Annotated in this window: 32 protein-coding genes and 4 pseudogenes (1 of these 36 running past the window's edge); 22 read left to right on the top strand and 14 right to left on the bottom strand. The window is 71.2% G+C overall.

Annotation, left to right across the window (positions count from 1 at the left end; translation table 11 throughout):
* The 4 genes from RT2_RS26360 to RT2_RS10025 form a co-directional block, all read left to right on the top strand.
* On the top strand, window positions 1–63 hold the 3' portion of the coding sequence (locus tag RT2_RS26360) for a hypothetical protein (RefSeq protein ID WP_245709268.1). The gene continues 222 nt to the left of window position 1, outside the view; only the last 63 of its 285 coding nucleotides appear in the window; its start codon lies off the left edge, out of view; it ends in the stop codon at window positions 61–63.
* A 181-nt stretch (window positions 64–244) separates the two neighbouring features.
* Window positions 245–778: a hypothetical protein gene (locus RT2_RS10035; RefSeq protein ID WP_072844653.1), complete on the top strand. Its 534-nt coding sequence runs from the start codon at window positions 245–247 to the stop codon at window positions 776–778.
* A gap of 101 nt (window positions 779–879) precedes the next feature.
* On the top strand, window positions 880–1,377 hold the full coding sequence (locus tag RT2_RS10030) for a hypothetical protein (protein WP_072844652.1): 498 nt from the start codon (window positions 880–882) through the stop codon (window positions 1,375–1,377).
* Between the two features lie 50 nt (window positions 1,378–1,427).
* A complete protein-coding gene (locus tag RT2_RS10025) occupies window positions 1,428–2,087 on the top strand; it encodes a response regulator (RefSeq protein WP_072844651.1) in 660 nt (219 codons plus the stop codon).
* 15 nt (window positions 2,088–2,102) lie between these two features.
* Here RT2_RS10025 and RT2_RS10020 read toward each other — a convergent pair whose 3' ends face one another.
* A complete protein-coding gene (locus RT2_RS10020; RefSeq protein WP_072844650.1) occupies window positions 2,103–2,720 on the bottom strand; it encodes a hypothetical protein in 618 nt (205 codons plus the stop codon).
* A 202-nt stretch (window positions 2,721–2,922) separates the two neighbouring features.
* Between RT2_RS10020 and RT2_RS10015 the strand changes: the two genes are divergently transcribed.
* Genes RT2_RS10015 through lnt form a run of 3 tightly spaced genes read left to right on the top strand, consistent with a single transcriptional unit; the run spans window position 2,923 to window position 6,735 of the window.
* Window positions 2,923–3,540 carry an FxsA family protein gene (locus RT2_RS10015; RefSeq protein WP_072844649.1) on the top strand — a complete coding sequence of 206 codons (618 nt, stop codon included), beginning with the start codon at window positions 2,923–2,925 and terminating at the stop codon, window positions 3,538–3,540.
* Window positions 3,537–5,120 (top strand): amidohydrolase, encoded by a 1,584-nt coding sequence (locus RT2_RS10010; RefSeq protein WP_072844648.1) that lies wholly within the window; start codon window positions 3,537–3,539, stop codon window positions 5,118–5,120. The genes RT2_RS10015 and RT2_RS10010 overlap by 4 nt, the downstream gene beginning before the upstream one ends.
* Window positions 5,110–6,735 (top strand): apolipoprotein N-acyltransferase, encoded by a 1,626-nt coding sequence (gene lnt / locus RT2_RS10005; protein ID WP_083577279.1) that lies wholly within the window; start codon window positions 5,110–5,112, stop codon window positions 6,733–6,735. The genes RT2_RS10010 and lnt overlap by 11 nt, the downstream gene beginning before the upstream one ends.
* 133 nt (window positions 6,736–6,868) lie before the next feature.
* On the opposite strand, the gene RT2_RS10000 is transcribed toward lnt, so the two are convergent.
* On the bottom strand, window positions 6,869–7,207 hold the full coding sequence (locus RT2_RS10000; protein WP_072844647.1) for an RNA polymerase-binding protein RbpA: 339 nt from the start codon (window positions 7,205–7,207) through the stop codon (window positions 6,869–6,871).
* 187 nt (window positions 7,208–7,394) lie between these two features.
* Here RT2_RS10000 and RT2_RS09995 point away from each other — a divergent pair, with 187 nt between their 5' ends.
* From RT2_RS09995 to RT2_RS26350, 4 genes are all read left to right on the top strand, one after another.
* On the top strand, window positions 7,395–7,727 hold the full coding sequence (locus tag RT2_RS09995) for a hypothetical protein (RefSeq protein ID WP_072844646.1): 333 nt from the start codon (window positions 7,395–7,397) through the stop codon (window positions 7,725–7,727).
* Between the two features lie 478 nt (window positions 7,728–8,205).
* Window positions 8,206–35,115 (top strand): non-ribosomal peptide synthase/polyketide synthase, encoded by a 26,910-nt coding sequence (locus tag RT2_RS09990; RefSeq protein WP_083577277.1) that lies wholly within the window; start codon window positions 8,206–8,208, stop codon window positions 35,113–35,115.
* 84 nt (window positions 35,116–35,199) lie between these two features.
* Complete coding sequence (locus RT2_RS26355; RefSeq protein WP_245709270.1) at window positions 35,200–35,433, top strand: dihydrofolate reductase family protein; 234 nt, start codon at window positions 35,200–35,202, stop codon at window positions 35,431–35,433.
* A gap of 86 nt (window positions 35,434–35,519) precedes the next feature.
* The gene (locus RT2_RS26350; RefSeq protein ID WP_245709271.1) at window positions 35,520–35,825 is read left to right on the top strand and encodes a dihydrofolate reductase family protein; all 306 of its coding nucleotides are present in this window, start codon (window positions 35,520–35,522) and stop codon (window positions 35,823–35,825) included.
* A 92-nt stretch (window positions 35,826–35,917) separates the two neighbouring features.
* On the opposite strand, the pseudogene RT2_RS25815 reads toward RT2_RS26350, so the two are convergent.
* Window positions 35,918–36,487, bottom strand: a pseudogene (locus RT2_RS25815) (DNA glycosylase AlkZ-like family protein); the annotation flags it as partial.
* A gap of 310 nt (window positions 36,488–36,797) precedes the next feature.
* Here RT2_RS25815 and RT2_RS09975 point away from each other — a divergent pair.
* Together RT2_RS09975 and RT2_RS26345 are read left to right on the top strand one after the other, a co-directional pair.
* Window positions 36,798–38,624, top strand: a pseudogene (locus RT2_RS09975) (thioesterase domain-containing protein); the annotation flags it as partial.
* Window positions 38,625–38,682: 58 nt separating this feature from the next.
* A pseudogene (locus tag RT2_RS26345) lies at window positions 38,683–38,850 on the top strand (prolyl aminopeptidase); the annotation flags it as partial.
* Window positions 38,851–39,095: 245 nt separating this feature from the next.
* On the opposite strand, the pseudogene RT2_RS09965 reads toward RT2_RS26345, so the two are convergent.
* Together RT2_RS09965 and RT2_RS09960 are read right to left on the bottom strand one after the other, a co-directional pair.
* Window positions 39,096–39,224, bottom strand: a pseudogene (locus RT2_RS09965) (helix-turn-helix domain-containing protein); the annotation flags it as partial.
* Between the two features lie 112 nt (window positions 39,225–39,336).
* Window positions 39,337–39,534: a transposase gene (locus RT2_RS09960; protein ID WP_072844645.1), complete on the bottom strand. Its 198-nt coding sequence runs from the start codon at window positions 39,532–39,534 to the stop codon at window positions 39,337–39,339.
* Between the two features lie 354 nt (window positions 39,535–39,888).
* Here RT2_RS09960 and RT2_RS09955 point away from each other — a divergent pair, with 354 nt between their 5' ends.
* Window positions 39,889–41,349, top strand: coding sequence for an FAD-dependent oxidoreductase (locus RT2_RS09955; RefSeq protein WP_245709272.1), 1,461 nt, complete (start codon window positions 39,889–39,891; stop codon window positions 41,347–41,349).
* On the opposite strand, the gene RT2_RS09950 is transcribed toward RT2_RS09955, so the two are convergent.
* A complete protein-coding gene (locus RT2_RS09950) occupies window positions 41,317–42,780 on the bottom strand; it encodes a S1 family peptidase (protein WP_245709288.1) in 1,464 nt (487 codons plus the stop codon). The genes RT2_RS09955 and RT2_RS09950 overlap by 33 nt on opposite strands.
* 16 nt (window positions 42,781–42,796) lie before the next feature.
* On the opposite strand from RT2_RS09950, the gene RT2_RS25810 reads away from it, so the two are divergent.
* Complete coding sequence (locus RT2_RS25810) at window positions 42,797–43,054, top strand: hypothetical protein (protein WP_169888261.1); 258 nt, start codon at window positions 42,797–42,799, stop codon at window positions 43,052–43,054.
* Between the two features lie 77 nt (window positions 43,055–43,131).
* Here the strand turns inward: RT2_RS25810 and RT2_RS09945 are convergent, their stop codons facing one another.
* A complete protein-coding gene (locus RT2_RS09945; protein WP_072844642.1) occupies window positions 43,132–44,052 on the bottom strand; it encodes an alpha/beta fold hydrolase in 921 nt (306 codons plus the stop codon).
* 105 nt (window positions 44,053–44,157) lie between these two features.
* Here RT2_RS09945 and RT2_RS09940 point away from each other — a divergent pair, with 105 nt between their 5' ends.
* The gene (locus RT2_RS09940) at window positions 44,158–44,781 is read left to right on the top strand and encodes a TetR/AcrR family transcriptional regulator (RefSeq protein WP_072844641.1); all 624 of its coding nucleotides are present in this window, start codon (window positions 44,158–44,160) and stop codon (window positions 44,779–44,781) included.
* 25 nt (window positions 44,782–44,806) lie between these two features.
* On the opposite strand, the gene RT2_RS09935 is transcribed toward RT2_RS09940, so the two are convergent.
* From RT2_RS09935 to RT2_RS09915, 5 genes are all read right to left on the bottom strand, one after another.
* Window positions 44,807–45,757, bottom strand: a complete 951-nt coding sequence (locus tag RT2_RS09935; protein ID WP_072844804.1) for a diiron oxygenase — start codon at window positions 45,755–45,757, stop codon at window positions 44,807–44,809.
* Between the two features lie 65 nt (window positions 45,758–45,822).
* Complete coding sequence (locus tag RT2_RS09930; protein WP_083577313.1) at window positions 45,823–46,656, bottom strand: prephenate dehydrogenase/arogenate dehydrogenase family protein; 834 nt, start codon at window positions 46,654–46,656, stop codon at window positions 45,823–45,825.
* A gap of 50 nt (window positions 46,657–46,706) precedes the next feature.
* Complete coding sequence (gene pabB / locus RT2_RS09925) at window positions 46,707–48,812, bottom strand: aminodeoxychorismate synthase component I (RefSeq protein WP_072844639.1); 2,106 nt, start codon at window positions 48,810–48,812, stop codon at window positions 46,707–46,709.
* Window positions 48,813–48,821: 9 nt separating this feature from the next.
* The gene (locus tag RT2_RS09920) at window positions 48,822–49,196 is read right to left on the bottom strand and encodes a chorismate mutase family protein (RefSeq protein WP_072844638.1); all 375 of its coding nucleotides are present in this window, start codon (window positions 49,194–49,196) and stop codon (window positions 48,822–48,824) included.
* A 266-nt stretch (window positions 49,197–49,462) separates the two neighbouring features.
* Complete coding sequence (locus RT2_RS09915; protein ID WP_072844637.1) at window positions 49,463–49,912, bottom strand: nuclear transport factor 2 family protein; 450 nt, start codon at window positions 49,910–49,912, stop codon at window positions 49,463–49,465.
* A 342-nt stretch (window positions 49,913–50,254) separates the two neighbouring features.
* Between RT2_RS09915 and nicT the strand changes: the two genes are divergently transcribed.
* From nicT to RT2_RS09890, 5 genes are all read left to right on the top strand, one after another.
* Window positions 50,255–51,379: a Nickel transporter NicT gene (gene nicT, locus RT2_RS09910; protein ID WP_217635596.1), complete on the top strand. Its 1,125-nt coding sequence runs from the start codon at window positions 50,255–50,257 to the stop codon at window positions 51,377–51,379.
* A 72-nt stretch (window positions 51,380–51,451) separates the two neighbouring features.
* Complete coding sequence (locus RT2_RS09905; RefSeq protein WP_072844636.1) at window positions 51,452–51,892, top strand: helix-turn-helix transcriptional regulator; 441 nt, start codon at window positions 51,452–51,454, stop codon at window positions 51,890–51,892.
* Between the two features lie 10 nt (window positions 51,893–51,902).
* Entirely contained in the window at window positions 51,903–52,313 is a 411-nt protein-coding gene (locus tag RT2_RS09900; protein WP_072844802.1) for a VOC family protein, read from the top strand.
* A gap of 1 nt (window position 52,314) precedes the next feature.
* Window positions 52,315–52,938, top strand: a complete 624-nt coding sequence (locus tag RT2_RS09895; protein WP_072844635.1) for a VOC family protein — start codon at window positions 52,315–52,317, stop codon at window positions 52,936–52,938.
* A 64-nt stretch (window positions 52,939–53,002) separates the two neighbouring features.
* Window positions 53,003–55,429 (top strand): ATP-binding cassette domain-containing protein, encoded by a 2,427-nt coding sequence (locus RT2_RS09890; RefSeq protein WP_072844634.1) that lies wholly within the window; start codon window positions 53,003–53,005, stop codon window positions 55,427–55,429.
* Window positions 55,430–55,657: 228 nt separating this feature from the next.
* Here RT2_RS09890 and RT2_RS09885 read toward each other — a convergent pair whose 3' ends face one another.
* The gene (locus RT2_RS09885; protein WP_072844633.1) at window positions 55,658–56,296 is read right to left on the bottom strand and encodes an RES family NAD+ phosphorylase; all 639 of its coding nucleotides are present in this window, start codon (window positions 56,294–56,296) and stop codon (window positions 55,658–55,660) included.
* A gap of 7 nt (window positions 56,297–56,303) precedes the next feature.
* Window positions 56,304–56,924, bottom strand: coding sequence for a hypothetical protein (locus RT2_RS09880; RefSeq protein WP_245709273.1), 621 nt, complete (start codon window positions 56,922–56,924; stop codon window positions 56,304–56,306).
* 93 nt (window positions 56,925–57,017) lie between these two features.
* Between RT2_RS09880 and RT2_RS25075 the strand changes: the two genes are divergently transcribed.
* Window positions 57,018–57,626: an SMI1/KNR4 family protein gene (locus tag RT2_RS25075; protein WP_092776007.1), complete on the top strand. Its 609-nt coding sequence runs from the start codon at window positions 57,018–57,020 to the stop codon at window positions 57,624–57,626.
* The last annotated feature ends 45 nt before the right edge of the window (window positions 57,627–57,671 follow it).

Raw genomic sequence — 57,671 nt, 5'->3', positions numbered from 1 at the left:
GTCGCTCTGTGGGCCTACCAGATTCTGGTCACCCCGGGTGTCGGGATCATCCCGGTCCCGTAGGGCCTGAAGAGGGTCCTCGATGCCACGGCGCCGTCGCCAACGCCGTGGCATCGTTGCGCGAAGGCGGACGAGCCACGCGAAGTGCGGACCCGACCCGGCGAAACCGAGGAAGGGAAGACCGATACGGAGATAGGCTGACACCTCAGCAGGTCGGGGCGGTTTCCACACCGGAGGTCACGCCATGCGCCGCGTATCGGTTCCTCGTTCGGTCGTCGCCGGGGCGGTCACATCTGCAGCCGCCGTGGCCCTCGCACTCGGCTCGTCCGCCCCGGCGACCGCCGACCCGCCGCCCGCGGCGACCACCGAGTTCCAAGTTCCGGTGCGACACATCGCGGGATGCATCCCCGGCCTCTTCGTATGTATCAGCGTGCCGCCGCTGACCACCGTCACCCCGACGGCAACCACCGGCGCACCCGGCGAGGTGACCTTCGCGGCGAAGCCTCCGACGCGGACCTGGACGGGATTGAGCGGTTGCCTCGAAGTGACGGTGCACTGGCTGAACCTGACCACCGGCTCCGCCGGTACCACCGCGCTCCGACCAGTTCCGTACGACTACAGCCGCCCCTACACGCCGGACGATTGGTGCCGGTACACCCCGGCGACGGCGGTCACCGGCAGCGGCACGATCGCCGCGAGCGCCGACATCGGCGTGGCCGGCCCCTGGGAATACCGGATCCTGGTCACCCCGGGCGTCGGGATCATCCCGGTGCCCTGAGGAGCCGAAGGCCGACCCGGCGAAACCGAGGAAGGGCGGACCGGCACGGGGATACGCTGACTCCAGCAGGTCGGGACGGGTTTCACACCGGAGGTCACGCCATGCGCCGCGTATCGGTTCCTCGTTCCGTCGTCGCCGGGGCGATCACATCTGCAGCCGCCCTGGCCCTCGCAGTCGGCTCGTCCGCCCCGGCGACCGCCGACCCGCCGCCCGCGGCGACCATGGAGTTCCAAGTCCCGATCAGGTTCGTCACGTGGTGCACGCTCGCCATCTACCCGTGCATGACCTTGCAGCCCGCCACCATCACGCCGTCGGCGACGACCGGCACACCCGGCGCGGTGACCTTCGCGGCGAAGCCTCCGTACTGCCGCGAAGTGTGGGTGAACTGGCTGAACCTGACCACCGGCTCCGTCGGCACCGTCCTGCTTCGACCGGTGCCGCCCGATTACAGCCGCCCGTACGTACCGGGGGAATGGTGCCACTACACCCCCGCAACGGCGGTGACCGGCAGCGGCACGATCGCCGCGACCGCCGATCTCGCTCCCGCAGAATCCCAGGTAGTGATCACCCCCGGGATGGGCACATTCCAGGTTCCCTAGTCACGATGGCACCACCGCATCGGGAATTCCGGGCGGGCTAGTGTGTTCGCGTGCCGATCACCGTGTTGCTCGTCGACGACCAGGAGCTCATGCGTGTGGGCCTGACCATGGTGCTCGATGCACAGGACGACATCACGGTGGTGGGGGAGGCCGGCGACGGTGCCGCCGCGGTGGCCGCGGCAATCCGGCTCGAACCCGACGTGGTGCTGATGGACGTGCGGATGCCCGTGGTCGACGGCATCGCCGCCACCGAGCAGATCCTCGAATCAGACTGCCCGAGCCGGGTTCTGGTGATGACCACCTTCGACCTCGACGAGCACGCGCTCGGTGCGCTGCGGGCCGGGGCGAGCGGGTTCCTGCTCAAGGACACCCCGCCCGAGGACCTGATCTCGGCAATTCGGAGCGTGGCGGCCGGCGACGCGGTGGTCTCTCCCAAGGTGACCCGGCGACTGCTCTCCCGGATGATCGGCGACGACCCGGCGCCGAAGCGTGCCCCGGAGGTCCTCGACGTGCTCACCGAGCGCGAACACGAGGTGCTCGAGCACGTCGCGGCTGGGCTGTCCAATGCGGAGATCGCTCGGGGCCTGCACCTCTCGGAGGCGACGGTCAAGACGCACGTCAGCCGGATGCTCACCAAGCTGGGGTTGCGAGACCGGGTGCAGGCCGTGGTGCTGGCCTACGAGACCGGGCTGGTCACGCCCGGCTCGTAGGCCCCCTCACCGGTGTCAGGCGGTGAAGCTGCCCACAGTCGGCAGCGCCATGCAGTTGGTCCCGTCCAGGTAGTCGACGGAGCCGAAGAGCGCCGCGAAGACCTGGCCCTCGCCCGTCGCGACGGTCTTGGACATGGTCGGAATCGTCATCAGCGCGTCGTCGAGCGGCTCGAAACCGCCCTTGAGGGTGTTGACGTTGAACCAGGCAACGGAGAGCCCCGAGGTCTTCGGGATGCCGAGGACCCCGGGCAGCGCCTGGAAGCGCAGGTCACCGCGCTCGATCCACGGCGGGATCGGGAAGTTCGGGCCCGCCTGCGCGGTCGCGACGGTGACGGTCAGCGGGTTGCCCGCGACGCCGCACCCCAGCGTGGGCGCCGGGTAGAAGAAGTTCTGCGTCTTGGTGGCCCCGAACTCCGGAAGCGGGGGCAGTCCCGGCAGGAACCCGGCCGCGCCGAGGATGCCCTGCAGCGCGGCCAGCCCCTCGGGGGACTGCGCGCCGGCCTGGGTCAGCAGCCCGGCAAGGTCCGAGCCCGGCGCGGGTGCCGGTGCGGCCGTCGCGGTACCGGTGAACACGAGGGTGGCGGTGGCAGCGGAGACCGTGAGGGTGGCGATCCGGCGGAGGATCCGGTGCATGGTGACTCCTGACGTTGTGGTGCGGTGAACGTGACGAACGACTGCCCCGACCGGCCGATCTCGGAATGTCGTCCCGGAACTCGGCCCAGGTGCACTGCACCACGCAGAATGTCTCAATGTCAACTTGAGGGTTAGTGTTCGGGAGAAAATTCGGATACTCACGCGTTGGACTGACAGAACCGTCTACCGAAAGGACCACGCCATGATCCCGGCGCTGCTCGTGCTCTATCTCGCTGTCGAGGTGGCGGCCGTGATCTGGGTCGGCAGCACCATCGGAGTGCTGTGGACCGTGCTGCTCTTCCTGCTCGGCTGGGTGGTCGGCCTGTGGCTGGTCCGTTCCCAGGCCAAGCGCGTGTTCGAGCAGTTCCGGCGCGCCGGCGCCGGGACCGCCTCGGCCGGTGGCGCGGTGGCGGACGGCGCCCTCGTCGCGGCCGGCACCGTGTTGCTGGTCATCCCCGGGCTCGTCACCTCCGCGCTGGGGTTGCTGCTGTTGATGCCGCTCACCCGCCGGGTGCTGCGGCCGGTGGTGCTGCTGGTCGGTGGCCGCCGCGTCGCGATGGCCACCGCGGCCGGTCAGGCCGGAGCCGGGGTGTACGCCCACACCCGACGTCGCACCGTCGTGGACGGGGTGGTCGTCGAGGACACGATCGTCGACACCACCACCGGCGGTGAGGATCTCCGGTACTGGCCCGGTGCCGACGGCGGCCGACGGTCGGGGGGTCCACTCGCCATCGAGGGCGAGATCGTCCTGCCGGATTCCGGCGGGCGGTACCCGGGGCGCGACCAGGACGGCTCGGGCGGGCAGACTAAGGCTCCGTGAGCACCCAACTTCTGGTCAACGGACGCATCTACAGCCCCGCCGCCCCGGACGCCACCTCGATGGCCGTCACCGACGGCATGGTGGTCTGGGTCGGTGAGGACCGGCCGGGCCGCGCGCTACACCCCGACGCCGAGGTCGTCGACCTGGACGGGGCGTTCGTCACCCCCGGATTCGTCGACACGCACGTCCACACCACCGCCCTCGGACTGGCCCTGACCGGCCTCGACCTGGCCGCCGCGGCGTCGCGCGGCGAATGTCTCGAACTGGTGCGCGCGTACGCCGCAGCCCACGACGACGCCGTGATCTGGGGCCAGGGCTGGGACGAGACCCGCTGGACCGCCTCCGACGCGGCCGCGCCGACCACCGCCGAACTCGACGCCGCCGCCCCCGGACGCCTGGTCTACCTGGCCCGGGTCGACGCGCACTCGGCCGCCTGCTCCACCGCGCTGCGCCGCGCCGCCGGGGTCGACGACGCTCAGGCGCCGGTGACCGGCGACGACCACCACCTGGCCCGGACAGCCGCCCGGTCGCTGCTCACCCCCGAGCAGCGCGCCGCCGCCCGCACCGCCGCCCTCGACCTGGCTGCCGCGCACGGCGTCGTCGCCGTGCACGAGTGCGCCGGCCCCGACATCGCCGGCCTCGACGACCTGACCGAACTGCTGGCGCACCCGCACGGCGTGGAGGTCCGCGCCTACTGGGGCGAGGCCGTCGCCAGCGCCGAGGAGGCCACCGCGCTGCTCGCCCGGACCGGCGCGCACGGCCTCGGCGGCGACCTGTTCGTCGACGGCGCGATCGGCTCGCGGACCGCGTGGCTGTGCGCGCCCTACGTGGACCGCCCGCACACCGGCACCTGCCACCTCGACGTCGACGCGATCGCCGCGCACCTGAGCGCCTGCACCCAGGCCGGGATCCAGGCCGGCTTCCACGTCATCGGCGACGCCGCGGTCGCCGCGGTGGTGGCGGCGTTCGAGCGGGTCGCCGACGAACTCGGCGCCCCCGCCGTCGCGGCCCGCGGCCACCGCCTCGAACACCTGGAGATGATCACCCCGGAGCAGGCCGCCGCGCTGGGCCGGCTCGGCGTGATCGCCAGCGTCCAACCGGCATTCGACGCGCAGTGGGGCGGCGCCGACGGGATGTACAGCCGGGCGCTCGGCGCCGAGCGCGCCCGTACCCTCAACCCGTTCGCCGCGATGGCCGCCGCGGGTGTCTCCCTGGCCCTCGGCTCGGACGCCCCCGTCACCCCGCTCGACCCGTGGGCGATGCTGCGGGCCGCGGTCAACCACTGCACCGAGGGACACGGTCTGTCCCCGCGGGCGGCCTACGCCGCCGCCACCCGTGGTGCGTGGCGTGCCGGCGGCGTCCGGGACGGGCTGGCCGGCACCCTGGTCCCCGGGGCCCCCGCGTCGTACGTGATCTGGGAGGCGGGCGAGCTGGTGGTCAGCGCCGCTAAGGACTCCGTGCAGCGCTGGTCCACGGATCCCCGCTCCCGGGTGCCCGCCCTGCCGCACCTCGAGCCGGACAGCCCGAGTCCCGTCTGCCGCAAGACCGTGCACCGCGGCGTCACCGTCTATGAGCGCTGACACGTCCACCGACGCCGGGCCGGCGGTCCAGTCGAGCCCGGCGCCCGGCTGGCTGCGGCGGCTGGCGCCGACCCTGCGCGACAGCCTGGCCGCGGTGGTCGCGGGCCTGTTGCTGTTCGCGAGCTTCCCGCCGCGTCCGACCTGGTTCCTCGCACCGGTGGGGGTGGCGCTGCTGGTGCTGGTGCTCACCCGCGCGCCGCTGCGGCCGCGCCGCGGCTTCGGGTACGGGTTCCTCGCGGGCCTCGGCTTCCTGGTCCCGCTGCTGCCGTGGGTGGGGGAGTACGTGGGCCCGGCACCCTGGCTCGCCCTGGCCACCGTCGAGGCACTGTTCTTCGGCCTGTTCGGTGTGCTCGCGGTGCTGCTGGCGCGGCTGCCCTGGGCGCCGCTGTGGCTGGCCTGCGCCTGGTCCCTCACCGAGTGGTTGCGCGCGAGCGTCCCGTTCGGCGGCTTCCCCTGGGGCCGGCTCGCGTTCGGCCAGCCCGACAGCTGGCTGCTGCCGATCGCGAGTCTCGGCGGCGCGCCGCTGCTCAGCTTCGCGGTCGCGCTGACCGGTACCGGCCTGGCCGCGCTCGCGCTCGCGGTGGTCCGCGAGCGGTCGCCGCGCCGATGGCTGGCCCCGGCCGCCTGGGCCGCCGCGATGCCGTTGCTCGCCGCCGCCCTGTGGCCCACCCTGCCCGACATGGCCGCCACCGACGCCGACGACCGCACCGTCACCGTCGCCGCGATCCAGGGCAGCGTGCCCCGGCTCGGGCTCGAGTTCAACGCACAGCGCCGCGCGGTCCTCGACAACCACGTCCGCGAGACCGTCCGGCTGGCCGACGACATCGACGCCGGCCGCCAACCCCGGCCGGACATCGTGATCTGGCCGGAGAACGCCTCCGACATCGACCCGCTGCGCAACGCCGACGCGGCGACCGCGATCAGCGCCGCATCGCGGGCCGTCGGCGCGCCGATCCTGGTCGGTGCTGTGCTCGTCAACGGCGACGGCACCACCACCAACTCGGTGATCGTGTGGGACGCGGACACCGGTCCGCAGGAACGCCACGACAAGAAGATCATCCAGCCGTTCGGCGAGTATCTGCCGTACCGCGACTTCTTCCGGCACCTGTCCTCGTACGCGGACAAGGCCGGGAACTTCGTGCCGGGCGACGGGAACGGGGTGGTGCACGCGGCCGGGATTCCCGTGGGAGTCGCCACCTGTTACGAGGTCGCCTTCGACCGGGCCCTCACCGAGGCGGTGCGCGACGGCGCGCAACTGATCGCGGTGCCGACCAACAACGCGACCTTCGGCGACACCGAGATGACCTACCAGCAGCTGGCCATGTCGCGGGTGCGGGCCGTCGAGCACGGCCGGGCCGTGGTGGTGGCCGCCACCTCCGGGGTCAGCGCGATCGTCGCCCCGGACGGGTCGGTCCAGCAGTCTTCGCCGCTGTTCGCCCCGACCACGCTCGTCGCGGAGGTCCCGCTGCGGGCCACGACCACCCTCGCGACCCGGCTCGGCTCGATCCCCGAGTACCTACTGTGCCTCGTGGCGGCCCTCGCCACGGCCGTCGCCGTGGTGCGCCGCCGGCGCTCGGCGCCGGAAGCCCCGGAGGCGGCCGACGCCGCGGCATGAACGCGGCGGCCTTGCCCAGGGACGACTGAACGCCCCGGAGGAAGTCCTCCGGGGCGTTCAGTGTTCGATCAGGCGCCAGCAGCCGCCGGCTCCGCTACGCACCGCGGCGCTGCATCCGTAGACGCCGGCTCCGCTACGCTCCGCGGCGCTTGGTCTTCAGCAGGTCCATCCGCTCCTTGAGCAGCTCCTCGAGCTCTGCCTCCGAGCGACGCTCGAGCAGCATGTCCCAGTGGGTGCGCGGGGGCTTGACCTTCTTGGCCTCCGGCGCGGTGCCCTCGAGGAGCTGGCCCTCGAGGCCGTTCTTGCACATCCAGGTACCGGGGATCTCCGCCTCGTCGGCGAACGGGACGTCGAATTCCTCGCCGTTGTCGCAGCGGTACCGGGCCATACGTCGAGGCGCCAGATCGTGGTCACGGTCCGTCTCGTAGCTCACTGCGCCGAGTCGGCTGCCTCGAAGTACGCGATCTGCCATGGTGGTGTCCTCTCCTCCGCTTGCCCTACAAAGCTCTGGTCACGCGAGCGCGCCTGAAATCGGCGGACCAAGCGTTCACACTCATCTACAACGTCACGGAAATCCGATTGGTTCCCGTACGGCGCGCAGAATCGACCACCACCTTACCGGGTGAGGACGACGGCCCCGCACAGTACAGTGGCCGACTGTGGCCGGCCCTTCGAGAAGACCCGAATCGTGCGTCTGGTGCGGTCGACAGGTGCCCGACGCGGGCATGGGCCGGCGACGCCGGTACTGCCGCCAGTCCTGTCGACAGCGCGCCTACGAGCAGCGCGTTGCGGTGAAGGGCACCGCGATCGCGCCCGACGCCGTGGTGCTCACCGCGGACGAGGCGACGGCGGTGATGGACCGGATGTTCGAGGTCCGGTGCGCCGCGGAGGACGTCGCCACGGCCGCGGCCGAGAGCGCCTCGCCGGCGGAACTCGCCGCGCTGTGCGCCACGCTGCTCGAGCTCGCGCGTGAGGCCGAACGACTCCGCTGAGACACGTGACTCTGACACACGTGACAGGATAAAACGCGGCGTGACCTGCACTTATGCGAGTTCATGTGCCGACGGGTAGCGTCAAGGACGGTGACTCGGCACACCCGCGAGGCGCCATACCGCACGCGTCACTGTTGCGGCGGAGAGAGTTTCGCGGGGTCGGTCACTGCCACTCGGGGGGTGGCGAGGTAACCACCTTGGGTGTCTGTCGGCAGGCCCCGTCCAGGGCGAGGCTGGTGTGACAGAGCGCCATGCACCTACGCACCCACCCGACTGGGGGGAACACAATGCCGACCACCGTCGCGCACACTCCTTCTGCAGCACCCGACTTCTGTCGTCGTCCTTCGAACCAACGCGGTCCCGAACCCGTGGTATCGACAAACCAGCACGGCAACATTCGCATCTCGATACCCTTTAGAAAAGGAAGAAGCGACACGCCGCAAGAGCAATCGCACGCCTCATTGCCCTAGGGATTACGATGACGGATTTCTTCTCGACTGATCCGGATGCGGATCGCACCAAGACCGGCGAACAGCATGCTCAGCACCCGGCTGGCCCCTCCACTGCCTTCCCGCTGACCGCGGTCCAGCGCAGCATGTGGTTCTCGCAGCAACTCGCGCCGGCGGTGCCCACCTTCATCGCGCAGTACGTGGACCTGCACGGAGACCTGGACCTCGAAGTACTGCGGGCCGCGGCGGTCACCGCGGCGCACGAGTTCCAGTCCCCCTTCCTGCGTCTCGTGGACGTCGACGGTGAACCCCGGCAGATGGTCGACCACACCATCGACCCGACCGTCGAGTTCGTCGACTTCCGCGGGCAGGCCGACCCGGTCGCCGCGGCACACGACTGGATGGACAACGACTACGTCACGCCCATCCGGCTCACTCACGACCGCCTGGTCGCGATGAGCGTTCTGCAGGTCGGGGAGCGGGACTACCTGTGGTACACGCGAATTCACCATGTCGCGCTGGACGGGTACAGCGGCATGGTGATGGTGAACCGCATCGCCGCGCTGTACACCGCGCAGGTCAAGGGGACGGAGCCGGAACCGAACCGGGCCCTGGAGTTGCGGACGCTCTACGAGTTGGACCAGAAGTACCGGGACTCCACCAGGTTCGCGGCCGACCGTGAGTACTGGGCACGGCACATCGTGGGGATCGAGGAGGGTTCCACCCTCGCCGAACGCGAGGGCCCCGCAGCGGCCCGAAGCCGGCTCGAGAGTGCCGAACTCTCCGACGCGGCGCTGGACCGACTGAACGCGTCCGACGAGGTCGTCGGGGCGACGTCGGCGGCGCTGCTGATCGCCGGATTCGCCTGCTACCTCTCGCGAATGACCGGAAAGCACGACGTACTGGTCAACCTCCCGGTGTCGGCTCGCACCACCGCGCCGCTGCAGCGTTCGGGCGGCATGCTGGTGAACGTCGCGCCGCTGCGGATCACCGTCGACGCCGACGACACCGTCACCGACCTGGTGCAGCGGGTGCAGCTGGAACTGATGGGGGCCCTGCGTCATCAGCGCTGCAGCCTCGAGGACATCCGCCGCGACGCGGGCATGACCGGCGGCCGGGAGGGCCTGAGCGGCCCGATGGTCAACGTGATGCTCTTCCACCAGGAGATCACCCTCGGGTCGATCGTCGGGGAGTACCACATCGTGACGTCCGGTCCGGTGCAGGACCTCCTCGTCAACATCTACCAAAGCGGCTCGCCCGCCAGGACTCTCGTCGACTTCCGGGGCAACCCGAACCGCTACGGGGACGAGGAACTGCGCACCCACCACCGCCGGTTCGTGGAACTGATCCACGAACTGCTCGCGGCCGACCCGTCCACCCTGATCGCAGACCTGCACCCCGAGTCCGCGGTGCTCGGCGCCCGCAGGCTGCGCGAGGCCGGCGACATCGCGTTCTGGACCACGGAATTGGCGGGGCTCCCCGAGGTCGCGGCGCTGCCGCGGCCGGATCGCCACCGTCCTGCACACCGCACCGCCCGGCGCGGCACGGCGGACCTGACACTCGACGCGGGCCGGCACGCGGCGCTGGCCGAATTCGGCCGGCGACACGACGTCACCGCGTTCACCGTCCTGCACACCGCACTCGGTGTGCTGCTCGGCCGGGTCACCGAGTCCGACGACATCGTCATCGGCGCCCCGCTCGGTGCGACGAACGACCGGGCAATCGACGGGCCGGACGCCGGTCGCCCGGACGCGTCGGCGGCCGGCCCCACCGACCTGGTCCCGCTGCGAACCACCGTCGACCCCGCCGCCACCTTCGCGATCCACCTCCGCCGGGCCCGGGACACCGAGCAACGCGCCTTCCGGCACGTGGAGCTGTCGTTCGAGCGGATCGCCGAGGCGCTCGCCGCCGACGGCCGACGGCCGCGGCCGGCCGCGCCGCAGGTGCTGCTCACCGCCGGCGCCGGGCAGGTCGACCACCCCGAATCCGCGCTGAACCTGGACCTGACCGAAAGCCTGTCCCGTTCAGGCGAACCCGGTGGACTCACCGTCCGGATCGACTTCTCGGCCGACCTGTACGACGCCGCCACCGTCGAACAGTTCGCCGTCCGACTGGGCCGGATCCTCGACGCAGCGGTCGCCGACGCGGATCGACCGGTCGGGGACATCGCGATCCTCGACGCCGCCGCCTACGCGGCCCTGGCCCCGGTACGAGGCCCCGGCCCGGTGGCCCCGCGGACCCTCGCACAGATCCTCGCCGACGCCGCCGCCGTCGACCCCGACCGCCACGCGCTGGTCCTGGGCGACGAGCGACTGACCTACCACGAACTCGACGCGCGTTCGAGCGCCCTGGCCCGGATGCTGATCGGGCGCGGCGCCGGTCCCGGATCGGTTGTCGCGCTGGCCATCGCCCGCTCGCTCGAGTCGGTGACCGCCACCTGGGCGGTGGCCAAGACCGGGGCCGCCTTCCTGCCAGTGGACCCGAACTACCCGTCGGACCGCATCGAGCACATGCTCACCGACTCCGGCGCCGCCCTCGGCCTGACGGTCCGTGCCCACCGCGACCGACTTCCCGACGGCACCGGATGGCTCGTCCTCGACGAACCGGACGGAACCCTCGGCGGTGACACGTCCGCCGTCGGCGACTTCGACCGCACCCGGCCGCTGCACATCGACGACCCGGCGTACCTGATCTACACGTCGGGGTCCACCGGTGTCCCGAAGGGCGTGGTGGTCGGTCACCGCGGGCTGGCCAACTTCGCGGCCGAGATGGCCGCGCGCTTTGTGATCACCGACTCCGCTCGGACCCTGCACTTCTCCTCGCCCAGCTTCGACGCCTCGATCCTCGAACTGCTGATGGCCACCACGGCCGGCGCCACCATGGTGATCGCGCCGCCGACCGTGTACGGCGGCGCGGAACTCGCGGAACTGCTGCGTCGCGAACGCGTCACCCACGCGTTCGTGACGCCCGCCGCGCTCGGCTCCGTCGACCCGACCGGCCTCGACCACCTCCAGTGTGTGATCACCGGTGGTGACGTGTGCCCGCCCGCGCTCGTCGCGCAGTGGGCACCGGGCCGCGCCCTGTTCAACGCGTACGGTCCGACCGAGACCACCGTGGTCGCGGGCATCAGCTCGCTGCTGGCCCTCGGGCGGCCGGTGACCATCGGCGGCCCCAGCCGCGGCGCCGGCGAGATGGTGCTGGACCGCCGCCTGCACCCGGTCCCGGTGGGTGTGCCGGGCGAGCTGTACGTCACCGGCGACGGACTCGCCCTCGGCTACCGCGACCGGCCGGGGACCACCGCCGAGCGCTTCCTGGCGAACCCGCACGGCGGGCCCGGCGAACGGATGTACCGGACCGGCGACCTGGCCCGGTGGACACCCGACCGGGAACTGGAGTACCTGGGCCGCAGCGACTTCCAGATCAAGATCCGCGGCTACCGCATCGAACTCGGCGAGATCGACGCGGTGCTGCGCGCCCACCCGACGGTCGGGTACGCCCTGACCACCGGGTACGCCCGTCCCTCGGGCGACCTCTCGCTGGTGGGCTACGTGATGGCGCTGCCCGGGATGGCGATCGACCGCGCCGAACTGCTCGAGCACGCCGCCGAGGCACTGCCCGCACACATGGTGCCCGCCACCATCGTGGTGCTGGACGAGGTGCCGTTGACGCCGGCGGGCAAGCTCGACCGCCACGCGCTTCCCGAGCCCCAGTTCGACACCGGCGCAGCCGAGTACCGGGCACCGAGCACACCGAGCGAGGAGCGGATCGCCACCATCTTCGCGGACCTGCTCGGCGTCCCCCGAGTGGGCATCGACGACAGCTTCTTCGACCTCGGCGGAGACTCCCTGGTCGCGACGCGGGTGGTGGCCCGGACCAACGCGGCGCTCGGCTGCACACTCGGCGTCCTCGACCTCTTCGAATCGCCCACGGTGGCAGGCCTCGCCACCCGGGTGGACGCCTTCCTCGCCTCCGGCGGGGCTGATGCGTCCGGCGAGCCGGCCCTGGTGCGCCGGCCGCGCACCGGTCCCGCTCCCGTCTCCCCGGCCCAGCAGCGGATGTGGGTGGTCAACCAACTGGACCACACCTCCGCGGTCTACAACATCCCGATCGCGGTCCGGCTCACCGGTGAACTGGACGAGGCGGCGCTCGGCGCGGCCGTCGCCGACGTCGTCACCCGGCACGAGACCCTGCGCACCGTCTTCCCGAACACCCCCGACGGACCGGTACAGATGGTCCTCACCGCCGACGAGGCACTGCCCGACCTGACACCGGAGTACGTGCCGGCGCCGGTGCTGCGGCGCCGCGTCGCCGCGCTCGGCGCGGAGGGTTTCGACGTGACCACGGAGCCGCCGCTGCGGGCCCGACTGCTGCGGACGGCGCCCACCTCGCACACCCTGGTACTGGTGGTCCACCACATCGCGGCCGACGGACTGTCGATGGGGCCGCTGGCGCGGGACGTGATCACCGCGTACAAGGCCCGGGTCGAGGGCGCGGCGCCGTCCTGGACCCCGCTGGCAGTGCAGTACTCGGACTACGCGGCCTGGCAGCGCGAACTGCTCGGCGAGGTCGACGACGAGGCGAGCCTGCTGTCCCGGCAGCTCGAGTACTGGACCGCGGCCCTCGACGGCGCACCGGAGGTCCTGGACCTGCCGGCTGACCGCCCACGCCCGACCCGCCCGTCGATGCGCGGCGGCGCCGTCGACTTCACGCTGGACGCGGACCTGCACCGCCGACTGCTGGCACTGGCGGGCGAGCACCACGCCAGCCTGTTCATGGTGCTGCACGCCGCGCTGGCGGTGGTGCTGGCCCGTGCGAGCAGCGCCGAGGACATCTCGATCGGCACCCCGGTCGCCGGCCGCGGCCACCCGGACCTCGACGACATGATCGGCATGTTCGTCAACACCCTGGTGCTGCGCACCCAGGTCGACCCCGGCACCAGGTTCACCGAACTGCTGGAGCGGACCCGGACCGGGGACCTCGAGGCGCTGCGGCACGCGGATCTGCCGTTCGAGCGACTGGTCGAGGCCGTGGCGGCGAACCGGACGGCGGCGCACGCGCCGCTGTTCCAGGTGATGCTGGTGCTGCAGGGCGCCGTGGACGGACACCTGACCCTGCCCGGCCTCACCGTCGACGTCGACGACGTCGACACCGGGACCGCCAAGTTCGACCTGCAGGTGATCGCCACCGAGCACACCGACGAACAGGGTCGGCCGGGCCACGTGTCCGGTCAGATGTCCTACGCCCGCGACCTTTTCGACGCGACCACGATGTCCGCGCTGGCGGACCGCTTCGTCCGGATGCTGGAGGCGGTCGCCGACGACGCCACGGTCGTGGTCGGGGACGTGCCGCTGCTCAGCCCCGACGAACACCGCCGGGTGGTCGAGGACTTCAACGCGACCGCGGCGGAGGTGCCCGACGGCACCCTCGTCGACCTCTTCGAGGCGCAGGTAGCCCGCACCCCCGACGCCGTGGCGTTGGTCTGCGGCGACGAGGAACTGACCTACGCCGAGTTCGCGGCCCGGACCCACCGGCTGGCCCGGGCGCTGATCGCACGCGGCGTGGGGCCGGAGTCCCGGGTCGCGGTGGCGATGCGCAGGTCCCTGGACCTGATGGTGGGCATCTACGCGGTGGTCGAGGCCGGCGGCGCGTACGTGCCGCTGGACCCGGACCACCCCGAAGCGCGCACCCGCTACGTCCTCGGCAGTGCCGCTCCGGTGTGCGTACTCACCACCGCCGCCGAGCAGGACGCACTGCCCGCGGACACCGGCATCGACACGGTCGCGGTGGACACCCTCGACCTGTCCGATCGCGACGCCGGCCCGCTGACCGCCGACGAGCTCCCGGCGGCGGGGCTGCGGCCGGACAACACCGCGTACGTCATCTACACCTCCGGGTCCACCGGCCGGCCCAAGGGCGTGGCCGTCACCCACCGCGCCATCGTCAACCGGTTGCAGTGGATGCAGGCCACCTACCCGCTGGACCGGTCCGACGTCGTCCTCCAGAAGACACCGACGACGTTCGACGTGTCGGTGTGGGAGCTGTTCTGGCCGTTGCAGACCGGATCCCGGCTGGTCCTGGCCGCCCCGGACGGGCACCGCGATCCGGGCTACCTGTCCCGGCTGATCGCCGAGCGCGCCGTGACCACGCTGCACTTCGTGCCGTCGATGCTCTCGGCCTTCCTCGCCGGGGCCCGCGCCGACGACTGCGCCGGGCTGCGCCGGGTGTTCTGCAGCGGCGAGGCGCTGCCCCCGACCACCGCCGAGGCCTTCCGCCGCTTCACCGGAGCCGAGCTGCACAACCTGTACGGCCCCACCGAGGCGGCCGTCGACGTCACCGCCTGGCCCACCTCGTCCGCCGACCACGACAGCGTGCCGATCGGCGTGCCGGTCTGGAACACCCAGGTGTACGTACTCGACTCGCGTCTGCACCCGGTCCCGGTGGGCGTGCGCGGCGAGCTGTACCTCGCCGGCGTGCAGCTGGCCCGCGGCTACGTCGGCCGCGCCGACCTGACCGCGGACCGCTTCGTGGCGAACCCGTTCGCCACCGGTGCCGCGGACGGACCCGCCCCGCGGATGTACCGGACCGGCGACGTCGTCCGACGGCTGGGGCTGCCCGGACCGGCCCCGGGGAAGGACCGCGGCGGGGCGCTCGAGTACCTGGGCCGCAGCGACTTCCAGGTCAAGCTGCGCGGTCAGCGCATCGAGCTCGGCGAGGTGGAGGCGGCGCTGCTGACCGACCCGGCCGTCGGGCAGGCGGTGGTGGTGGTCCACCACGACGACCTCACCGGTGAGGCCCTGGTGGGCTACGTGGTGGCCGCTCCCGGCGCCGCCCCCGATCCGGCCGCGGTACGCGTCAGCGCCGCAACGGAACTCGCGCCGTACATGGTGCCGGCGCAGATTGTGGTGCTGGACGAGCTGCCGCTGGGCCCGTCCGGGAAGCTGGACCGTCGGGCCCTGCCCGAGCCGCAGTTCCTGGCCTCCGCGGCCGAGTTCGTGGCCCCCCGCAACCCGGTCGAGGAGATCCTGGCCTCGATCGCCGCCGACCTGCTGGCCTCGGACCGGGTCGGGGTGCACGACAACTTCTTCGACCTCGGCGGCAACTCGCTGGTCGCCGCCCGCCTGGTGGCCCGCGCGAATGCCGCGCTGGGCACGGAGGTCGGGGTCCGCGAGGTGTTCGACGCACCGACCGTGGCGACGCTGGCCCTGCGGATCGAGACCGCGGGCGCCCGGGGCGTCGAACGCCCGGCACTGGAACCGGCGACGCGGCCGGATCCACTGCCGGTGTCCTTGGCGCAGAAGCGGATGTGGTTCGTCAACCAGTTCGACGTCACCTCCGCGGCGTACAACATCGCGATGGCCGTGCGGCTGACCGGGGACCTCGACACCGACGCGCTGGGCGCGGCCGTGATGGACGTCCTGGACCGGCACGAGTCGTTGCGCACCAGGTTCCCGCTGCGCGGCGGCCAGCCCACCCAGGAGGTGCTCGCCGCCGCGGACGCGCTGCCGGGCCTCGAGACGGTCCCGGTCACCGCGGACGAACTGCCGACGCGCATCGCCGCCCTGGCCCGTGCCGGGTTCGACGTGACCACGGCGCCGCCGCTGCGGGCCGTCCTGCTGCGGGTCGGCCCCGGCGAGCACGTGCTGACCATCGTGGTGCATCACATCTGCGCGGACGGCTTCTCGATGGCGCCGATGGCCCGGGACGTGATGGCCGCCTACGGAGCCCGCGTCCAGGGGGAGGCCCCGCAGTGGGCGCCGCTGCCGGTCCAGTACGCCGACTACACGCTGTGGCAGCGCGCCGCGCTCGGCGACCCCGCCGACCCGGACAGCGTGCTCGCCGCCCAGACCGACTACTGGTCGCAGACCCTGGCCGGGCTGCCGGACCTGCTCGACCTGCCCACCGACCGCCCCCGCCCGATGACCCAGTCGCTGGCCGGTGCCGAGTTCACCTTCACCGTCGATGCGGCGCTGCACCGTCGCATCGTGGCCACCGCGCGGGAACGCAACTCGACGGTGTTCATGGCGGTGCACGCCGCCCTCGCGGTGCTATTGGCGCGGCTGAGCGCCGGTGAGGACATCGCCGTCGGAACCCCGATCGCCGGCCGCGGCGAGGCCGCCCTGGACGGCCTGGTCGGCATGTTCGTCAACACCCTGGTGCTGCGGACCCCGGTCGATCCCGGCGCGTCGTTCACCGAACTGCTGGCCGACGTCCGCGAACGCGACCTGGAGGCGTTCCACCACGCGGACGTCCCGTTCGAACGACTCGTGGAGACCCTCGCGCCGGAACGCAGCACCGCGCACTCGCCGCTGTTCCAGGTGATGTTCGAGTTCCGCAACAACGAGCGGGCCAGGCTCGAACTGCCGGGACTGACCGTCGAGGGCATCGACCTCGGCACCGACATCTCCAATTTCGACCTGCAGTTGACCTGCGCCGAAGAGTTCGACGAGGACGGGGCGCCGGCCGGCATCACGGCCGGGTTCACCTACGCCACGGACCTTTTCGACCGGTCGTCGGTGGCGGTGCTGGCCGACCGGCTGCAGCGGATCCTCGCCGGCGTCACGACCGAGCCGGACCGTCCGATCGGGGACGCCGAGATCCTCGGACCCGCCGAACGGACGGAGCTGACGCCGGTGGCCGGCGGCCCCGCGGTGGCGCCGCGCACGCTGCCCGAACTGCTGGCCGCGGCGGTCGCGGTCGATCCGGACACACCCGCCCTGGTCGTGGCCGGGCGCGAGGTGTCCTACCGCGATCTCGACGAACACTCGAACCGGGTGGCGCGCCTGCTGATCCAGCGGGGAGTGGGACCGGAATCGGTGGTGGCGGTGTCGATGCCGCGCTCGTTCGAGTCGATCCTTGCGGTGTGGTCGGTCGCCAAGACCGGCGCCGCCTACGTGCCGGTCGACCCGAACTACCCGGCGAACCGGATCCTGCACATGCTCGAGGACTCCGGGGCGGTCCTGGGCTTGGCCCTGTCCACCCACCGCGAGTCGCTCCCGGACGCGGTGCCCCACCTCGTGCTCGACGACGCGGACACCGAAGCGGAGCTCGCCGGCCTGTCCGCGGCCCCGGTCACCGACGCCGACCGGACGGTCCCGCTGACGCTCGACCATCCCGCCTACCTGATCTACACGTCCGGTTCGACCGGTGTCCCGAAGGGCGTCGTGGTGACGCACCGTGGCCTGGCGAACTTCGCCGAGGACCAGCGCACCCGGTTCGGGGTCACGCGGCACTCGCGGACCCTGCACTTCTCCTCGCCCAGCTTCGACGCCTCGGTGCTCGAGTTGCTGCTGGCCCTGGGCGCCGGCGCCACCATGGTCGTCGCCGACCCGACCGTCTACGGCGGCGAGGAACTGCGCGAGCTGCTGCGCGACGCACGCGTCACCCACGCGTTCGTCACCCCCGCGGCGCTGTCGTCGGTGGACGCCACCGGCCTCGACGACCTCGGCGTCGTGATCACCGGTGGTGACACCTGCCCGCCGGAACTCGTGGCGCAGTGGGTCCGCGGCGGGCGCCGGATGTTCAACGCGTACGGCCCGACCGAGGCCACCGTCGCGACCAGCGTCACCGGTCCGATGGACCCGGCCGTCCCGGTCACCATCGGCCGGCCGCCGCTCGGCTGCGGCGAACTGGTGCTCGACGCACGGTTGCGGCCGGTGCCTCGCGGTGTCACCGGGGAGCTGTACGTGACCGGGCCCGGACTGGCCCGGGGGTACCGCAACCGCCCCGGCACCACCGCCGAACGGTTCGTGCCCAACCCGTTCGGCACCGACGGCGCCCGGATGTACCGGACCGGCGACCTGGCGCGGTGGAACGCCGGGACCGGGACGCAGACCGTAGGCGACCTGGAGTACCTGGGCCGCAGCGACTTCCAGGTCAAGATCCGCGGGTACCGCATCGAGCTCGGCGAGGTCGAGTCGGCGCTCTCGCGCTACCCGGGAGTGGCGCACGCCGTGGTGACCACCCGGCCCGACCCCGCCGGGCGGGGCCGACTGGTCGGCTACCTCGTGCCCGAGGCCGGGTCGGCCCCCGACCCCGCCGAGGTGCTCGCCTTCGTCGGGTCGGAGCTGGCGCCGTACATGGTGCCCGCCGCGCTGGTGGTGCTCGACGAGCTGCCGGTCACCCCGGTCGGCAAGCTGGACCGGCGTGCGCTGCCGGCCCCGGACTTCACCTCCCGCCCGGAGTCCGGTCGGGCGCCGAGCACCGAGATGGAGACGCTGCTCGCGGGGCTGTACGCCGAGGTGCTCGGCCTGGACTCGGTGGGCGCCGACGAGTCGTTCTTCGCTCTCGGCGGGGACAGCATCATGTCCATCCAGCTGGTGGCCCGGGCCAAGGCGGCCGGGATCCAGCTCTCGCCCCGCGACATCTTCGAACGCAAGACCGTCGCCGGTCTGGCCCCGGTCGCGACCGTCAGCGACGCCGTCGCGCCGGTGCTCGACGAACTGCCCGGCGGCGGGGTCGGGGAGCTGCCGCTGACCCCGATCGTGCGCTGGCTGCTCGACCGCGGCGGTTCGTTCGACCGGATGTCGCAGAACATCCTGCTGCGGGCCCCCTCCGACCTGGACACCGTCGAACAGTTGGTCGCGACGGTGCAGGCCGTCGTGGACCGGCACGACATGCTGCGGGCCCGGCTGCACCGCGACGCGGTCGAGGTGCGGCCGGTCGGCTCGGCGCCGGCGGGGGAGTACGTCCGGCGGGTGCCGGTGGAGGCCGCGCCCGGGACCGACGCCTTCGCCGCGGCAGCCCTGGCCGAGCTCGACGCCGCGCAGGACCGGTTGGCCCCGGCGACGGGCGCCGTCCTGCAGGTGGTGTGGCTGGACTCGGCGGCCGGCCAGGGCCGGATCCTGCTGGTCGCGCACCACCTCGTGGTGGACGGCGTCTCCTGGCGGATCCTTGTCCCCGACCTCGCGACGGCCTGGGCGCAGGTGACGGCCGGCGCCGAGCCGGCGCTGGCCCCGGTCGGTACCTCGATGCGACGGTGGGCGCACGCGCTGACGGACCTCGCCGCCGACCGTCGCGACGAACTGGACCAGTGGCGACGCACGCTCGCCACACCCGATCCGCTGCTCGGTTCGCGGGCGATCGACCCGGGCCGGGACGTCGGCGCCACGGTCGAGCGGGTCACCGTGGAGCTGTCCGCCGAGGTCAGCGACGGGGTACTGGCCACGCTCCCGCAGAAGTACCACGGCAGCGTCAACGACGGCCTGCTCACCGCGCTGGCGATGGCGCTGACCCGGTGGCGGCGCGACCGCGGCGACGCGGACACGCGGCCGGGCGCGCTGATCAACCTCGAGGGACACGGACGCGAGGAGCACGTGGTCCCCGGAGCGGACCTGTCCCGCACCGTCGGCTGGTTCACCTCGCTGTTCCCGGTGCGACTCGACCTCGGCGACGTGGACCTCGACGACGCGTACGCGGGCGGTGCGGCCGCCGGGACCGCGCTCAAGGCGGTCAAGGAACAACTGCTCGCCTTCGCCGACCACGGGATCGGGTTCGGCCTGCTCCGGCACCTGGACACCGACGGCGCCGCGGAACTGGCGCCGCTGCCGGTACCGGAGGTCAGCTTCAACTACCTCGGCAGGTTCGCCACCGACGGAAACGAGTCCGTCACGCCGACGGGGTGGATGCCGACCTCCGACGTCGACCTGAACCTGGTCCAGGATCCCGACCTGCCGGTCGCCGCGGTCCTCGACATCAACGCCGTCACACTCGCCGACGCCGACGGCTCCCGGTTGCGCGCCACCTGGGCGTTCCCCACCGGGATCCTCACCGAACCGGAGGTTCGTGAGGTCGCCGAGCTGTGGTCGCAGGCCCTGCAGGCGCTGACCCGGCACGGCTCCGCCCCGGAGGCGGGTGGGCTCACCCCGTCCGACCTGGACCTGGTGACCCTCGACCAGGCGGAGATCGACCGGCTCGAGCGGACCCACCGCACGCTCAGCGACGTGTGGCCGCTCGCACCGCTGCAGTCCGGCCTGCTCTTCCACGCCGAGCTGGCCGACCGGACCGTCGACTCGTACACAGTGCAGCTCACGCTCGAACTGCGTGGCGCGCAGCCCGAGCGGATGCGGCGGGCGGGCCAGGCGCTGCTGGACCGGCACGCCAACCTCCGCACCTCGTTCGTCGCGGACAGCACGGGCCGACCGGTGCAGGTGGTGCAGGACCGGGTGGAGCTGCCGTGGTCCGAGCTCGACCTCGCGGACCTGTCCCCGGACGAACGCGGCACCGAGGTGGACCGGGTGATGGCCGCGGACCGGGCCCTCGGGTTCGACATGGCCGTCGCGCCGCTGCTGCGGTTCCTGCTGATCCGGACCGGGCCGGAAACCCAGAAGCTGATCCTGACCAACCACCACATCCTGCTCGACGGCTGGTCGATGCCGCTGCTGCTGCGGGATCTGTTGACCCTGTACGCAACCGACGGCTCCGCCGCCGAGCTGCCCGCGGTGCACCCGTACCGCAACTACCTCACCTGGCTCACCCACCGCGAGGACACCGACTCCGCCGCCGCGTGGCGCCGCGCGCTGGCCGGCATCGAGGAACCTGCCCTGCTGAGCCCGCTGGGGCTCGGCCGCACCCGCGACAGCGAGTCCCGGGAGGTCCGGCTCGAGGTCCCGGCCAGGCGCACCGAGGAACTGCGCGCGCTGGCCCGCGCACGCGGGCTGACCGTCAGTACCCTGATCCGCGCGGCCTGGGGCATAGTGCTCAGCGAGCTGACCGACCGCCGGGACGTGGTCTTCGGCGGCACAGTGTCGGGGCGGCCGCCGCAGATCCCCGGCATCGAGTCGATGATCGGGCTGTTCATCAACACCCTGCCGGTCCGGGTCACCCTGGATCCCACCGAGTCGCTCGGCACCCTGCTCGAACGGATCCAGTCGGAACAGGCGGCCCTGCTCGAGCACCACCACCTCGGCCTCACCGAGATCCAGCAGCTGGTCGGCCCCGCCGCCACCTTCGACACGCTCACCGTGTTCGAGTCCTACCCGGTGGACCGGGCCGGGCTGACCGAGGACACCGACATCGCCGGCATGCACGTGGTCGGCGTGCACGACACCGCCAACGCGGCGCACTACCCGCTGGCGTTGATCGCCTCCGACACCGGCCGCCTCACCCTGAAGCTGGAGTACTTCCCGGAACTTTTCGACGCCGACACCATCGACCGGATCGGTGCCCAGCTCGGGCGCACGCTCGACGCACTCGCCGCGACGCCGGACCTCCCGCTGGCGCAGTTGTGGCTGCTCTCGCCGGCCGAACACGACGCCCTGGTCCCGGTCCGCGGCCGCCCCGGCCGGTCCCTGCGGACGCTGCCGGACCTGCTCGCCGACACCGCCGCCCGCCGTGGCGACGCGGTCGCGCTGTCCTTCGAGGGTCGCGAGGTCGGCTACCGCGAGCTCGACGAGCGGTCGAACCGGCTGGCGCGGCTGCTCACCGAGCGCGGCGCCGGACCGGAGGAGTTCGTGGCGCTGGCCGTCTCGCGGTCGGTGGAGTCCGTCGAGACGATGTGGGCGATCACCAAGACCGGTGCGGCCTTCGTGCCGGTGGACCCGAACTACCCGCCGGAGCGGGTGGCGCACATGCTCACGGACTCGGGCGCCCGGGTCGGGGTCACCGTCGCCCGTGACCGCGACCGCCTGCCCGACTACGTCGACTGGGTGGTCCTCGACGCCCCGGAGACCCAGTCGCTGATGGCGTCCCGCTCCCCGGCGCCGGTCACCGACCCGGACCGGAGCACACCGCTGCGGCTGCACCATCCCGCATACATGATCTACACCTCCGGCTCGACCGGCGTCCCGAAGGGCGTGGTGCTCACCCACGACGGCCTCGACAACTTCGCCAGGGAGCAGGCCGACCGCTACGGGACCGGGCCGGCGTCGCGGATCCTGCACTTCGCGACGCCCAGCTTCGACGCGTCGGTGCTCGACTACCTGCTCGCGTTCGAGGCGGGCGCGACCATGGTGATCTCGCCCCCCGGCGTGTACGGCGGCGCCGAACTCGCCCGGGTGATCGCGGACGGGCGGGTCACCCACGCCTTCGTCACCACGGCGGCGCTCGACACCGTCGATCCCACGGGACTCGACGAGTTCGGCTGCGTGTGCGTCGGCGGCGAGGCCTGCCCGCCGGACCTGGTGGCCCGCTGGGCACCGGGCCGGCGCCTGCACAACGGCTACGGGCCGACCGAGACGACGATCATGTCGAACATCAGCGACCCGCTGGTCGCGGGGGAGCCGGTCACCATCGGCGGCCCGGTCCGCGGCGTCTCCGAACTGGTGCTCGGCACCTACCTGCAGCCGGTCCCGGAGGGGACACCGGGCGAGCTGTACATCGCCGGGCCCGGACTGGCCCGCGGCTACCACCACAACTTCGCGCTGACCGCGGAACGCTTCGTGGCGAACCCACACGGCGCACCCGGCGAGCGGATGTACCGGACCGGTGACATCGTCCGCTGGCGCGGCGCGCCGGACGGCGGACGGGCGGTCGAGTACATCGGCCGCAGCGACTTCCAGGTCAAGATCCGTGGCTTCCGGATCGAGCTCGGCGACATCGACGCGGTGGTCGCCACGCACCCGGACGTGGACTTCACCGTCACCACCGGGCATCGGGACGCCGCCGGCGTCACCCGCCTGGCCACCTACGTCCGGGTGGTCGACGGCCGCCCGCTCACCGGCGCCGAGGTCCGGGACTTCGCCGCCGCCCGGCTGCCCGCCCACATGGTGCCCGACGCGGTCACGCTGCTCGACAAGATTCCGCTGACCCCGGTCGGCAAGCTGGACCGGGCGGCGCTGCCGGCACCGGTGTACGCCAACTCCGGCGCCGGGTACCGGGCCCCCCGCACCGAGCTCGAGCGGACGGTCGCGGAGGTGTTCACCGAGGTCCTCGGCGCCGAGCGGGTCGGCGTCGACGACCACTTCTTCGACCTGGGCGGCAACTCGCTGATCGCCACCCGGGTGACCGCCCGGCTCGGCGCCGCCCTCGACACCGAGGTGGGGGTGCGCGCCCTCTTCGAGGCGCCGACCGTGGCCGCGCTGGCCCGGTGGCTGGAATCGGAGCGGCCGGCGACCGGCCCGCGGCCGCAGCTGACGGCGGGGCCGCGACCGGAGCGGCTGCCGCTCTCGCTAGCCCAGCAGCGGATGTGGTTCCTCAACCAGTTCGACACCGAATCCGCCGCCTACAACGTGCCGCTCGCGGTCCGGCTCACCGGCGCACTGGACACCGACGCGCTGCGGGCCGCGGTCCTCGACGTCCTGGACCGGCACGAGGCCCTGCGCACCATGTTCCCGCGAGTCGGCGGCGAGCCCGTCCAGATCGTCGTGCCCGCGGTCGCGGCACTGCCCGAGCTGGTCACCGAGTGGGTCACCGAGGACGAACTGGCCCCGCGGATCGCGGAATTCGTCGCCGCCGGCTTCGACGTCACCCACGCCGCACCGGTCCGCGCCACGCTGTTGCGGTGCGGCCACGACGAGCACGTGCTCGCCATCGTGGTGCACCACATCTGCGCGGACGGCTTCTCGATGTCGCCGCTGGCCCGGGACGTGATGGCCGCCTACACCGCCCGGACGGCCGGGCACGGCCCCGACTGGGCCCCGCTGCCCGTGCAGTACGCCGACTACGCGCTCTGGCAACGCGACCTGCTGGGCGCCGCGGACGACCCGCAGTCCCTGCTGTCGCGGCAGCTCGAGTTCTGGACCCGGACCCTGTCCGGTCTGCCGGAGGTGCTGGCGCTGCCGACCGACCGCCCGCGTCCGGTGCAGCGCTCGTTCCGCGGCGCGACGGTGCCGCTGCACGTCGACCCCGCCGTGCACCGCCGGCTCGCCGAACTGGCCCGCGGCGCGAACTCGACGATGTTCATGGCCGTGCACGCCGCGCTGGCGCTGCTGCTGTCCGCGCTGTCCGGCGCCGACGACCTCGCGGTCGGCACCCCGGTGGCCGGTCGCGGCGACGCCGGACTGGACGAGCTGGTCGGCATGTTCGTCAACACCCTGGTGCTGCGCAGCACGATCGACCCGGACGCCTCGTTCCGCGGGCTGCTCGCCGACGTACGGGAGTCGGACCTGGCCGCGTTCGGCCACGCCGACCTCCCGTTCGAGAGTCTCGTCGACGCCGTCGCCCCGGAACGGTCGACGTCGCACTCGCCGCTGTTCCAGGTGATGCTCGAGTTCCAGAACAACGAGCTGCCCCGGCTCGAGCTGCCCGGGCTCACCGCCGGCGGCCTCGACCTCGACCTGGCGGTCGCGAAGTTCGACCTGCAGCTCACCCTCGCCGAGCGGTACGACCGCGACGGCGCCCCCGACGGCATGACCGGCGCCTTCACCTTCGCCACCGACGTGTTCGACGCCGACACGGTGCGGGGGTTCGCCGACCGGTTCACGGCGATGCTCGGCGCGGTCACCGCCAACCCGGACCGTGCGGTCGGCGATGTCGAGGTGACCACCGCCGCCGAACGCCACGCCATGCTCACCGAGTGGAACGAGCCGGGCGTCGGCGCGGGCACCGACACCCTCGCCGACGCGTTCGGCCGGGCGGCGGCCGGCTTCCCCGACGCGATCGCCGTCACCATGGGCGAGACCACACTGACCTACGCCGCCCTCGACGACCGGGCCAACCGGTTGGCCCGGGTGCTGGTCGCCCGCGGGGCCGGCCCGGAGACCCTCGTCGCGGTCGCGCTGCCGCGGGGGGCGGACCTGGTGGTGGCGCTGCTCGCCGTGGTGAAGTCCGGCGCCGGGTACCTGCCGCTGGACTCGAGCTACCCCACCGAACGGCTCGCCTTCACCGTCGCGGACGCCGCCCCGCTGTGCATCCTGTGCACCGCCGAGGAATCGGCGCAGCTGTCCACGCTCGGCGCGCCGACACTGGCCGTCGACTCCCCGGAGCTCACCGCCGCACTCGCCGCCGCCTCCGGGGCGCCGGTCACCGACGCGGACCGCCGCGCGCCGCTGGACCCGGACGACGTGGCCTACGTGATCTACACGTCCGGCTCCACCGGCCGCCCCAAGGGTGTCCAGGTCGCACACCGCAACGTGCTGACGCTGTTCGCGAACACCGCCGACGAGTTCGGTTTCGACGACCGCGACGTGTGGACGATGTTCCACTCCTACGCCTTCGACTTCTCGGTGTGGGAGCTGTGGGGTCCGCTGCTGCGCGGCGGCCGGCTGGTGGTGGTCGACTACCACACCGCCCGGTCCCCGGAGGCCATGCTCGACCTGCTCCGCCGCGAACGGGTGACGGTGCTCAACCAGACCCCGACCGCGTTCTACCAGCTGGCGGAGGCGGACCGGGTGGCCGCCGAGTCCGAGCCCGACGCGCCGGACCTGGCGTTGCGGCTGGTGATCTTCGGCGGCGAGGCCCTGGACTTCGCCCAGCTCGGCCGCTGGTACGGCCGGCACTCGGACGACGCGCCGCGCCTGGTCAACATGTACGGCATCACCGAGACCACGGTGCACGTGACGCGGCTGCCGCTCGACGCCGCCCGCGCCGCGTCCTCCGCGGCCAGCGTCATCGGCCGCGCGGTCCCGGGCCTGCGGGTGGCGGTGCTCGACCGGCGGCTGCACCCGGTGGCGCCCGGCGTCACCGGCGAGGTCTACGTCACCGGCGACCAGGTCAGTCGCGGCTACCTGGGCCGGTCCGCGCTGACCGCCGGCCGGTTCGTCGCCGACCCGGACGGCAGGCCCGGGCAGCGGATGTACCGCACCGGCGACCTGGCCCGTTGGAGCGCCGCCGGGGAGCTGGAGTACCTGGGCCGCAGCGACTTCCAGGTCAAGATCCGCGGCTTCCGGATCGAGCTCGGCGAGATCGAGGCCGCCGCGCTGCGGTACCCCGGCGTCGCGCAGGCCGTGGTGCTGGTGCACGACGACGGACAGGGCCGCACCCGGCTCGTCGGGTACGTGGTGCCCGAGCCCGGCGCCGCCCCTGACCGCGACGGCCTGCTCGAGTTCCTCGCCGCCGACCTGGCCGCCCACATGGTGCCGGCCACCATCGTGGTGCTGGACCGGCTGCCGCTGACCGAGAACGGCAAGCTGGACCGCAAGTCCCTGCCCGATCCCGACTTCGGGGCGTCGGCGGGCTCCGGCAGGGTCCCGCGGACCGGCCCGGAGACGCTGCTGGCCGGGTTGTTCGCCGAGGTGCTGGGCCTCGACGAGGTGGGTGTCGACGATTCCTTCTTCGGCCTCGGCGGCGACAGCATCATGTCCATCCAGCTGGTCGCCCGGGCCAAGGACGCCGGCCTGGTGCTCACGCCCCGGGAGGTGTTCGAGCACAAGACGGTCGCGGCCCTCGCGGCGGTGGCCCGCGGTGACGGCGCCGAGGCGGCCGAGGTGCTCGACGAACTGCCCGGCGGCGGAGTCGGCACCGCGCCCCTCACCCCGGTGATGCACTGGTTGCTCGACCGCGGCGGCGACGTTCGCCGGTACACCCAGACCGCGCTGCTGACCCTGCCCGCCGAAGCGAACCGGGACGGGCTCGAACGGACCCTGCAGGCAGTCCTGGACCGCCACGACATGCTCCGCGCCACCCTGCACCGGCCGGCGTCGGGGGCACCGACGCTCGAGGTGCCGGAGCCGGGGACCGTGCGGGCCGCGGACCTGCTCACCCGGGTCGAGGTGGACTCGGTCACCGGCACGGAGTTCGTCGCGACCGCCGGCGCCGCTCTCGACGCGGCCGCCGGCCGGCTCGACCCCGAGACGGGGGTGCTGCTGCAGGCGGTGTGGTTCGCACCGGCGGCCGGCGCCGGCCGACTGCTGGTGGTCGCGCACCACCTGGCCGTCGACGGCGTCTCCTGGCGGATCCTGGTGCCGGACCTCGCCACCGCCTGGTCGCAGGTGACCGCGGGCGACGAGCCCGCCCTGGCACCGGTGGGCACCTCGATGCGGCGCTGGGCGCACGCGCTGACCGAGGTCGCCGCCGACCGCGGGGACGAGGCGGACCGGTGGCGCGCCGAACTCGCGGCCCCGGACCCGTTGCTCGGCGCGCGGGCACTCGACCCCGCGGTCGACGTCCACGCCACCGTCGACACCGTCGAGGTGGAGCTGCCCGCCGCCGTCACCGAGGCGCTGCTCACCGCCGTGCCCGAGTCCTTCCACGGCAGCGTGAACGACGGCCTGCTGGCCGCGCTGGCGATGGCGGTGGCGCGCTGGCGCCGTGAGCGGGGCGGCCAGGAGGCCGACACGCTGGTCAGCCTCGAGGGCCACGGCCGCGAGGAGCATGTGGTGCCCGGGGTCGACCTGTCCCGGACCGTCGGCTGGTTCACCACGATCTTCCCGGTCCGGCTGGACCTCGCGGGCGTCGACCTGGACGAGGCCTTCGCCGGCGGCCCGGCGGCCGGCGCCGCGGTGAAGGCGGTCAAGGAGAAGCTGCTCGCCGTCCCGGACCACGGCATCGGCTACGGCCTGCTGCGCTACCTGGCCCGGTCGCCGCTCGACGAGCCCCGCCGGCCGCAGATCAGCTTCAACTACCTGGGCCGGCTGACCGGCACGCAGCAGCTCGAGCACCTGGACTCGGGGTGGCTGCCCGTCACCGACACCCGGCTCGACGACGGGCCGAGCCCGAGCCTGCCGGTCGCCGCGGTCCTCGACGTCAACGCCGTCACCCTCGCCGCCGACGACGGCTCCCGGCTGCGCGCCACCTGGGCGTTCCCGACCGGGGTGCTCGGCGCCGACGAGGTGCGACGCCTCGCCGACCTGTGGGTCGAGGCCCTGACCGCCCTCGGCCGGCACGCCGCCGCGCCGGACACCGGCGGACTCACCCCGTCCGACCTGGCCCTGGTCGAGCTCGACCAGGGTGCGATCGAGCGGCTCGAGGCCCGGTTCCCGGACCTCACCGACGTGTGGCCGCTCTCGCCGCTGCAGTCCGGCCTGCTGTTCCACACCCAGTTCTCCGACGCCACGGTGGACCCGTACGTGGTGCAGCTGACCCTGGACCTGCGCGGCACCGTGGACGCCGACCGGGTCCGCCGGGCCGGTCAGGCGCTGCTCGACCGGCACCCGAACCTGCGGGCGGCCTTCGTGCACGACCAGTCCGGAGCGGCCGTGCAGGTGGTCGCCGACCGGGTGACGCTGCCGTGGACCGAGGTGGACCTCTCCGGCCGCGGCCCGCAGGACCGGGACCGAGAGTTCGCCGCCACCGTCGACGCCGACCGGGTCGCCGGGTTCGACCTGTCCGCGCCGCCGCTGCTGCGGATGCTGCTGGTCCGGCTCGGCGAGTCCGAGCACCGGCTGGTGATCACCAACCACCACATCCTGCTCGACGGCTGGTCCACGCCGCTGGTGATCAGGGACCTGCTCACCCTGTACGCGACCGACGCCGACCCGGCCGTGCTGCCGCCCGTCCGCCCGTATCGCGACTACCTGACCTGGCTGTCCCGGCGGGACGACGCGGACGCCGCGGACGCCTGGCGTCGGCTCCTCGCCGACCGGGGCGAGCCGACCCTGCTGGCGCCGGCCGCCGCGCACCGCGCCGTCGGCTCCAGCGAGGCCGCGGTCGCGCTGACCGAGGAGCAGACCGAGCGGTTGCGGGCCCTCGGACGCGAGCGCGGCGTCACCCTCAACACGATGGTCCAGGTGGGGTGGGGCATCGTGCTCGCCGCGTTGACCGGCCGCAGCGACGTCGTGTTCGGCGGCACCGTGTCCGGACGGCCGCCGCAGATCCCCGGCATCGAGTCGATGGTCGGGCTGTTCATCACCACCATCCCGGTCCGGGTCACCCTCGACCCGGACGAGACGGTCGCCCAGCTGCTCGACCGCGTCCAGACCGAGCAGGCGGCCCTGCTCGAGCACCACCACCTGGGCCTGGCCGACATCCAGCGGGCCGCGGGCCCCGGCGCCGCCTTCGACACCCTCACCGTGTTCGAGTCCTACCCGGTCGACCGCGCCGGCCTGACCGCGCAGACGGAGATCGCCGGACTGCGGGTTGCCGGGATCCACGGGCGGGACTCGGCGCACTACCCGCTGGCGCTGGTGGCGTCCGGCGACGAGCGGCTGAACCTGAAGTTCGAGTACGACGCCGACGTGTTCGACGACGACGCGGTCGCGGCCATCGCGGACCGGGTCCGCCGGGTGCTCGCGGCCGTCGCCGCCGACCCGCACGCACCGGTGCCGCGCGCCCACTCGCACGCACTCGACGAGGCGGAACGCGAGCGGCTGCTCCCGGTCCGCGGCGGCGCCGGGGGATCGTCGCGCACCCTGCCACAGATCCTGTCGGAGGCGGCCGCGCGTGATCCCGAGGCGGTCGCGCTGCACGCCCCGGACGGCGCGGGTGGCGGCCGCAGCGTGACGTACCGCGAACTCGACGAGGACTCCAGCCGGCTGGCCCGCGCCCTCGTCGAACTCGGCGCCGGTCCGGAAACCTTTGTCGCACTGGGCATCCCTCGATCGGTGGAATCCGTGTCGGCGATGTGGGCGGTTGCCAAGACCGGCGCGGCATTCGTGCCGGTGGACCCGACGTACCCGGCGGAGCGGATCGAGCACATGCTCGCCGACTCGGGCGCCACCCTCGGTGTGGCCATGACCGCGCACCGCGACCGACTGCCGGCGACGGTGCGGTGGCTGCACCTGGACGACCCCGCGTTCGCCGCCGACTGCGCGGCCCGGTCGCCGCGGCCCCTGACCGACGCCGACCGCACCGGCCCGATCGACCTGCGCAGCGCCGCCTACCTGGTGTACACCTCTGGCTCCACCGGTGTCCCCAAGGGCGTCCTGGTCTCCCACAGCGGACTCGACAACTTCGCCCGGGACCAGCTGCAGCGCTTCGGGGCGACCGCCCGCTCGCGCACCCTGCACTTCTCGACGCCCAGCTTCGACGGCGCCGTGTTCGAGTACCTGCAGGCCTTCGGGGCCGGCGCCACCATGGTCATCGCGCCGCCCACCGTGTACGGCGGAGCCGAACTGGCCCGGCTCGTCGCGGACGAGGGGGTCACCCACGCCTTCGTCACCACGGCCGCGCTGGCCACCGTCGACCCCACCGGCCTCGACGACTTCGCCGACGTGGTGTTCGGCGGCGAGGCCTGCCCGCCCGACCTGGTGGCCCGCTGGGCGCCCGGCCGGCGCCTGTCGAATGCGTACGGGCCCACCGAGACCACCGTCATGTCCAACATCAGCGTGCCGATGACGGTGGGCGAGCCCATCACCCTCGGCGGCCCGATCCGCGGGGTCAGCGAGGTGGTCCTCGGGGCGCACCTGCAGCCGGTCCCCGAGGGCGTGCCGGGCGAGCTGTACATCGCCGGGCCCGGCCTGGCCCGCGGCTACCACCGCCGGCCGGGACTGACCGCGTCGAGGTTCGTGGCGAACCCGCACGGCGCACCGGGCGAGCGGATGTACCGCACCGGCGACATCGTCCGCTGGCGCAGCGACTCCGACGGCACCGGACCGGCGCTGGAGTACCAGGGTCGCAGCGACTTCCAGGTGAAGATCCGCGGCTACCGGATCGAGCTCGGCGAGATCGACGCTGCGCTGCTCGAACAGCCCGGGGTCAGCTTCGCGGCCACCCTCGCCGTGCCCGGCCCGTCCGGCGACACCGTGCTCGCCGCCTACGTGCTGCCCGCCACCGGGTACCGGCTCGACGTGCACGAGCTCACCGCCGCCCTTGCCGCCCGGCTGCCCTCGCACATGGTGCCCGCCGCGATGGCGGTCCTCGACGAGATCCCGCTGACCCCCGTCGGCAAGCTGGACCGATCGGCCCTGCCCACCCCGGAGTTCGTGACCGCCGCCGCCACCGAGTTCCGGGCCCCGGAAACCGAACTCGAGCACACCGTCGCGGACGTCTTCGCGACGGTGCTCGGCGTGGACCGGATCGGCCTCGACGACCACTTCTTCGACCTCGGCGGCAACTCGCTGGTCGCGACCCGGGTGACCGCCAGGCTCGGCGCCGAACTCGGCATCGACATCGGGGTCCGGGCACTGTTCGAGGCGCCCACCGTCGCTGCGCTCGCGGAACGGGTCGGCGCGCTGGTCGGGGAGTCCGCCCCGGCGCGGCCGGCGCTGACCGCGGCGTCTCGGCCGGACCGGGTCCCGCTTTCCCTCGCGCAGCAGCGGATGTGGTTCCTCAACCAGTTCGACACCACGTCGGCCGCCTACAACATCCCACTGGCCGTCCGGCTCACCGGCGAACTCGACAGCGAGGCGCTCGAACTCGCCGTCCTCGACGTCGTGGACCGGCACGAGTCGCTGCGTACCCGGTACCCGCTGCGCGGCGGCGACCCGGTCCAGGAGACGGTGCCCACCGCGTACGCGCTCGAGGGCCTGCTCACCGTCGACACCACCGAGGACGAGCTGCCCACCCGGATAGCGGACCTCGCCTCCGCCGGATTCGACGTGACCCTGGCCGTCCCGGTCCGGGCCCGGCTGCTGCGACTCGGCGACCGCAACCACGTGCTGGTCATCGTCGTGCACCACATCTGCGCCGACGGCTTCTCGCTGGCCGTCTTGGCCCGGGACGTGATGGCCGCCTACACCTCCCGCACGCAGGGAGACGCCCCGGACTGGACGCCGCTGCCCGCCCAGTACGCCGACTACACGCTCTGGCAGCAGGAAGTGCTCGGCAGCGACCAGGCCCCGGACTCGCTGCTCTCGGCGCAGCTCGCGTACTGGCGCACCACGCTCGCCGGACTGTCCGACGTGCTGGTGCTGCCCACCGACCGGCCCCGGCCCGCGCAGCAGACCCTGCGCGGCAGCCGGGTGGAGTTCACCGTCCCCGCGGACCTGCACCGGCGACTGCTCGCGGTGGCCCGCGGCCAGGAGTCCACGGTGTTCATGGCGGTGCACGCCGTGTACGCGATGCTGCTGGCCCGACTGGGGGACACCGACGACGTCGCGATCGGCACCCCCCTCGCCGGCCGCGGCGACGCCGGACTCGACGACATGATCGGCATGTTCGTCAACACCCTGGTGCTGCGCACCCAGGTCGACCCCGCCGCCTCGTTCGTCGAGCTGCTGGCCCGGGTCAAGGACGCCGATCTGACCGCGTTCGGCAACGCCGACGTCCCGTTCGAGCGGCTCGTCGAGGAGCTGAACCCGGCCCGGTCCACGTCCTACTCCCCGCTGTTCCAGGTGGCCCTCGAGTTCCAGAACACCGAACGCCCGCGGCTGAACCTGCCGGGTCTCACGGTCGAGGGGGTCGAGCTGGACGCCCGGGTGGCCAAGGAGGACCTCGAACTGCTGCTGGCCGAGGAGTTCGACGACGACCGGCAGCCGGCCGGCATGTCCGCCGCGTTCGACTACGCGGTCGACCTTTTCGATCCCGAGACCGTCCAGGGGTTCGCCGACCGCTTCGTCCGGATCCTCGACGCGGTGACCGCGGACCCGCACCGCCCGGTCGGCGGGATCCCCATCCTCGACCAGGACGAGCTCTCCGAGTTCGCTCCCGCGCAGGGGCGTCCCGGCGGCCCGCCGCAGCTGTGGCCCGAACTGCTCTCGGCGGCGGCCTCGGAGGACCCCGATTCGATCGCGCTGACCTTCGAGGACCAGCGGGTCAGCTACCGCGAACTGGACGAACGCTCGAACCGGCTGGCCCGCTTGCTGCGCTCGCGAGGGGTGGGCCCGGAGACGTTCGTCGCGCTGGGACTGTCCCGGTCGCTCGAGGAGGTCATCTCGATCTGGGCCGTGGCCAAGGCCGGCGCCGGGTTCGTGCCGGTGGACCCGACGTACCCGTCCGAGCGGATCGAGTACATGCTGACGGACTGCGAGGCGGTGCTCGGCATGACCGTGGCCGCCCGGGTCGACGCGCTGCCGGACACCGTGCCGTGGCTGGTGCTCGACGACGACGCGACGCTCGACGAGTTGTCTTCTGCCGCACCCACGCCGGTGACCGACGCGGACCGCACCATGCCGCTGCGACTGACCAACCCGGCCTACCTGATCTACACCTCCGGCTCGACCGGACGGCCGAAGGGCGTCGTGATCACCCACCACGGCATCGCGAACCTCACCACCGAGGAGCACGACCGGTTCCGCGTCACCGTCGACTCCCGGGTATCGCACCTGGCCTCGCCCAGCTTCGACGCCTCGGTCTTCGAGCTGATGATGGCCTTCAGTGCCGGTGCCAGCGTGGTGATCGTCCCGCCCGCGGTGTACGGCGGCGCCGAACTCGAGGACCTGCTGCGCCGTGAGCACGTCACCCACGCGTTCATCACCCCGACCGCGCTGTCCTCCATGGACGACGTCGGGCTCGAGAACCTGCGGGTGCTGGCCGTGGCGGGCGAGGCCTGCCCGCCGGAGCTGATGCAGAAATGGTCCGTCGGCCGGAAGATGTTCAACGGTTACGGCCCCACCGAGACCACCATCCAGGCCAGTGTCAGCGACCGGATGACCGCGTCTCAGGCCGTGAACATCGGCCGGCCCGCGGTCGGTTTCGACGAGATGGTCCTCGACACCCGTCTGCAGCCGGTGCCGCTCGGCGTGCCGGGCGAGCTGTACATCGCCGGCCCCGGCCTGGCCCGCGGCTACCACCGCCGTCCCGGCCTGACCGCCGACCGGTTCGTCGCCGACCCGTTCGGGAAGCCGGGGCAGCGCATGTACCGCACCGGTGACGTCGTGCGGTGGCGGGCGACGCCGTCCCCGGTCGAGGGGGAACCGGACGTCCACACCATCGAGTACATCGGCCGCAGCGACTTCCAGGTGAAGGTCCGTGGCTTCCGGATCGAGCTCGGCGAGATCGACGCGGTGCTCGCCCGTCACCCCTCGATCACCTTCGCGGCCACCTTCGGGCTTCCCGGACCGTCGGGGGACATCCTGCTCGCGTCCTACGTGTACTGCGCCGACGGCGGCGCGGTGGCACCGGCCGAGATCCGCGAGTACGCCTCGCGGCGACTGCCCGCGCACATGGTGCCCTCGGCCGTCGTGGTCCTCGACGAGGTGCCGATGACCCCGGTGGGCAAGCTCGACCGCCGGGCCCTGCCCACGCCGGAGTTCGGTTCGCGCGCCGACGACTACCTGGCGCCGCGCACGACTGCCGAACGCGCCGTCGCCGAGGCCTTCGAGTCGGTGCTCGGGGTGGACCGGGTGGGCGTGACCGACAGCTTCTTCGACCTCGGAGGCACCTCCATCATCGCCACCCGGGTCGTCGCCGACGTGCAGACCCGACTCGGCAAGCTGCTGCCGTTGCAGTCGCTGTTCCTCGACCCGACCCCGGCGGGGCTGGCCCGGCTGCTCGACGAGTCCGGCATGCAGCCGGCCCCCGTCGACGACGCCCTGCGCGTGGTCATCCCCCTGCGCCCGCAGGGCACCCGGCCGCCGTTGTTCTGCGTGCACCCCGGGATCGGGCTCTCGTGGGGCTACACGGGGCTGGTGCGGCACCTGTCCGCCGACCGCCCGGCCTACGGGCTCCAGCTCCCGGTGATCAGCGGGGGTCCGACCTTCTCCTCGATCGAGGAGCTGGCGCACCGGTACGTCCAGGAGATGCGGGCCGTCCAGGACCACGGCCCGTACCACCTGCTCGGCTGGTCCCTGGGCGGGGTGATCGCGCACGCGATGGCCGTCGAACTGCGCCGGTCCGGCGAGGCGGTCTCGACGCTCGCGATCATGGACAGCTATGTCACCGACGAAGACGACGGGACCCCGGACAGCCTCAGCGTGGAGGAGTTGCTGCACGGACTCGGCCTGGACCTGGAACCGGACGCCACGACCGGCAACGGCGCGCTGACCTACGCCCGGGCCGTCGAACTGCTCGACGAGTCGTTCGGCCAGGAGACCGGCCTGACTGCCGTGCACCTCGAACGGATCAGCGCCGGGTTCGCCAACTCGGCTCACATCATGAACGACTTCAGCCCGTCGGTGTTCGACGGCGACATCCTCTTCTTCTCCGCCGGCCGCTCCGGCGGGGACGGACACTCGCCCGATGAATGGCGGCCCGCCGTCACTGGCGACATCCGGGAGGTGCGGGTGGACTGCGAGCACAACCAGATGATCGAGCCGGAGGTGCTCGCGGTGGTCGGGCCGGTGCTCGAGGAATACCTGACCGACCACTGATCCGCTCGACCGCCCCCGGTCACGCCGACAGCTCGCCGGTCCGTACAGACGAGCGACGCCGGAACGGGAGAAGGGAACGTCGACATGAAGCTGACGACCACCACGTTCGTCTCGGTCGACGGGGTGATGCAGGGGCCGGGCGGGCCCGACGAGGACCGCAGCGGTGGGTTCGAGCGCGGCGGATGGACCGTGCCGTACTTCGACAACGCGGGCGCGACGTTCGTCAACCAGGTCTACGGGCGTGCTGACGCGTTCCTGTTCGGCAGGCGGACCAACGGGTCTTTGCCGGTTACTGGGGGCGATGGCCGATCCGGGTGACAACCCCACGGCGGTGCCGTTGAACACGCTGCCCAAGTACGTGGCTTCGACCACGCTCACCGACCCCGCGGTGGGCGGACACGACTGTGCTCTCCCGTGATTTCGCGGCCTCCGTCGGCGAGTTGAAGGCGTTGCTGGGTCGGGAGCTGCAGGTGCACGGCAGCGGCGCCCTGATCCGGTGGCTGCTCGCCGACGACCTCGTCGACGAGATGAACCTGCTCACCTTCCCCGTGGTCGTGGGCGACGGCACGCGACTGTTCCCCTGCACCGGCCCGGACATGGCGCTCGAACTGGTCGAAACGCGAACCACCCCAAGCGGAGTGACGATCCAGGTCTGCCGACCCGCTGGGCGCCCACAGTACGGAACGGCGACGGCCGACATGGGCACGTGACCGGCAACTCTCCGCTCCGCGGTGATCAGTGCCGTGTCCTCGAACTTGACCTGTACCACCGACGCCCCGCGTATCTCGCCGACGTGGTCGGCTTCCAAGCGCAGCTGTTCGTGGAGCTCGCTGCGCAGCGACCGGAAAGTCCTCACCGTCAGGGACAGCGTCCGACCGCTCTTGCGGGGCCGCCAGGTTCCGACGATCGTGCCGTCGGCCAGCACCGCGCCGGGCGCGCCGACCGACTTCCACACCTCGCGATGGTGTTTCGCGTCGACGATGGTGTCCCGATCACGCATTTGGGTGTAGGGGTCGCCCGGCGGTAGCAGCCGCACCCCGCCCGCCGGGGCCACCGGCGACCGCAGGGCGTCCAGATCGTCGGCCAGGATCCACGCCCGGCTGCCGTCGCGGTCGAGGCGGTCCGGTGTCACGGCCGCGACGCGGGCATGCAGTGCGAGCAACGCCGAACCAGGCGGACTGTTCTGAATTCCGCACGTACCCGCCACGTCGTGCAGCTTGTCGGCACGTTGCCGACCGGTGAGATGGTGCGCACGGAGACGGAACGCGATGACGTCGCTGGTTCGCACCTTGGGGGCCGCGCCGGCGTTCTTCCGAGCTGTCACCGATCGCCTCCCGGGACGGGATTCGACGGTGACCCATTCTGCACCCATGGTCAGCGCGCCCGAATCACTGACGATTTCCCGTGATCGGCGATCGGGCGCCGTCGTCGTGTCATGATCGTCGCGTTCTGAATCCGGGGTGGGGACGAATGCCGGGTTCTGTCGGTTTCGCATCTGCGCTGGCGCCGGGTCGCAAGAAGGGCCGGACGTCACCGTCAGGGGAGGGAATGACTGAATGACGAACGGACAGTTGACCAGCGAGGACGGGGCTCAGGCCGGTACCGCACGAGCGGATCGCGGCACCGCCCACGCCCCGGAATCTCCCGGCTGCGCAGTTTCTCCAGACCGCGCAGTGGCCTCGGGCGCGCGGGTGGCACTGCCGGACGGTCGCCACGCGTGGGAGCTGCCGGCGTCGGCCGTCTCCGACTTCGAGGACCTGGCCACCACCGTTGCGGCACAGGTGCTTCCGCAGGCCTCTGTGGTCGCGTCCGTTTGCCATGGCGACGTGCCGTCCGCGGGGACCCTCAGCGTGACCATGCTGCGGCACCCGGGTGGGGCAGCGGTTCAGGTTCACTGCAGGTCCGAGGACACCACCTCAGTTGTCGTGAATGCGGCGGGATTTGCGCTGCTGTGTGAGGCCGTCGTCTCGTCGGGCGAGGAGATTCCGGAGCCGGTCGTTGCGGTCACGGCAACGTCGACGGTGGTGGAGGAGCTTCCCGAAGTGGTCGACATCCTCGGCGACCGGTGGGACCCGACGGGGTCGCAGACCATCGACGACCGGCTGACTCTCATCGTCGCCGAGTCCATGGGCTACGCGGCCGAGGACCTGCCCGCCGAGATCCCGCTCATCGAGCTGGGTCTCGACTCGCTGATGGCGGTGCGGATCAAGAACCGCGTCGAGTACGAGTTCGACATCCCGCAGTTGCAGCTCGCCGCGGTCAAGGACGCGAGCCTGCACGACGTCGCGCAGTACCTGCGCTACGCCGTGGAGAACCGCGACGAGGTGGCGGCGCTGGCGGCGAAGCAGCAGCTCGAACGGGAGGACGTGCAGGTCGCGGCCCCCGAACCGGTGGCCGAGGACGTGCCCGCCGGGTCCGGCGACATCGACGTCCCGCCGCGCGACGCGGCGGAACGGCTCGCCTTCGCGACGTGGGCGGTCGTCACCGGCAGGTCCGCGAAGAGCATCTTCGCGACGCTGCCGATCCTCGACGACGTGACCGCGGAGAAGTTGGCCGCGCGACTCACCGAGCGGGCCGGCGGCGACATCACCGTCGACGACGTCCTCGACGCCGAGACCATCGAGCAGCTCGCCGAATCCGTGCGCCGGCACCTCGAGGACGGCCTCAGGATCGACGGCCTCGTCCGGACCCTCCGTCCCCGCGTCGAGGGCTCGAACGCGGTGCCGGTGTTCGTGTTCCACCCGGCCGGCGGTTCGACGGTCGCGTACGAGCCGCTGCTCAAGCGCCTGCCGGCCCACACCCCGATGTTCGGTCTCGAACGCGTGGAGGGCCCGCTCGAGGTACGCGCCGAGGAATACGTCCCCCTGCTCCGCAAGATCCAGGGCGACGGCCCGTTCGTGTTGTACGGCTGGTCCTTCGGCGGCGCACTCGCGTACGCGGTCGCGAAACGACTCCGCCAGGAGGGCGCCGACGTCCGGATCGTCGGCCTGATCGACACCGTCCTGCCCGGGGAGAAGGTCGAGGACACTCCGGAGGAGGTCAAGGCCCGCTGGCAGCGGTACGCCGCGTTCGCGAAGAAGACCTACAACGTCGACGCCCCACTGCCCTACGACCAGCTCGCCGCCGCCGGCAGCGACGAGGAGCAGATCAAGATCCTGATGGACCTGCTCCGGATGAGCGGCGCCAAGATCCCCGCCGGCATCATCGAGCACCAGCGCACGTCGTGGCTCGACAACCGGGCCATCCCGGCCACCGACCTCGACGAGGCCTACGACGGCAACGTCGTGCTGTACATGGCCGAGACGTACCTGGACGACCAGATCGCGCTCGAGCCGGCGTTCGGGACAAGGCGGCCCGACGGAGGCTGGGGTGGAGCGGTGAAGAACCTGGAGATCGTCCACGTCGGCTGCGACCACATCCAGATCGTCGACGAACCGTACATCGCGACGGTGGGGGCCGACCTGACGAACAAGCTGGCTGCCATCGAGGGAACGTCGTCGATCCGCTGAGCCTTCGCCCGCGCGCCGCGGATTCGAACGGATCCACGGCCGGGTATTGCTCAACTTCCTGTACTGGGAGGCGGTCGGCAACCCGGCCGGAATCCCCGCGGTCTGTCTGCACGGCGGCCCGGGGTCGGGTTGCACACCCGGGATGCGCAGATTCTTCGACCCCAGTGCATTTCGGGCGGTGCTGTTCGACCAGCGAGGCTGCGGACCCAGCCGGCCGATCGGCGCGACGTCGTCCTTGACACCCGGTGCATCGCCGGAGAGGGCAGCGGATCCTCCTGGGCGTTCCAGCGTTGCGCCGCGCCTCTCATGGGGTAGCCGTAGTACTCGGGAACTTTCGGGCGGATATGACCGAGCACGAAGATCGTCCTGCGCAGCTTTCGCTGAGCGAGTTGAGACAATTCAGGTCGAAACCCGTTGGGAAAGCGTGCCGCAGCTTGTCGGCATCGTGTGAACACGGGCCACAGCTCGGAGTCAATCCGTCGCGGACGGCTCGATTCCCGCGCGGCGGATGGCGCGGTAGACGGTGGAGCGGGCGACGTTGAACAGTTCGGCGAGTTCGGTGGTGGTGTGCTGGCCGGCGCGGTGCAGCTCGACCAGGTGGGCTTCCTCTTGCAGGCACCCGAAACACCCCGTGTGACCGTGGGGCGTGGTTCTTCTCGTGGGCCGACCGGGATACGCGACAAACCTGTCGCCATCCGGTGACCGAGAGTCGCTACTTGAGCTTCAGTTCGGCCACCACGCCGGTGTGATCGGACGCCCAGAGCGGCACCGGCGAGCCGCGGAACGGGCTCGCGCCAACGAGTTCGGCCTTCTTGTTGCGGAAGGGACGTCCGCCCTGTTCGCCGACAGACGGCAGCAACGGTTCGATCAACGCCCACTGGGCGTCGGACAGGTACTCGGTACGTGACACGACGCCCAGTGTCGCTGATCGGATCCTGCTATTGCGAGTTGGGAGACATGCCCTAGCTGTACCTAGCCGCCCGCCATATCGATGCAACACCTGGGTGAGAAACAGTCACCCCAGGGCGGCATGTGGCCAGCCCTGGGGGTCCTAGCTGCCCACGCGTCCAAGGACCAGATTCGTAGGTGTTCAAGCCCGTCACTGAACTTCGATGGTTTGCCGAATCCCTTCGAAGAGCGAGCGCGACTAGATTCGGCGCCCCGAAGAGCATGGCGGCCTGATGGGTTCATTCACGAGCAGCGACGCAGAGCACTGGGTTCGCGACGGAACTCGGCTCGCGGACACGACGAGGATCGAGAGCAGATGGTTGACATGACAACAACAACAAACTCACACGCAATAGTGATCGGCGCCGGCATGGGCGGGCTCCTGGCCGCCCGGGCGGCCAGCGAGTTCTTCGACCGGGTGACCGTCGTCGAACGAGACACTCTACCGAACACCCCCACGGTAAGACGCTGCGTGCCGCAGGCCCGCCACGCGCACGCCCTGACCACAAGGGGTAGAACCGCAATGGAGGAATTGTTCCCCGGCTTCACCGACGACCTCCTCGGCTTCGGTGCCCCACACGGGGACATGCAGGCCGACTTTCGGTGGGTACTCGACGGCCACCGTTTGGCCAGGGGCGTTTCCGGGGTCCGCCTACTCCTGGTCAGCCGACCACTCATCGAGTGGCACCTGCGCAACCTGGTGCACGCCCTACCCAATGTGGAGATCATCGACCGGTGCGCTGCCATCGGCGTCACGACCGACCAATGTCGGGTGGTCACCGGACTCGCCGTGAGCCGCAAGGCGAACCGAATCGCTGATGATGTCATCGATGCGGACCTGATCGTGGACGCTTCGGGACGCAGCTCCAAGAGTCAAGGGTGGCTCGAACCGCTCGGATTCCCACGGCCGAGGGAGGAGAGCCTTCGGATACACCTCGCCTACGCCACTCGTCACTATCGGCGTGAACCATCCCATCTGGACAGCGACCTGGGCATCGGTGTGGGGCCAACCCCGGAGCTTCCCCGCAGCGGGATGATGCTGGCGCAGGAGAACGACCGTTGGGTCATCACTCTCGCCGGGTATGGGGACGACGAACCACCCTTGGATTCAGAGGGGTTCGTCGAGTTCGCCGCAACACTTCCGGCACCCGAGTTGGGGGACTGGCTCTCCAGGGCAGAACCGCTTGACGAGGGTGTCCGCTACCGCGTCCCCACGACGGTGCGCCGACACTTCGACAGCACCCAACTGCCCGACGGGTACATCCCGTTCGGCGACACCATCTGCTGCTTCAACCCCATCTACGGACAAGGGATGAGCGTGGCAGCCCTGGAGGCAATCATCCTGCGCCAGTGCCTCCACGGAGACCGTCGGCGGGTTACCGGCCGATTCTTGCGAAGGGCCAGGCCGATTCTCGACGAAGCCTGGGACATGGCCTGCAACAGCGACCTGCGCCTGCCGTCGATCGAAGGCGAGCGCACCGTAAAGACCCGGGTGACGAATGCCTACGTCGCCCGCGTGCACAGAGCCGCAGCGACCGATCCCAAGGTCGGAGCTGCATTCGGGCGCGTCATCAATCTCCTTGCTCATCCTGCCTCGCTCATGAGTCCGCCGACACTTGCGCGAGTGCTGTGGGCGAACCGGCGCGACGCACCAAAAGACTTGGCCATATCCGCCCGAAACTTCTCGAGTACTACGGCGACCCCCTCATCCCCGGAGCCCGGCTTGGGGATGAGAGGCGCCCGGTCACTCTCGGCTCGTGCCGGCCGAACCGGATGACAGCGATGATGCGGCTCCGGTCAACGCACAGTCAGGACGGGACAAGTTCAGCTGTGAACCGGTGTCCAGGCAGGCCGCGATCTGATAGACCTGCTGGCCATAGCTACGGCCCTTCACCGCGGTCACAGTTCCGTCCGGGCCGACCTCACACGGGTTGTTGTCGGTGCATTGCTCACCGTCGCGGTTGTGGGTGTTGTTGATGCCCACAACCGTGTTCACGTCCGAGGCCAGCAGCACTGAGCCGGAGTAACCAGCCTTGCTCGTGCAGGTGTCGCTGGGTGCGTAGCGCACTGCGTCGTCTTGCTGGTAGCCGTCCTCCCGCAGGTGCGGCACCACAGCCTCCACGACGCACTGCGGGCGGGAGCTCTCGTAGGCCATCGAGAGTGGGTCGTCGACGCGCATCGCAGTGGTGGACAATTGGAAGACCTTTGCACCCTCCTCAGCCAGTTGAGCGTAGGTCTTGTCCAGCCGGTACAGCGCGATGTCGGTGCCGGTCATCGTTGCGTACACCAGCCGAGTCGCACGGGCGGTGGACTGGGGGTAGCCAGCGGGATCGTTGATGGAGATCGGGCGCTCCAGGTTGGCCGGCTGGTCCACCACCGCGGTCCCCGGTGCGGGCCGCTCACCGACCACGCAGTGGCCGTTGGTCAACGCCAGCGCCGGGTCTTCAGGGCGCGCGGTCAGGGCGCGCACCACCGCACCCTGACAGTCGCCCACTCTGGCCGTGCCTTCCACGTTCGGGATCGGGTCGTCCGGGGGCACGTTGGTTCCGGTCACGATGCCGTTGATCCAGTCGGCGTTCTTCGCGACATCGGTGTACATGTCGGGGAAGTCGGCACCCTTGTTGCCGGGACCGATGACCGTTCCGGCCAGTACCCACTCGTCGCCGTCGCGGATCAGGGCCGGCCCACCGGAATCCGTGGTGCCCGGCCCAACGGGGGGATCGACGCGACCGATGCACAACGGCAAGGTGTGCCTGTCGTCGTCCCAGCAGTGCTCCAGCGGCAGCACCTCGGTGTCGGCTTCCCGCAGTTTGCTGGGAAAGCACGTTGGGTCGTCGAAGTCCCCACATGAGGGCGAGGTCGCACCCCAGCCGAGAATGCGGACACCGGTGCCGTCATTCGGTGTGGTCGCGGCCAGTCGCACGGACTGGGCTCGCACGGGGCTGCGTAAGTGCAACAACGCGATGTCCTCGCCGGCCGGGTTGTATGTGTTGTGGCGTCGGTAGAACTTGTCGATCTCGGCGACTTCGCCTCCCGCGGTGGTGTCCGGCGATCCGACGCGGACTGTCCAGCCGCGGGGAACGCCCGCCGTCACCCCGGTCGGGGTGTTGGCGCAGTGGCCGGCGGTCACCACCCACTGCGGTGCGATGAGCACCGCTCCACATCGATGCCCGTCCGGACGAGGGGCGTCGTACTGCAGCGAGGCCATGAACGGATAGGGCTCGGTGGACTCGGTGCCGCCGACGACGGCTGATGCGGTGCCCGCACCAACCATCGACACGGTCAGCGCGGATGCCCCAAGCAAGACAAAGGATCGAAACCAGGTACGCATGCGCATCACCCTGACCGCCCCACGTCCGGATCACGTCATGATCACGTCACAGTTCCGTCATGGCAACCACGCGACGACGACCGCTCGAGCCACCACCGGCCCTCACTCCACAAGCGAAGACCAACCGATTTCCACCCTGCGAAAACAATGAATCCACAGGTGAAACGATGGCACGTACCACCGTTCGCTCGCCGTCCCGCCCGTGACGCCGGGGATCCCGGTCAACGATCACGGCACCGGACTGTCGCGATCCGGAGCGCGGACGACGTCCGAGTCGACCGAACTGTCGTGCTGTCCGACGAAGGTCAGGATCCGGGGGGTCACGCGATCCGGGATGTGCCCCAGGATGCCGTGACCGGTGCCGGGGTAGATCTCCATCTCGGCCTGCGGGAGGAGATCTGTCAGGCGCGCCGCCACACGTTCCGGGGTGGAGACAACCGTCTCGGCGCCGGAGATCACGAGCATCGGAACGGCGATGGACCGCACCTCGGAGTCGTCGAGCATCCGCGCCCACCCGATCCCGGGCCGGTAGTTCAGTGCCTCCTTGGCGAGGGCGAACTCGAGGTCGTTGAGGACGTAACCGGGTGACATCCAGTCGTTCAGCTTGCGGATGTTCTCGTCCGTGCGGCGCATCCCGGCGCGAATCATCTTCAGCAGCACGCTCCACGAGGGCTTGTCGAAGACGCCTCCCGGCTCGATGAGCGTCACACTGGCCAGGTGCTCGGGGGCGTTGAGTGCGACGAGAACGGCATGCCAGGCGCCTTGCGAGTACCCGACCAGGTGGACACGGTCGACCCCGAGTTCGTTCAATACCTCGCTGACCCAGGTGGCGAAGTCGGATTCCCCGGTCAATGGCGCGGTCTGGACGCTACGGCCCGCGGTGCCGATCGTGTCCAGCGCATATACGACCCGGTCTCGGCACAGATCCTCGATGACGATGTGCCATTGCAGACAGTTGGCCCCGAGAGCGTGCACCAGGACGATCGGCGTCTGGGTGCCGGTCCCCGACTTACGGACATGGGTGGTTCCGAACGATGTCGGCACCGCGAGTTGGGTCGACGGAACCGGCCAGCGTCCTTCCAGTTCCCGGTAGATGCGGTCGTACGCCTGCTTCGACGCGTCGTTCTTGAACCGTCCGATCTTCGGCATGCGCTCCCTTTCGTTGCACCGTTTTGGTGGTATGAACGTATCACCATTGCGATATGTGCGTACCATCAACGGGTCAAAGCCACTCGATGCAACCGGGAGAGCCTCATGCCGCGACTGGTCGACCACGAAGTTCGGCGCCGGGAGATCACCAGCGCCGTGCGGCGGGTCGTCGTCGGCGGCGGCCTCGAGTCGGTGACGTTCCAGTCAGTTGCCGCCGAGGCCGGGATCTCGGTCCGGCTCGTGCAGTACTACTTCGGCACGAAGCGGGAGTTCCTCCTCGCGACCCACCAGTCCGTGCGTACGGACGCGGGCGCTCGCCTGATGCGGGCGTTGTCCCTGCTGGGACCGGAAGCGTCACCCCGTGAGGTCGTCACCACGTTCCTGGTCGAGATGCTTCCACTCGATGACGAACGCCGCGAGGAGGCCATCGTGCTCGGTGCCTTCCATGCCGCGGCGCTCACCGGTGGGGGAATCGCCGCCGACGAGACCCTGGCCGCCCCGCGAGAGTTGGTGGCGCTCATCGCCGGCCAGCTTCGGCGGGTGACCGACCGCGACGCGGTGACACCGCCGATGGACCCCGACCTCGACGCCGAACTCATCCTGGCGGCCGCCGGCGGGATCGCGCAGGGGATGCTCCCCGGCTACGGCACGGCGGAGCAGGCGGTCCAGCTCGTCGAGCGCCTCCTCGATCGTGTGCTCGGACCGGAGAGTCCCGGTACCACTGCGTAGTGGCGACTCGGGTCGCTCGACGGCGTCACCAGCTGTCGGGGACGTCCGCACCTGCGCCGATCGACTCCATCAGGCGTCGGATCGCGCTGCAGTCCTGGACCAGCCGGCTGTCACCGGGGCCGAATGCCGTGTCCGCGACCAGAGCTGCCGCGCCCGGCACCCGCTCCGCGGCAAGGATCGCCGACCAGGTCGAGAAGTCGGTGCCGGTGAAGGCGTCCACGCCTTCGAGGAGGCCGGCCACCAGGATTCGCCGGTCGTCGGAGTTCAGGTGCTCGTAGACCAACGACGTCAGCTCCGCGGCGACTGACGCGTGCGCGCGCTCGTCGCGCCGGTGCAGCACCACGGTGGCCTTGTTCACCGGCTGCAGGCTCGGGTCGTCACCGATCAGGCTCAGGTACGCCCCGATGGACGTCTCGGCGACGGTGGTGAACGCCAACGCCGTCAGCGCCGCGGCGCGGGGGTCCGCGTGCCGGGCGACCGCGTCCCGGTGCCTGCGCACCGTCAGTCCGTGGGGGAGGGCCGCGTCGGACAACCACCTGCCGCGGTGCGCGCGGGTCAGCGCGCTCGCGTTGAGGTGCATCAGGCTGTGGTACTGCTCGTCGACCATCGCCTGCACGGTCGCCGCCCGCAGGGTGTCGCCGAGCCCAGTGCCGAGCCCGTCCTGGAACAGCAGCTGGAAACCGGGATTGACTACGTGCTGCTCGATGTCGATGACGTTCTTGTTGTAGGCGATCCAGCCCCAGGCCCGGATCCGGTCGCGGGTGCCCTCTTCCAGCTGCCGGTAGCGCGGGTCGTCCCGGAACGGGATCAGCGCCTCGGGGAAGTCTGCCTTGGCCGGCTCGAACAACGCGTCCAGGTCCAGTTCGGTGCGCCGTACGGTGGCCCGCCTCGGCCAGCTGCGGGCCAGCCCGCGAATCACCGCGCTCTCCACCTCGTCCGACGGGTCGAACTCCGGCAGTGCCGGGACCCTGAGCAGGATCTCGGCGGTTTCCTCCCAGTCCCCAGACTCCTCCCACGCGCCGGCCTCGTCCCAGCCCCCGGTCACCGGCCGACCTCCGATGCGGCCTCGGGGAGCAGGTCGCGGAACAACCGGGCACACAGGTCCGCGTACCGCTCTGCGTCGGCGCCCAACGGCACTCGCGCCGTGGTCAACAGGTCCTCGAACTCGGCCTGCGTGCCGTGCTCGCAGACCCGGGAGAGCCGGGCGAGGCCGTCCGCGAGTGCCGCCCGGGCCCGCGGCGCCGACGGGTTTGCGGCCTGCACGTCCCAGTACACCTCGGGGCTGCCGAGCCCGATCCGGGCCAGCAGAGCCAGCGCCACCGTGTGCGGCGGCGGCGCCGCGGCCGCCAGCCACTCCGCCGGCACCCCGAGGTCCGCCAACGCCAGCCCGAAGGCGAGCACCGCCGCGTGCGTCGCCGCCTGGGTGGCCGCGCACAGCGTGTCGTGTTCCTCGGCACTCAGTCGCACCAGCGCGGCGCCGGCGCCGTCGAGCAACCCGAGAAAGGCGTCGACGCCGGGGCCGTCGTGGTGGACCACCACGGAGACCGGGCGGCCGGCCATGCCCAACGAGGGCGCGAACATCGGGTTGATGCCCATCGCCTGTACGTCCGGTGCCGAGCGCCGCAACGCCGCGGCGAACCGGGTCTTCACCGACAAGGTCTCCACCAGCAGCGTCCCGGGCCGCAGGAATCGCGGCAGCGTCTCGGCGGCGGCGAGGGCCACCTGTTCCGGCACCGCGAGCACCACCGTCGAGGCGGCGCCCACCGCGTCGGCCAGTTCCGGTGCACCACCGGTGACCTCGCCCGGCCGTCGCGGGGCCCGCGGGTCGAGCACGAGCACCTCCGCGCCCGCATCGCGCAGCAGGCCGACCAGCATCGTGCCCACCGCGCCGGCGCCGCCGACGACGGCCACGACCGGCCGCCCGCTCACGGCCGCTCGGACCGTCCGGGCTCGGTGGTCGGCGAACGGTCCGCGGTCACGGACAGGCACCGTCGCATGGTGAGGGCCTTGACCATCGTCTCCTCGAACTCGTCCTCGGGGTCCGAGAGCGCGACGATGGCGCCACCGACCCCGAACGTGACCTGCTCGGACGTCGCGACCATGGTCCGGATCACGATGGAGAAGTCCGCCGTGCCGGAGAGCGAGAAGTACCCGATCGCCCCGGAGTAGACGCCACGGGGACCGTCCTCGAGCTTGTCGATGATCTCCAGGGTGCGGACCTTCGGGGCGCCCGTCATCGACCCGCCGGGGAACGCCGCGCGCACACAGTCGACCGCCGAGACGTCCTCACGCAGGGTGCCCCGTACCGTCGAGACCAGTTGGTGCACCGGCGCATAGGTCTCCACGTCGAACAGCTTCGGCACGTGCACGGAGCCCGGGACGCAGACGCGGGAAAGGTCGTTGCGGACCAGGTCCACGATCATCAGGTTCTCGGCGCGGTCCTTCTCGCTGTCGACCAGGTCCCGGCGGAGCCCGTCGTCGGCTCCCACGTCGCGTGCCCGCGGGCGGGTGCCCTTGATCGGCTTCGACTCCACCTCGCGACCCGGGCCGATCCGCAGGAACCGCTCGGGAGAGGCGCTCAGCACCGACAGCCCGGGGAACCGCAGCAGCGCGTTGTACGGCGTAGGACTGATCTCGCGCAGGCACGCATAGCCGGCGACCGGGTCGATGGCACCGTCGACGGTGGCGACGTTGGTCAGGCACACCTCGTAGGACTCACCGGAGCGAATCTCACTCAGGCAGTTCTCGATCAGCTGGAGGTACCGGGTCCGGTCGTGCCGGAACCGGATGTCCACGTCGGCCGCGGCGGGGACCAGCGGCGCGGGGGCCTGCTGCTCGCCGGTCACTTCCTCGAAGGCGGTCAGTGCGTCCGTCGTCGTCTCCAGCCACCGCAGGTCCTCCTCGGGCAGGCCGGTTCCGTCGTCGAGGGTGAGCAGGTAACAACAGCCCTCGTTGTGGTCGAACACCAGGGCCCGGTCCGCGAAGACCATCGCGGCGTCCGCCTGCGACGACGCATGTGCGAGCTGCCCGCAGGTGTCGGCCTTGAGCTCGTAGCCGAGATACCCGACGTACCCGAGGCAGAAGGCGAACGGCAGGTCCGCGCGCGGCGCCACGCTGCGGTCGCGGAGTTGCCCGTCGAGGTACTCGAAGAAGGTCGAACGCAGTTCCTCCGTCGGTCGACCGCTGCGGTGCACCCGGACAGTGGTCTCGGCGACCTGGTAGGTCACGTACTCCGCCCGTGGACCCGAGCAGTCGCCTATCACCGTGTATCGGGAGTCCTCGTCGGCGGCGGCACTGCCGTCGAGCCAGAAACTGTTGGGCCCGTTCGCAAACAGCTTCTCGTAGACCGCCTGGGGGTCGATGTCGCGGTCCACCCGGACGCTGTCGACGCGGTAGCGCCGGGCCGCGGGCTCGGCGACGGGCGTCGGCGGGGGCGTCGTCCGTCGCCGAGCCCGCACCGGTGTCAGGTCCCGGAAGTTGCTGAGCAGCTCGCGACCGTGCTCGGTGCAGATGGACTCCGGGTGGAACTGCACGCCCCACAGCGGCAACTCGCGGTGCCTCGCCGCCATCACCACCCCGTCCGGCGACCACGCCTGCACCTCGATCACCTCGGGCAGCGACTCGACGGCCAGCGAGTGGTACCGGACCACCCGCAGCGGCGACGGGATGCCTTCGAACAGGCCGTTGCCGTCGTGCCGGATCTCGCTGATCCGGCCGTGCATCGGTGCCGGCGCGGGGACCACCAGGCCACCGGCCAGGTAGCACAGCCCCTGGTGCCCCAGGCAGACACCGAGCACCGGCAGCCCACTGTCGGTGAGTGCGTTCGCGCTGATTCCGAAGTCGCGCTCGCGGTCCGGACGGCCGGGCCCGGGGGAGACCACGATGTTGTCGAAGTCGCTGAGCCGCAGAGACTTCCAGTCCCTGTCGTTCGTCACCACCACGGGGACTCGACCGTTCACCTCCGACAGCAGGCTGTACAGGTTGTAGGTGAACGAGTCGTAGTTGTCGACCAGGAGCGTCCGGACGGCCATGGCACGGCCTCAGGCGTCGTGCCGCAGCGGCGCGACAGCGGCAACGTCGATCTCCCCGTCGGCGTCGATGATCAGGTCCTCCACCCGGCAGGTCTCCGTTATCAACACGTCGTAGAGGTCGTCGAGGAACTCCGGGGAGAGGTCGTGGCTGAGCGCATAGGTCCGGGCGTGCTCGTGCACCGCGCCCACCCGCCGCGGCTGCATCATCGGGATCGAATGTCGCCGCTTGAGCACCGCGATCCGGCAGCACAGTTCGATTCGGTCACGGACGACCTCGAGAAGGGCGCTGTCGATTCCGTCGAGCTCGGTGCGCAGCGCCTCGAGCTGCTGCTGCGGTGTCAGGACGGAGTTGCCGGCCGTGGCCGAGCGGGTCGAGTTCTCCATGCGCGGCACCCCTTGCATAGTCTGCACCAGCACGTCGACCGAAACTTCACGGTGTCCGAGATCGTCGGCCGTGTGCATTCTCCAGTTCCCCGAGCCATTCCATGTTCTCACGGGGTTCACGTCGCGGCCACGAGATAGCAGAATTGGCGGCGGTCACGATCTCGCGTCGGAGAGGGCGCGTCGCGGCGACGGGGCGAACGCACACTGCCCGGCCCGAATCGATTCGGGCCGGGCAGTGGACCGCCTCGCGGCGGCAGGGGCGGGTGTCAGCCCAGGTCGACGATCTTCCAGCCGTCGCCGTCGCGCTGGAGCACGATCTGCGCGGTCGAGTCGGTGCTCTTGCCGTTGAGCTCGGCAACATCCTTGGTGGCCAGCTTCGCGGTGTCCCCCTCGACGACCACCTGCGTGGCGTCGTACTTCAGGTCCGCCAGCTTGGAAAGCGCCTCGGCGCCGGCGCGGTCGTGGCCGCCCTGCACGGCGGCCGGGCAGGTGCCGTCCGGGCCGGTCGTCGCCAGCTTGGCCGCGAGCTCGGGGTCGAGGTAGCCGCAGGCCTTGGCGCCGTCACCGGTGCCGAAGGCCGAGTAGTAGGAGCTGAGCGTGTCCACCGCGGCCTGCTGGTCGACGGACGCCTCTGTCGCGGCATCGGTGGACTCGTCGGACGAGCATCCGGTCGCGGCGACGGCCACGGCGAGCGCACCGAGGGCGAGCGCGGCCATGCGGCGACCACGACGGGAGGAGGAAGAGGGGGCGCTGGGCGTGACCGACGACAACATCGTTCTCTGGTGCTCCGTGACTGTGAGGGATGGGAGTGGGACCGACCGGCAGGACGCGGGCCGCCCGCGGGAACGCTACAACAGTCCGGGACGCCCCGAAGCGACTTGGTCAGAGCAGGCGTGCCCGCCGGGACCGGGTCAGTCCGGCGCCCCGGCAGCACCGCGGGCGTTTCCGGATGGAAACGTCGGGGCGGTGCGATCGCTGGTCGGCGTCACCCGATCCGGCTTAGGCTTGTTCGGCTTAGGCTGATTCGGGACTGTGGCCGACTCTCCGTGAGGAATCGAATGCCCACGACTGCCAAGACCAGCACCCGCGCCGCGGCCAGGTGGCGCGCGGCGGCGGACGGCCAGTGGCGCAGCGTCGCCGGGATGGCGGCCACGGTGCTCGCACTCAACATCGTCGGCTGGGGCACCCTGTTGCTGTTGGTGGTGCCCGCGCACTACGAGTTCAACGGCGGCGTGTTCGGCGTCGGGCTCGGCGTCACCGCGTACACCCTCGGCATGCGGCACGCGTTCGACGCCGACCACATCGCCGCCATCGACAACACCACCCGAAAGCTCTTGGCGGAGAAGAAGAAACCGATGACCGTCGGTTTCTGGTTCTCACTCGGCCACTCCACCGTGGTGTTCGTGCTGGTGCTGCTGCTGGCGTTCGGCATCAAACAGTTGGCGGCGGGCCTGAGGAACGAGGACTCGGACCTGCAGCGGTGGACCGGGCTGTTCGGCACCGCGGTCTCGGGCACCTTCCTGATCCTCATCGGGTTGCTGAACCTGGTGTCGCTGATCGGGATCTACGCGGTGCTCCGCAAGGCCCGCCGCGGCCACTTCGACGAGGACGATCTCGAGCGGGAACTCGACTCCCGCGGAGCCCTGAACAAGCTGCTCGGGCCGTTGGTCCGGTCCGTGCGTGCGCCGTGGCACATGTACCCGGTCGGGGTCCTGTTCGGGCTGGGATTCGACACCGTGACCGAGGTGGGGCTGCTGGTGATCGCGGGTGGGGCGGCCACCACCGGCCTGCCCTGGTACTCGATCCTGGTGCTCCCGGTGCTCTTCAGCGCCGGCATGACCCTGTTCGACTCGCTCGACGGCTCGTTCATGAACTACGCGTACGGCTGGGCGTTCGCCCGTCCGGTCCGCAAGATCTACTACAACCTCGTCGTGACCGGGTTGTCGGTGGCGGTCGCGTTTCTGATCGGCGGCCAGGAGATCATCTCTATCGTCACCACCCGACACGACATCACCACCGGGGTGCTCGGGCGAATCGGAGGCCTCGACCTGGGGGCGATGGGGTTCATCATCGTCGGCCTGTTCGTGGTCACCTGGTTGGTGGCGGTGCTGGTGTGGCGGTACGGCGGGGTGCAGGAACGCTGGGAGTCCCGGCTGACCGGGAGCCCGGTCAGCACGGACTGACCACCCGACGGCCCTGCCACGACACCCACGGCAACTGGGCAGCTCCCCACGGGAGGTGGCACCATCGCACAGGTGACCAGCAGCACCTCCGACGCGCAGCGCCTGCGCGACCTCGCGCGGCTGCGCCGCGTCCGCGACCGGATGGACCGGGAGTACGCGCAGCCACTGGACGTCGAGGCACTCGCCCGCGACGCGCACATGTCGGCCGGTCACCTCAGCCGCCAGTTCAAGCTCGCCTACGGCGAGTCGCCGTACGCCTACCTGATGACGCGGCGCATCGAACGCGCGATGGCGCTGCTGCGCCGGGGCGACCTCAGCGTCACCGAGGTCTGCTTCGAGGTCGGCTGCTCGTCGCTGGGCACCTTCAGCACCCGTTTCGCGGAGCTGGTCGGCGTGCCGCCCAGCGTCTACCGGGACCAGGTGCGGCCCGAGGCGGAGATGCCGTCGTGCGTCACCAAGCAGGTCACCAGACCGATCAGGAATCGAGAAGCGCCGGCCGCGAACCGCAATTAGGTTGAAGGACATGGACATCACCATTCACTCGGCCTTCCTTCCGCACACCGACCACGAAGCCTCCCTGGCCTTCTACCGCGACCTCCTCGGTTTCGAGGTCCGCAAGGAGGTCGGCTACAACGGGATGTACTGGATCACCGTCGGCCACCCGGACCAGCCCGGCACGTCCCTGGTCCTGCACCCGCCGGCCGCGGACCCCGGCATCACCGACGACGAACGTCGCACCATCACCGAGATGATGGCCAAGGGGACGTACGCAATCCTCACCCTGGCCACCCCCGACCTCGACGAAACCTTCGCGAAGCTCGAGGCGGGCGGCGCGGACATCGTCCAGGAACCGATCGAGCAGCCGTACGGCATCCGCGACTGCGCCGTCCGCGACCCGGCAGGCAACCTGCTCCGAATCAACGAGGTGAACTGATATGACCACCACCCAGTCCCGCACCACCGTCAAGACCCTCACCCTCGAAGTTCCCGACCCCGCGGCCGCCGCGGCCTTCTACGCGGCGTTCGGCGTCGGCGACCACGTGGCCGTCCGCGCCGGCGAGGCGCCGACGACCGGCTTCCGCGGCTACACCCTCTCGCTCGTCGTCTCCCAGCCGAACATCGTCGACGCCTTCGTCGGGGCCGCCCTCGACGCCGGCGCCACCTCGCTCAAGCCGGCCAAGAAGGGGTTCTGGGGGTACGGCGGCGTCGTGCAGGCCCCGGACGGCGCGATCTGGAAGATCGCGACCTCGTCGAAGAAGGACAGCGGCCCGGCCACCCGGCAGATCGACGACATCGTGCTGCTGCTCGGGGTCGACGACGTCAAGGCGAGCAGGCAGTTCTACGTCGACCACGGCCTCGAGGTGGCGAAGAGCTTCGGCCGCAAGTACGTCGAGTTCGCCACCGACCCGACGAACGTCAAGCTGGCGCTCTACGGGCGCCGCGCGCTCGCCAAGGACGCCGGCGTCTCCCCGGAGGGAACCGGATCGCACCGTATCGTCGTCGGCAGCGACGCCGGACCCTTCACCGACCCGGACGGGTTCGCGTGGGAGACCGCTTGATGCCGCGACCGGTCAGACGCAGGCACGGTAGCCGCGATCGCGGCCCGACACAGAGGGAGAGACGATGAGCACGGCCACGAGGACGGACCAGCGGTCGCCTGAGTTCCACGCCGCCGACAGCCACGATCTGATCCGCGTGCACGGCGCGCGGGAGAACAACCTCAAGAACATCAGCCTCGAGCTGCCGAAACGGCGGCTGACGGTGTTCACCGGCGTCTCGGGCTCCGGGAAGAGCTCGCTGGTGTTCTCCACGATCGCCGCCGAGTCGCAGCGGATGATCAACGAGACCTACAGCTCCTTCGTGCAGGGCTTCATGCCGACCCTGGCACGACCGGACGTCGACGTGCTCGAGGGCCTGACGACCGCGATCATCGTCGACCAGGAACGGATGGGCGCCAACCCGCGCTCCACGGTCGGCACCGCCACCGACGCCAACGCGATGCTGCGCATCCTCTTCAGCCGGCTGGGGCAGCCGCACATCGGCTCGCCCCAGGCGTTCTCCTTCAACGTCGCCTCCGTCAGCGGCGCCGGTGCGATCACCACGGAGAAGGGCGGACGGGAGGTGAAGGAGCGTCGCAGCTTCAGCGTCACCGGCGGCATGTGTCTACGCTGCGAGGGCCGGGGCAACGTCTCCGACTTCGACCTGACCGCGCTGTACGATGCCGACAAGTCGCTCAACGACGGCGCGCTGACGATCCCCGGCTACAGCATGGACGGCTGGTACGGCCGCATCTACCGTGGCTGCGGCTTCTTCGACCCCGGCAGGCCGATCTCGAAGTTCACGAAGAAGCAGTTGAACGATCTGCTGTACAAGGAGCCGACGAAGGTCAAGGTCGACGGCGTCAACGTGACCTTCGAGGGCCTGATCCCGAAGATCCAGAAGTCGTTCCTGTCCAAGGACCGCGAGGCGATGCAGCCGCACATCCGGGCATTCGTCGACCGCGCGATCACCTTCCAGACCTGCCCCGACTGCGACGGCACCCGGCTCAGCGAGGGGGCTCGATCCTCGAAGATCGAGGGCAAGAACATCGCCGACGCCTGCGCGATGCAGATCAGCGATCTGGCCGACTGGGTCCGGGGTCTCGACGAACCGTCGGTGGCGCCGCTGCTGACCGCGCTGCGGCACCTGCTCGACTCGTTCGCCGATATCGGGTTGGGGTATCTCTCACTCGACCGACCGGCCGGCACGCTTTCGGGCGGCGAGGCGCAGCGCACCAAGATGATCCGCCACCTCGGCTCGTCCCTCACCGACGTCACCTATGTCTTCGACGAGCCGACCATCGGCCTGCACCCGCACGACATCCAGCGGATGAACGCCCTGCTGCTGCAGCTGCGAGACAAGGGCAACACGGTGCTCGTCGTGGAGCACAAGCCGGAGGCCATCGTGATCGCCGACCACGTCGTCGACCTCGGGCCCGGCGCCGGAACGGCGGGCGGCAGCGTCTGCTTCGAGGGCTCAGTGGAGGGGCTGCGGGGGAGTGACACCACGACCGGCCGCCACCTCGACGACCGGGCGTCGGTCAAGGAGTCGGTGCGTTCCTCGACCGGTGCGCTGGAGATCCGCGGCGCGACGTCGCACAACCTGCAGGGCGTGGACGTCGACATCCCGCTCGGGGTGCTCTGCGTGGTCACCGGCGTCGCGGGCTCCGGCAAGAGCTCACTGATCGACGGCTCGGTGTCCGGACGGGACGGCGTGGTCTCGATCGACCAGGGCGCGATCAAGGGCTCCCGGCGTAGCAACCCGGCCACCTACACCGGGCTGCTCGAGCCGATCCGCAAGGCCTTCGCGAAGGCCAATGGCGTGAAGCCGGCGCTCTTCAGCTCCAACTCCGAGGGCGCCTGCCCCACCTGCAACGGCGCGGGCGTCATCTACACGGACCTGGGCGTCATGGCCACCGTCGAATCCCCCTGCGAGGAGTGCGAGGGGAAGCGGTTCCAGGCGTCGGTGCTCGAGTACACGCTCGGCGGCCGGAACATCGCCGAGGTGCTCGCGATGCCGGTGGCCGAGGCGGAGGTGTTCTTCGGGGGCGGCGGGCAGGAGCGCAGCGACCGGGGGAATGTCGCAGCCGAGGCGCGGATCCCGGCAGCACACAAGATCCTGCAACGGCTCGCCGACGTCGGGCTCGGCTACCTCAGCCTCGGCCAGCCGCTCACCACGCTGTCCGGCGGCGAGCGGCAGCGACTCAAGCTCGCCACCGCCATGGCCGAGAAGGGCGACGTCTACATCCTCGACGAGCCGACCACCGGTCTGCACCTCGCCGACGTCGAGAACCTGCTCGGCCTGCTGGACCGCCTCGTCGATTCCGGCAAGTCGGTGATCGTCATCGAGCACCACCAGGCGGTGATGGCGCACGCCGACTGGATCATCGATCTCGGCCCAGGCGCCGGCCACGACGGCGGACGGATCGTCTTCGAGGGCACCCCCGCCGATCTGGTCGCCGCCCGCTCCACCCTCACGGGCGAGCACCTCGCGGCCTACGTCGACGCCTGACCTTCCGCACACAACTCGGCGGTCCGCGGTAGGTCGTTGGGCCTGGGGTCATCACTCACTGTGACGACCCCAGGCCCAACTTCGTCTGATGCCCTCAACCGAGGTTAATTTCATAAGTAAAGTTATCGGCATTTCATCCGAGCCCGGTGCAACCACCGAGACGACCGCACAGACGGACCAGTTCCATTCCGGCCGAAGCCACGGCAGCGGCCGTCCACGCCGGTGAGATCAGGGGGCGAGCGCCGCATTGTGGGCGGTCAGCAGCGCGCCGAGCAGGTAGTGCCCGTCCGCGGAGTCGAGCGGGATCAGCCCGCCGACGGCCTCGACCGCAGGATGGGCCGTCGTGGCGGGGGAGTCGGCGAGCATCCACGACAGCGTGTTCTCGTCGTGACGCGGCCGGTACTGCACGCCGTCGACGCGGGGATTGGCGGCCAGGATGGCCGCCGCCCACCGTCGGGTGTGCAGGTAACCGGACGGGTCGCACTTAGTCAGCCACACCCCGGCGTTGATGCGGGCCGCACCGGTTCCGGTCAGGTCCACCACCCGCAGCGGGCGGGTGGTACGCAGCTCGCTCAGGACGCGGCCGCTGACCTGGGCGCGCGGGATCAGGCGGGGGGACTGGTCCACCGGCAGGTTGCGGCACAGCGTCTCGGCCACCGCCGCGGCCGGGCTGTCGCCGATGTACAGGTACGCGTAGGAGCCGTCCAGGCTGTCGAAACGGCCGCCGGCCCGCACCCGGGGACGGGGCGTCGGGTTCAGGTCCGCGGCGCCCCGGGTGGCGCTGTGGATGCGCCACACCGAGGTACCGACCGGGACGGTGGTGAGCAGGGCAGCGGGCAGCGCCGCGGGTGGATCCGGGTAGTCCACCGGCCGCTCAGTCCTGCGTCAGGTCGTCGGCCATGTCCTGCAGGTCCTGCTCGTGCCCGCCGGCGACGGCGAGTTCGGCAGGGGAGCGCGGGTCGTCCGCGAACGCGGTCGGGTTCAGCCACCACGACGCCACGCCCCACGGATCGTTCCTGACGCCCAGCCTCTGGTTGATGTCGGCGACGATCGGCCGCACCTCGCGCCTCTCCGCGTCGAACTGGAAGGCGGGGTAGAGCTTCTGGCCGGACGCAGGCAGCGCGATGACCGTGCCCGCCGCGGCCAGACGGCTCGCCGTGTTGCGGCTGCTCGGCGCCTTGCCGAGGACCCGGCTGACCGCGGTGGAGTCGAGCATCTCGTGTTCGTCGACGATCGAGTTGAGGGCCGAGGTGACGATCCGGGTGCGGGCCACCGCGGCGGCGGCGGGGTTGGTGACGGCCCGCTCGTGCTGCAACGCCAGGGCCGGGCTCATGGCGAGCAGCGCCGTCACGTCGTCGCGGACCGGACGCAGGTTCGGCCGGCGAGAGATCTCCGCGGCGAGCAGGTCCACGAGGTCCTCGTCGGACAGGGCGTGGATCGAGTCGCGTGCGCGGTCACGGTCGACGAGCATGGACACCACCTCCAGTAGTGCCACCAGTGTACCGCGTACCAGCCGTGTCGGTTCCTCTCATGTCTGAGCATCCAAATAGAGTGCGCCCAATCAAGATCAACAACGGAGGTAGGCGAAGTGAGCTCCACCATGTACTCGACGCCGTCGGGATCGGTCACCGAACAGTGGGAACGCATTGCGAGGTGGCTACTGACGAACCTCGAGTCGCCGTCGATCGCCGGCGCCGATGCGGCGGAGATCGACAGCGCACAGCAGGCCACCGGGGTGAGCTGGCCCGCCGAACTCACCACACTCTTCGAGCACCTCAACGGATTCCCGCCCGCCGCTCACGTCGCACTGCTGCCCATGCACGAGATGTTCAGCCTGGATCGTGCCGTCGAGGAGCGGGCGATGGAACTCGACATCTGGGGCGAGTTCGACGAGGAGATGGGCGCCCCGGACCCGGACGCCGCCGCAGGCGACACGGCCGGAACGTACATCCCCGCGTTCGTCCCGTTCGCCGGAGCCGACGGCTACCTGCTGGTCGTGGACGCCCGCCCCGGGCCGCTGCACGGATGCGTCACCGAGTTCGAGAAGGTCGACACAGACAGTGCGGGTCCCCGCTGGGTCTCCATCAGCGCGATGCTCACGGACCTGGCCGACAGCCTCGAGACCGGCGCCGAGTTCGACATGGGGTGGACGCCGGTGGTGGCGGACGGACGACTCGAATGGCGCAGCCGGACCTGACCCGCCCGCCTGTGCGGCCGAAAGGGGAGAGGCGCCGGTCGGCCC

The organism is Rhodococcus tukisamuensis NBRC 100609 (assembly GCF_001894985.1).
In the GTDB taxonomy this organism is placed as follows: Bacteria; Actinomycetota; Actinomycetes; order Mycobacteriales; family Mycobacteriaceae; genus Rhodococcus_G; species Rhodococcus_G tukisamuensis.
Note: the sequence above shows the minus strand (reverse complement) of the source record. Positions and strands in the feature narration are given on the sequence as shown.

Coding starts and splice junctions, on each gene's coding strand:
- RT2_RS10035 (WP_072844653.1), top strand. CDS start 245: ATGCGCCGCGTATCGGTTCCTCGTTCGGTCGTCGCCGGGGCGGTCACA.
- RT2_RS10030 (WP_072844652.1), top strand. CDS start 880: ATGCGCCGCGTATCGGTTCCTCGTTCCGTCGTCGCCGGGGCGATCACA.
- RT2_RS10020 (WP_072844650.1), bottom strand. CDS start 2,720: ATGCACCGGATCCTCCGCCGGATCGCCACCCTCACGGTCTCCGCTGCC.
- RT2_RS10015 (WP_072844649.1), top strand. CDS start 2,923: ATGATCCCGGCGCTGCTCGTGCTCTATCTCGCTGTCGAGGTGGCGGCC.
- lnt (WP_083577279.1), top strand. CDS start 5,110: ATGAGCGCTGACACGTCCACCGACGCCGGGCCGGCGGTCCAGTCGAGC.
- RT2_RS10000 (WP_072844647.1), bottom strand. CDS start 7,207: ATGGCAGATCGCGTACTTCGAGGCAGCCGACTCGGCGCAGTGAGCTAC.
- RT2_RS09990 (WP_083577277.1), top strand. CDS start 8,206: ATGACGGATTTCTTCTCGACTGATCCGGATGCGGATCGCACCAAGACC.
- RT2_RS26355 (WP_245709270.1), top strand. CDS start 35,200: ATGAAGCTGACGACCACCACGTTCGTCTCGGTCGACGGGGTGATGCAG.
- RT2_RS09955 (WP_245709272.1), top strand. CDS start 39,889: ATGGTTGACATGACAACAACAACAAACTCACACGCAATAGTGATCGGC.
- RT2_RS09950 (WP_245709288.1), bottom strand. CDS start 42,780: ATGGCCTCGCTGCAGTACGACGCCCCTCGTCCGGACGGGCATCGATGT.
- RT2_RS09945 (WP_072844642.1), bottom strand. CDS start 44,052: ATGCCGAAGATCGGACGGTTCAAGAACGACGCGTCGAAGCAGGCGTAC.
- RT2_RS09940 (WP_072844641.1), top strand. CDS start 44,158: ATGCCGCGACTGGTCGACCACGAAGTTCGGCGCCGGGAGATCACCAGC.
- RT2_RS09930 (WP_083577313.1), bottom strand. CDS start 46,656: ATGCTGGTCGGCCTGCTGCGCGATGCGGGCGCGGAGGTGCTCGTGCTC.
- pabB (WP_072844639.1), bottom strand. CDS start 48,812: ATGGCCGTCCGGACGCTCCTGGTCGACAACTACGACTCGTTCACCTAC.
- RT2_RS09920 (WP_072844638.1), bottom strand. CDS start 49,196: ATGGAGAACTCGACCCGCTCGGCCACGGCCGGCAACTCCGTCCTGACA.
- RT2_RS09915 (WP_072844637.1), bottom strand. CDS start 49,912: ATGGCCGCGCTCGCCCTCGGTGCGCTCGCCGTGGCCGTCGCCGCGACC.
- nicT (WP_217635596.1), top strand. CDS start 50,255: ATGCCCACGACTGCCAAGACCAGCACCCGCGCCGCGGCCAGGTGGCGC.
- RT2_RS09900 (WP_072844802.1), top strand. CDS start 51,903: ATGGACATCACCATTCACTCGGCCTTCCTTCCGCACACCGACCACGAA.
- RT2_RS09895 (WP_072844635.1), top strand. CDS start 52,315: ATGACCACCACCCAGTCCCGCACCACCGTCAAGACCCTCACCCTCGAA.
- RT2_RS09890 (WP_072844634.1), top strand. CDS start 53,003: ATGAGCACGGCCACGAGGACGGACCAGCGGTCGCCTGAGTTCCACGCC.